This is a genomic window from Rhodococcus sp. YH3-3, from assembly GCF_001653035.1.
In the GTDB taxonomy this organism is placed as follows: Bacteria; Actinomycetota; Actinomycetes; order Mycobacteriales; family Mycobacteriaceae; genus Rhodococcus_F; species Rhodococcus_F qingshengii.
In genome coordinates, this window is sequence record NZ_BCWH01000002.1 from 1725549 (window position 1) to 1781945 (window position 56397).

59 protein-coding genes (2 of these 59 running past the window's edge) are annotated in these 56397 nt (G+C 63.0%); 42 read left to right on the forward strand and 17 right to left on the reverse strand.

The genetic code is table 11. The annotated features are described in order from the left end of the window. Both YH3_RS21140 and YH3_RS21145 read right to left on the reverse strand, forming a co-directional pair. Window positions 1-1282: the 5' portion of a fumarate hydratase gene (locus tag YH3_RS21140; protein WP_007726313.1), read on the reverse strand. The gene continues 416 nt to the left of window position 1, outside the view; the window shows 1282 of its 1698 coding nt (coding positions 1-1282); it begins with the start codon at window positions 1280-1282; its stop codon lies beyond the left edge, outside the window. Window positions 1283-1396: 114 nt separating this feature from the next. Next, a complete protein-coding gene (locus tag YH3_RS21145; RefSeq protein ID WP_064444020.1) occupies window positions 1397-2518 on the reverse strand; it encodes a winged helix DNA-binding domain-containing protein in 1122 nt (373 codons plus the stop codon). Between the two features lie 272 nt (window positions 2519-2790). Here YH3_RS21145 and YH3_RS37175 point away from each other — a divergent pair, with 272 nt between their 5' ends. The 8 genes from YH3_RS37175 to YH3_RS21180 all read left to right on the forward strand — a co-directional run bounded on the left by YH3_RS37175 (window position 2791) and on the right by YH3_RS21180 (window position 10145). Continuing rightward, a complete protein-coding gene (locus YH3_RS37175) occupies window positions 2791-2922 on the forward strand; it encodes a hypothetical protein (RefSeq protein ID WP_003945242.1) in 132 nt (43 codons plus the stop codon). 332 nt (window positions 2923-3254) lie between these two features. Continuing rightward, window positions 3255-4259, forward strand: coding sequence for an alpha/beta hydrolase family protein (locus YH3_RS21150; protein WP_064444021.1), 1005 nt, complete (start codon window positions 3255-3257; stop codon window positions 4257-4259). After that, entirely contained in the window at window positions 4256-5242 is a 987-nt protein-coding gene (locus YH3_RS21155; RefSeq protein ID WP_238592671.1) for an alpha/beta hydrolase family protein, read from the forward strand. Before YH3_RS21150 ends, YH3_RS21155 begins: the two co-directional genes overlap by 4 nt. Before the next feature lie 85 nt (window positions 5243-5327). Continuing rightward, window positions 5328-5807 carry a VOC family protein gene (locus tag YH3_RS21160; RefSeq protein WP_007726307.1) on the forward strand — a complete coding sequence of 160 codons (480 nt, stop codon included), beginning with the start codon at window positions 5328-5330 and terminating at the stop codon, window positions 5805-5807. A gap of 89 nt (window positions 5808-5896) precedes the next feature. After that, entirely contained in the window at window positions 5897-6880 is a 984-nt protein-coding gene (locus YH3_RS21165) for an iron-siderophore ABC transporter substrate-binding protein (RefSeq protein ID WP_064444023.1), read from the forward strand. Window positions 6881-7033: 153 nt separating this feature from the next. Continuing rightward, entirely contained in the window at window positions 7034-7732 is a 699-nt protein-coding gene (locus YH3_RS21170; protein WP_051720844.1) for a CPBP family intramembrane glutamic endopeptidase, read from the forward strand. 69 nt (window positions 7733-7801) lie between these two features. Continuing rightward, the gene (locus YH3_RS21175) at window positions 7802-9202 is read left to right on the forward strand and encodes an amidohydrolase family protein (RefSeq protein WP_003945240.1); all 1401 of its coding nucleotides are present in this window, start codon (window positions 7802-7804) and stop codon (window positions 9200-9202) included. A 1-nt stretch (window position 9203) separates the two neighbouring features. After that, complete coding sequence (locus YH3_RS21180) at window positions 9204-10145, forward strand: antibiotic biosynthesis monooxygenase (protein ID WP_050656023.1); 942 nt, start codon at window positions 9204-9206, stop codon at window positions 10143-10145. On the opposite strand, the gene YH3_RS21185 is transcribed toward YH3_RS21180, so the two are convergent. Next, the gene (locus tag YH3_RS21185; RefSeq protein WP_031331074.1) at window positions 10133-10363 is read right to left on the reverse strand and encodes a PLD nuclease N-terminal domain-containing protein; all 231 of its coding nucleotides are present in this window, start codon (window positions 10361-10363) and stop codon (window positions 10133-10135) included. The genes YH3_RS21180 and YH3_RS21185 overlap by 13 nt on opposite strands. Before the next feature lie 876 nt (window positions 10364-11239). On the opposite strand from YH3_RS21185, the gene YH3_RS21190 reads away from it, so the two are divergent. Further along, window positions 11240-12022 (forward strand): DUF1906 domain-containing protein, encoded by a 783-nt coding sequence (locus YH3_RS21190; RefSeq protein WP_030536231.1) that lies wholly within the window; start codon window positions 11240-11242, stop codon window positions 12020-12022. On the opposite strand, the gene YH3_RS21195 is transcribed toward YH3_RS21190, so the two are convergent. Further along, on the reverse strand, window positions 12009-12509 hold the full coding sequence (locus YH3_RS21195; protein WP_007726289.1) for a nuclear transport factor 2 family protein: 501 nt from the start codon (window positions 12507-12509) through the stop codon (window positions 12009-12011). The genes YH3_RS21190 and YH3_RS21195 overlap by 14 nt on opposite strands. 235 nt (window positions 12510-12744) lie before the next feature. Next, a complete protein-coding gene (locus YH3_RS21200; protein WP_047270338.1) occupies window positions 12745-14175 on the reverse strand; it encodes an MFS transporter in 1431 nt (476 codons plus the stop codon). A gap of 85 nt (window positions 14176-14260) precedes the next feature. Here YH3_RS21200 and YH3_RS21205 point away from each other — a divergent pair, with 85 nt between their 5' ends. Beyond that, a complete protein-coding gene (locus YH3_RS21205; protein ID WP_003945257.1) occupies window positions 14261-14719 on the forward strand; it encodes a MarR family winged helix-turn-helix transcriptional regulator in 459 nt (152 codons plus the stop codon). Here the strand turns inward: YH3_RS21205 and YH3_RS21210 are convergent. From YH3_RS21210 to YH3_RS21220, 3 genes are all read right to left on the reverse strand, one after another. Beyond that, on the reverse strand, window positions 14710-15108 hold the full coding sequence (locus YH3_RS21210; RefSeq protein WP_042448789.1) for a hypothetical protein: 399 nt from the start codon (window positions 15106-15108) through the stop codon (window positions 14710-14712). The genes YH3_RS21205 and YH3_RS21210 overlap by 10 nt on opposite strands. 78 nt (window positions 15109-15186) lie before the next feature. After that, a complete protein-coding gene (locus YH3_RS21215; RefSeq protein WP_003945233.1) occupies window positions 15187-15930 on the reverse strand; it encodes a hypothetical protein in 744 nt (247 codons plus the stop codon). Between the two features lie 271 nt (window positions 15931-16201). Continuing rightward, a complete protein-coding gene (locus YH3_RS21220) occupies window positions 16202-16504 on the reverse strand; it encodes a 4a-hydroxytetrahydrobiopterin dehydratase (RefSeq protein ID WP_003945236.1) in 303 nt (100 codons plus the stop codon). Window positions 16505-16520: 16 nt separating this feature from the next. Here YH3_RS21220 and YH3_RS21225 point away from each other — a divergent pair, with 16 nt between their 5' ends. Continuing rightward, window positions 16521-16946: a (deoxy)nucleoside triphosphate pyrophosphohydrolase gene (locus YH3_RS21225; protein ID WP_030536227.1), complete on the forward strand. Its 426-nt coding sequence runs from the start codon at window positions 16521-16523 to the stop codon at window positions 16944-16946. On the opposite strand, the gene YH3_RS36135 is transcribed toward YH3_RS21225, so the two are convergent. Continuing rightward, a complete protein-coding gene (locus YH3_RS36135; RefSeq protein ID WP_003945207.1) occupies window positions 16924-17100 on the reverse strand; it encodes a hypothetical protein in 177 nt (58 codons plus the stop codon). The two genes, YH3_RS21225 and YH3_RS36135, sit on opposite strands and share 23 nt — an antisense overlap. Window positions 17101-17424: 324 nt before the next feature. Between YH3_RS36135 and typA the strand changes: the two genes are divergently transcribed. The 6 genes from typA (at window position 17425) to YH3_RS21250 (ending at window position 23821) form a co-directional block, all read left to right on the forward strand. Beyond that, window positions 17425-19332, forward strand: coding sequence for a translational GTPase TypA (gene typA / locus YH3_RS21230; RefSeq protein WP_007726276.1), 1908 nt, complete (start codon window positions 17425-17427; stop codon window positions 19330-19332). Between the two features lie 151 nt (window positions 19333-19483). Beyond that, on the forward strand, window positions 19484-21268 hold the full coding sequence (locus tag YH3_RS21235; RefSeq protein WP_064444024.1) for an ABC transporter family substrate-binding protein: 1785 nt from the start codon (window positions 19484-19486) through the stop codon (window positions 21266-21268). Beyond that, the gene (mshB, locus tag YH3_RS21240; RefSeq protein ID WP_064444025.1) at window positions 21265-22149 is read left to right on the forward strand and encodes an N-acetyl-1-D-myo-inositol-2-amino-2-deoxy-alpha-D-glucopyranoside deacetylase; all 885 of its coding nucleotides are present in this window, start codon (window positions 21265-21267) and stop codon (window positions 22147-22149) included. Before YH3_RS21235 ends, mshB begins: the two co-directional genes overlap by 4 nt. Window positions 22150-22256: 107 nt before the next feature. Then, window positions 22257-22415, forward strand: coding sequence for a hypothetical protein (locus tag YH3_RS36140; RefSeq protein ID WP_003945210.1), 159 nt, complete (start codon window positions 22257-22259; stop codon window positions 22413-22415). Window positions 22416-22507: 92 nt separating this feature from the next. Then, window positions 22508-22924 carry a hypothetical protein gene (locus tag YH3_RS21245; RefSeq protein ID WP_030536224.1) on the forward strand — a complete coding sequence of 139 codons (417 nt, stop codon included), beginning with the start codon at window positions 22508-22510 and terminating at the stop codon, window positions 22922-22924. A gap of 51 nt (window positions 22925-22975) precedes the next feature. Next, entirely contained in the window at window positions 22976-23821 is an 846-nt protein-coding gene (locus YH3_RS21250) for a uroporphyrinogen-III synthase (protein WP_003945251.1), read from the forward strand. Here YH3_RS21250 and YH3_RS21255 read toward each other — a convergent pair. Next, complete coding sequence (locus YH3_RS21255) at window positions 23781-25352, reverse strand: PH domain-containing protein (RefSeq protein WP_082920626.1); 1572 nt, start codon at window positions 25350-25352, stop codon at window positions 23781-23783. The two genes, YH3_RS21250 and YH3_RS21255, sit on opposite strands and share 41 nt — an antisense overlap. Next, window positions 25349-25852 carry a PH domain-containing protein gene (locus YH3_RS21260; protein ID WP_007726268.1) on the reverse strand — a complete coding sequence of 168 codons (504 nt, stop codon included), beginning with the start codon at window positions 25850-25852 and terminating at the stop codon, window positions 25349-25351. The genes YH3_RS21255 and YH3_RS21260 overlap by 4 nt, the downstream gene beginning before the upstream one ends. Before the next feature lie 82 nt (window positions 25853-25934). On the opposite strand from YH3_RS21260, the gene YH3_RS21265 reads away from it, so the two are divergent. The 8 genes from YH3_RS21265 to YH3_RS21300 all read left to right on the forward strand — a co-directional run bounded on the left by YH3_RS21265 (window position 25935) and on the right by YH3_RS21300 (window position 35122). Beyond that, window positions 25935-26123: a hypothetical protein gene (locus tag YH3_RS21265; RefSeq protein WP_003945217.1), complete on the forward strand. Its 189-nt coding sequence runs from the start codon at window positions 25935-25937 to the stop codon at window positions 26121-26123. 118 nt (window positions 26124-26241) lie between these two features. Further along, window positions 26242-28800, forward strand: coding sequence for a bifunctional FO biosynthesis protein CofGH (locus YH3_RS21270; RefSeq protein WP_030536221.1), 2559 nt, complete (start codon window positions 26242-26244; stop codon window positions 28798-28800). After that, the gene (locus tag YH3_RS21275) at window positions 28800-29558 is read left to right on the forward strand and encodes a hypothetical protein (RefSeq protein ID WP_030536220.1); all 759 of its coding nucleotides are present in this window, start codon (window positions 28800-28802) and stop codon (window positions 29556-29558) included. The genes YH3_RS21270 and YH3_RS21275 overlap by 1 nt, the downstream gene beginning before the upstream one ends. Before the next feature lie 146 nt (window positions 29559-29704). Next, complete coding sequence (fdxA, locus tag YH3_RS21280; RefSeq protein WP_003945248.1) at window positions 29705-30028, forward strand: ferredoxin; 324 nt, start codon at window positions 29705-29707, stop codon at window positions 30026-30028. 5 nt (window positions 30029-30033) lie between these two features. Continuing rightward, window positions 30034-31137 carry a succinyldiaminopimelate transaminase gene (gene dapC, locus YH3_RS21285; RefSeq protein WP_030536219.1) on the forward strand — a complete coding sequence of 368 codons (1104 nt, stop codon included), beginning with the start codon at window positions 30034-30036 and terminating at the stop codon, window positions 31135-31137. A 64-nt stretch (window positions 31138-31201) separates the two neighbouring features. Next, window positions 31202-31882, forward strand: coding sequence for a hypothetical protein (locus tag YH3_RS21290; RefSeq protein ID WP_030536218.1), 681 nt, complete (start codon window positions 31202-31204; stop codon window positions 31880-31882). 12 nt (window positions 31883-31894) lie between these two features. After that, a complete protein-coding gene (locus YH3_RS21295) occupies window positions 31895-33307 on the forward strand; it encodes an acyl-CoA synthetase (protein ID WP_030536217.1) in 1413 nt (470 codons plus the stop codon). 213 nt (window positions 33308-33520) lie between these two features. After that, window positions 33521-35122, forward strand: coding sequence for a VWA domain-containing protein (locus tag YH3_RS21300; RefSeq protein WP_030536216.1), 1602 nt, complete (start codon window positions 33521-33523; stop codon window positions 35120-35122). Here YH3_RS21300 and YH3_RS21305 read toward each other — a convergent pair. Further along, complete coding sequence (locus tag YH3_RS21305; RefSeq protein ID WP_230691683.1) at window positions 35119-36339, reverse strand: HNH endonuclease signature motif containing protein; 1221 nt, start codon at window positions 36337-36339, stop codon at window positions 35119-35121. The genes YH3_RS21300 and YH3_RS21305 overlap by 4 nt on opposite strands. A gap of 211 nt (window positions 36340-36550) precedes the next feature. On the opposite strand from YH3_RS21305, the gene YH3_RS21310 reads away from it, so the two are divergent. Together YH3_RS21310 and YH3_RS21315 are read left to right on the forward strand one after the other, a co-directional pair. Continuing rightward, the gene (locus tag YH3_RS21310) at window positions 36551-37540 is read left to right on the forward strand and encodes an ABC transporter ATP-binding protein (protein WP_064444026.1); all 990 of its coding nucleotides are present in this window, start codon (window positions 36551-36553) and stop codon (window positions 37538-37540) included. Further along, complete coding sequence (locus tag YH3_RS21315; protein WP_030536948.1) at window positions 37540-38298, forward strand: ABC transporter permease; 759 nt, start codon at window positions 37540-37542, stop codon at window positions 38296-38298. Before YH3_RS21310 ends, YH3_RS21315 begins: the two co-directional genes overlap by 1 nt. Window positions 38299-38307: 9 nt before the next feature. Here the strand turns inward: YH3_RS21315 and YH3_RS21320 are convergent, their stop codons facing one another. Both YH3_RS21320 and dapD read right to left on the reverse strand, forming a co-directional pair. Beyond that, window positions 38308-39690 (reverse strand): amino acid permease, encoded by a 1383-nt coding sequence (locus tag YH3_RS21320; RefSeq protein WP_003945184.1) that lies wholly within the window; start codon window positions 39688-39690, stop codon window positions 38308-38310. Further along, window positions 39690-40643: a 2,3,4,5-tetrahydropyridine-2,6-dicarboxylate N-succinyltransferase gene (gene dapD / locus YH3_RS21325; RefSeq protein ID WP_019749368.1), complete on the reverse strand. Its 954-nt coding sequence runs from the start codon at window positions 40641-40643 to the stop codon at window positions 39690-39692. Before dapD ends, YH3_RS21320 begins: the two co-directional genes overlap by 1 nt. 49 nt (window positions 40644-40692) lie before the next feature. Here dapD and dapE point away from each other — a divergent pair, with 49 nt between their 5' ends. From dapE to YH3_RS21370, 10 genes are all read left to right on the forward strand, one after another. Beyond that, window positions 40693-41763 carry a succinyl-diaminopimelate desuccinylase gene (gene dapE / locus YH3_RS21330; RefSeq protein WP_172403543.1) on the forward strand — a complete coding sequence of 357 codons (1071 nt, stop codon included), beginning with the start codon at window positions 40693-40695 and terminating at the stop codon, window positions 41761-41763. Between the two features lie 16 nt (window positions 41764-41779). Then, the gene (locus tag YH3_RS21335) at window positions 41780-42583 is read left to right on the forward strand and encodes a TIGR00730 family Rossman fold protein (protein WP_003945176.1); all 804 of its coding nucleotides are present in this window, start codon (window positions 41780-41782) and stop codon (window positions 42581-42583) included. Beyond that, window positions 42577-43134: a TIGR00730 family Rossman fold protein gene (locus tag YH3_RS21340; RefSeq protein WP_003945191.1), complete on the forward strand. Its 558-nt coding sequence runs from the start codon at window positions 42577-42579 to the stop codon at window positions 43132-43134. Before YH3_RS21335 ends, YH3_RS21340 begins: the two co-directional genes overlap by 7 nt. Before the next feature lie 112 nt (window positions 43135-43246). Further along, entirely contained in the window at window positions 43247-45019 is a 1773-nt protein-coding gene (locus YH3_RS21345) for a long-chain-acyl-CoA synthetase (protein WP_064444028.1), read from the forward strand. 30 nt (window positions 45020-45049) lie between these two features. Continuing rightward, window positions 45050-45949, forward strand: a complete 900-nt coding sequence (gene folP, locus YH3_RS21350) for a dihydropteroate synthase (protein WP_050656816.1) — start codon at window positions 45050-45052, stop codon at window positions 45947-45949. Continuing rightward, complete coding sequence (locus tag YH3_RS21355) at window positions 45946-46887, forward strand: glucosyl-3-phosphoglycerate synthase (protein WP_003945188.1); 942 nt, start codon at window positions 45946-45948, stop codon at window positions 46885-46887. The genes folP and YH3_RS21355 overlap by 4 nt, the downstream gene beginning before the upstream one ends. A 32-nt stretch (window positions 46888-46919) precedes the next feature. Continuing rightward, entirely contained in the window at window positions 46920-47297 is a 378-nt protein-coding gene (locus YH3_RS21360) for a DivIVA domain-containing protein (protein ID WP_003945181.1), read from the forward strand. Continuing rightward, window positions 47297-47866, forward strand: coding sequence for a DNA-3-methyladenine glycosylase I (locus tag YH3_RS21365; protein WP_003945189.1), 570 nt, complete (start codon window positions 47297-47299; stop codon window positions 47864-47866). The genes YH3_RS21360 and YH3_RS21365 overlap by 1 nt, the downstream gene beginning before the upstream one ends. 151 nt (window positions 47867-48017) lie before the next feature. Continuing rightward, a complete protein-coding gene (locus YH3_RS34725; RefSeq protein ID WP_003945169.1) occupies window positions 48018-48185 on the forward strand; it encodes a DUF3117 domain-containing protein in 168 nt (55 codons plus the stop codon). 117 nt (window positions 48186-48302) lie between these two features. Next, on the forward strand, window positions 48303-49142 hold the full coding sequence (locus YH3_RS21370) for a putative RNA methyltransferase (protein WP_058228132.1): 840 nt from the start codon (window positions 48303-48305) through the stop codon (window positions 49140-49142). 6 nt (window positions 49143-49148) lie between these two features. Here the strand turns inward: YH3_RS21370 and glgA are convergent, their stop codons facing one another. Further along, window positions 49149-50321, reverse strand: coding sequence for a glycogen synthase (glgA, locus tag YH3_RS21375; RefSeq protein ID WP_064444029.1), 1173 nt, complete (start codon window positions 50319-50321; stop codon window positions 49149-49151). Window positions 50322-50453: 132 nt separating this feature from the next. On the opposite strand from glgA, the gene glgC reads away from it, so the two are divergent. After that, window positions 50454-51668: a glucose-1-phosphate adenylyltransferase gene (glgC, locus tag YH3_RS21380; protein ID WP_003945185.1), complete on the forward strand. Its 1215-nt coding sequence runs from the start codon at window positions 50454-50456 to the stop codon at window positions 51666-51668. On the opposite strand, the gene YH3_RS21385 is transcribed toward glgC, so the two are convergent. Continuing rightward, window positions 51665-52300, reverse strand: a complete 636-nt coding sequence (locus tag YH3_RS21385) for an O-methyltransferase (protein ID WP_007736091.1) — start codon at window positions 52298-52300, stop codon at window positions 51665-51667. The genes glgC and YH3_RS21385 overlap by 4 nt on opposite strands. A 330-nt stretch (window positions 52301-52630) precedes the next feature. On the opposite strand from YH3_RS21385, the gene sigE reads away from it, so the two are divergent. The 4 genes from sigE (at window position 52631) to tatB (ending at window position 55660) form a co-directional block, all read left to right on the forward strand. Further along, on the forward strand, window positions 52631-53227 hold the full coding sequence (gene sigE, locus YH3_RS21390; RefSeq protein ID WP_029255812.1) for an RNA polymerase sigma factor SigE: 597 nt from the start codon (window positions 52631-52633) through the stop codon (window positions 53225-53227). A 52-nt stretch (window positions 53228-53279) separates the two neighbouring features. Continuing rightward, window positions 53280-53639 (forward strand): hypothetical protein, encoded by a 360-nt coding sequence (locus YH3_RS21395; RefSeq protein ID WP_003945180.1) that lies wholly within the window; start codon window positions 53280-53282, stop codon window positions 53637-53639. A 30-nt stretch (window positions 53640-53669) separates the two neighbouring features. Then, window positions 53670-55193 carry a trypsin-like peptidase domain-containing protein gene (locus YH3_RS21400; RefSeq protein WP_371595232.1) on the forward strand — a complete coding sequence of 508 codons (1524 nt, stop codon included), beginning with the start codon at window positions 53670-53672 and terminating at the stop codon, window positions 55191-55193. A 74-nt stretch (window positions 55194-55267) separates the two neighbouring features. Next, window positions 55268-55660 (forward strand): Sec-independent protein translocase protein TatB, encoded by a 393-nt coding sequence (tatB, locus tag YH3_RS21405; RefSeq protein ID WP_003945177.1) that lies wholly within the window; start codon window positions 55268-55270, stop codon window positions 55658-55660. A 64-nt stretch (window positions 55661-55724) separates the two neighbouring features. Here tatB and YH3_RS21410 read toward each other — a convergent pair whose 3' ends face one another. Further along, window positions 55725-56397, reverse strand: the 3' portion of a protein-coding gene (locus tag YH3_RS21410) for an Mrp/NBP35 family ATP-binding protein (protein WP_003945178.1). The gene runs 464 nt beyond the window's last position; 673 of the gene's 1137 nt are visible here — the last part of the coding sequence; its start codon lies beyond the right edge, outside the window — the gene reads right to left on this strand; its stop codon occupies window positions 55725-55727.

The following is a 56397-nucleotide window of genomic DNA, read 5'->3' on the forward strand; positions in this document are numbered from 1 at the left end:
GGTACTGCGGCATCTCTTCGCCTGCGTCGAGGCGTTCCTTGATCTTGGCGTGCGCGATGTCGCGTGCCACGACGAGCGGACCGGTCAAGGAGAGACGAGTCTTCACCGGGTGCTTGGAGAGCTCGGCGAGGATCTCCGACATCGGCTTGGTCAGATCGATCTTGACCGCAGCGCCCTTGCCGGTACCCGAAATGCCATCCGTCTCTTCGTCGAGCTGAGCGTCCGTGACCTCGGGCAGGAAACGGCCCGGGTTGAATTCGAGCTGTTCCAGGAACACGCCCTCCGGGGTGATCTTGGCCTTCGCCTGTCGATCTGCCGAGCAGGACACCGCAATGGCGACGGGCAACGAAGCGCCGTGGCGGGGGAGTCGGACGACGCGGACGTCGTGGCAGAAGTACTTGCCGCCGAACTGTGCTCCGATACCGATCTTCTGCGTCAGCTCGAAAACCTTCTTCTCGAGCTCGTGATCGCGGAAGCCGCGACCCGTGATGGCGCCTTCGGTGGGCAATTCGTCGAGATAGTGCGCCGACGCGTACTTCGCCGTCTTCATCGCGAACTCGGCCGAAGTACCGCCGACGACGATTGCAAGGTGGTAGGGCGGGCAGGCTGCGGTGCCGAGTGAGCGGATCTTCGCCTCGAGGAACTGCATCATCGAGTCGGGATTGAGGATCGCTTTGGTTTCCTGGTACAGGTAGGACTTGTTGGCGCTTCCGCCGCCCTTGGCCATGAAGAGGAACTTGTACGAGTTCTCATGTCCGGCAGCAGTATCGGCGTACAGCTCGATCTGCGCGGGCAAGTTGTTGCCGGTGTTCTTCTCGTCCCACATCGTGATGGGGGCGTTCTGCGAGTAGCGCAGGTTCAGACGCGTGTAGGCGTCGTAGACACCGCGGGCAATGGACTTCTCGTCGTCGCCGGGGGTGAGCACATGCTGTCCACGCTTGCCCATGACGATGGCGGTTCCGGTGTCCTGGCACATCGGCAGAACGCCGGCAGCGGCGATATTGGCGTTCTTGAGCAGATCGAGCGCGACGAACTTGTCGTTGTTCGACGCTTCGGGATCGTCGAGGATGCTCGCGAGCTGCGTCAGGTGATCCGTGCGCAGGTAATGAGAGATGTCGTGCAGCGCCGTTTCGGTCAGCAAGCGCATCGCTTCTGGCTCGACCTGCAGGAAGGTGCGGCCGTCCGGTCCCTCGACTGTCGACACCCCTTCGGTGGTGAGCAATCGGTACTCGGTGGTGTCATCACCGATCGGCAACAGGTCCTCATAGAGGAAGTCGGCCATCATCTCTCCTGAACAAGGGTGCGTGCGAAGGTCGCATTCAGGTTATCGTTGGGGGTTTCCTTCTCCGAATCGGGGCGGGTGTGAGCTGGAATTATCCGGATGCCACTGGCTCGATCAAGATACTTCGACCAGTTCGGAGAGCTCGACGCCGCGAAATTCGGCAAGTATTTCGGCCTGCTCGGCCACTGCTGCGCGGGCCGATCGTGACCACGTTCCCCACGGGGTGATCGCGACCTTCAGCGTCTTTCCGGATGCTCGTGGTCGCCACAATCCGGTGATCGTGCCACCGACTACCACCGTGCCCGGTCGCCCGAGGGTCGGCCACACCGTCTTCTGGGCGGTCGGATCGGGAACCAGGGTCTCCCGATCCTTGAGCTGTACATACGGATCGAAAGGCCCGAGCAAGCGCGTATTTGAATCGGTGGGGGAGCCGAACAAGTCTTCGCGGTCCTGTTCGAGAATCCACCGCTTCTCGCCGTTCACCTCGATCTCCTCGGCATCGATTGGCCAGTGGGCTTTGACGTCCCTGACCGGAGCATCGAGAAACGACGCGACGTGAGCAGGTGTCGCGGGGCCGTAGAACCGCAGATAACCCCGGATCACGTCGAAGCGGGAATCTGCGTCTGCGCCCGTGGCGCTGAATGGGCGTCGGCGCCAACCCGGAATGCGTTCGAGCACTGGGGGAGATGTGTCCGGCTGTAGCTCGAGGCCTGCCTGGAGTGCCGCGAGCCGGAACGGCATCTCGTACAGATGAGTGGCGTTGCACGGGCGGCAGAATCTCAGATAGGGCTCGGTCACTCGGTTGGTCAACTGCGCGGACATCTCGCCCTTGACGGTTGGTTTCGAGACGATGTCCCGCATCGCAGCAGCAACTGTTTGCAGGGCAGTCAGCGTCGGGATGCCGGCGGCCTTCAGGGGCCGATTCGCGTCGTAAATGCGCTTGGCTGCATCGGCTTCGCTGAACGGCGACGTGGCGACGGCGATGGCAGGCAGGTCGCCCCGACGGTAATAGTGGGGAGCTCCGCGCAACGTCCAGGCAAGAGCGAGCTCAGTGGCGTCGCCGCGGACGCCGCGGATCCGCAGGGCCCAGGCGGCTCCGTCAGGTCCGGTGTTCTGAATCCCGAGATCGAGAATGCTGCAATCGCTGTGATTGGCGTCACCGGCAACCGCTCGGTCGAGTTGATGGCGGTGCCACCGGAAATTAGCTACCTGCGTGAGTGAGGTTGCGCTAGACATGATTTCAGTTTACTGGTGGGTAACCGCAGGATTTGGGGCGGTTGATCAATGCGGCGACAGAATTGGTCAAATTCGACCGATTGGCCGGAATTTTTTCAGTAGCAGGCCTTATTAGTCGAAATAATGACCCCATTGTCGGAATCCTTTGCCAACTGGTCGTTCGTATGATTACTGTTACCCACGTCACGGATACATTACAGATGTGACGCAGCTGTCACAGCACTGTCGGGTGCTTTTTGGCAGCTGACCTCTGACTTCTCTAGGAGATTCACATGGGTTCACTGATGTCGATCGTCGAACTTGCACTCAAGGGCATGGGCTCGCTTGGTGCCGGCGACCAGTTGTTCGAAACCTTCATCGGTTCGGTTCAGACGAACACGGGCAGCCTCAAGCCGCTCCTCTGATCCCGCTCGCCGGAATCGGACCGTTCGACCTCAAAATTCCGCTCGGGTGACCGAGACCTAAACAACTGTAGGAGTTTTCATGGGATCCTTCGAAATCGTGGGGAACGTCATCACGGCTGTCAACAACGTCGGCACCGCATTCTTCAATTCGCTGACCGAGCTCAGCGGCGGCACGGTTAAGCCTAAGTAAGCGTCGTCTGACGAGAAAGGCTCACGCACTCGGTGCGTGAGCCTTTCCGTGTCGACCGGATCGAGTTTTTCCGATCACGTCGGGTTTGCCTGTTTCAGGCGGTACCGTTCGAAAGGTTCCGCTGCGGAAGAGAGTGACCCGGATGATCGAGACTCGTGCGTTACGAACGGTTTTCCGTGTCTTCGTGGCGTTGGCCACGGCAGTGTGTGGGTTCCAGCTCCTCGCCGCACCAGGTCACGCTCAGTCGGCGGACAGCAGGCTGGTCGACATCTCGGTGCACTCACCGTCGATGGGGCGCGACATTCCGTTGCAGGTCTTGCGGCCGGCTGATACTTCGACGCCTGCTCCGACGCTCTACCTACTCAACGGAGTAGACGGAGGAAAAGACGACGCGACGTGGTCGGTGCGGACCGACGCACCGAAGTTCTTCGCGGACAAGCATGTCAACGTGGTCACCCCTCTCAGTGGAGCATTCAGCTATTACACCGATTGGGAGCGGCCGGACCCCGGCCTCGCGAAATCCGGCAACAACAACGGGGTCAACATGTGGACCACGTTCCTGACGGAAGAACTACCGCCAGTCATTGATTCGACGTTCGGGACGACCGGCGAGAACGCACTGGCAGGCCTGTCGATGGCAGGCACGTCGGTACTGGATCTGGCTATGGCGGCGCCCGCGCTGTACAACAGTGTCGGGTCCTTCAGCGGGTGCGCGATGACGAGTCCGGGCATCGGGCAGAACTTCGTGAAACTCGTGGTCGCCGTGGGTGGGGGTGACGCGGAAAACATGTGGGGTCCGTACGATGGTCCGGGTTGGCCGGCTCACGATCCGGTTGTCAACGCGGACAAGCTACCTCGAATCCCGATGTACATCACAACCGCAACCGGAATTCCGGGTCCGTACGACACACTTGCCGATCCGCGGATCGGCAACGACGTCACAGATTTGGCGTTGCAGCTTGTTCTCGGTGGCGGAATCGAGGCGGCAACTCACTACTGCACCACCCAGCTTGCGGACAAGACGAACGCATTGGGTATGAACAACATTCGCTACAACTTCAAGCCGGCAGGAACGCATTCATGGGGATACTGGGAAGACGACTTACACGACTCGTGGCCGATGATCGCCGCGTCGCTCGGCCTGTGAGTTCCCGTCGAGCGAGCCTTCGAAGCGTTGTTCTCGTCGGCGCGCTCGCCCTGACTTCACTTCTTGCGCTGCCGTCGACCGCACTCGCCGACGAGACTCCGCAGATAACGAGTGTCACCGAACTGTCTTCGCGCTTGGTGCTTCTCGACGTCGCGAGTCCCGCCATGGGGCGCACCATGGCGGTGAAAGTGCTGCTTCCTGCCGACCGCTCGGAACCGCGCGGGACGCTGTATCTCCTGGACGGCAATTCCGGGCAGATCGAAGAGAACAACTGGTTGGCCCCGGCTAACGGCGATATCGTCCCGTTCTTTGCCGACAAGAATGTGAACGTCGTACTCCCCATCGGTGGAACCGGCACCATGTACACCGATTGGCAGGAAGACCACCCGAAATTCGGTCGTCTGAAGTGGGAGACGTTCCTGACGAAAGAGCTTCCCCCACTGATCGACACGAGGTTCGCCACCAACGGGCACAACGCAATCGGCGGGATCTCGATGGGTGCAGAAGCCGCTCTGATCCTGGCCCAACGCTCGGCCGGGTTGTACGACGCGGTCGCGGGCTACAGCGGCTGCTACACAACCGTCGGAGGATTCGGCAAGGCGTTGACCGATCTCGTGGTCATCAACGGAAATGCCCGTTCGGAGCAGATGTGGGGTCCGGCCGGCAGCGAGGCTTGGCAAGAGCACGACATTTTCGCCAATGCCGACAAGCTGCGCGGCACCAAGGTGTATCTCGCCTCGGGATCGGGACTACCAGGTCCGCACGAAACTCTCGATACTCCTGCCCTGGGCCGGGTACTGGTCGTCGGCGGGGTCATGGAACTGGGATCGAACCTGTGCACCGACCAGATCACTCAGGTGTTGCGTGATCGCGGAGTCGATGTCACCCGCAGCGCTCAGCCGGTGGGGACGCACGGTTGGCCGTACTGGCGCGACGAACTCGTTCGTTCCTGGCCGATGCTCGAATCTGCGTTGTCCGCTTGAGCAGTTCCTGGCGATGAGTTTTCGTTTCGGGTCGGGTCTATAACCCTGTACACCTGTTTCGTAACCTCTCCGACAAGGACAGAACATGCCTTCCATCACTCCCTGTTTGTGGTTCGACAACCAGGCAGAAGAAGCAGCCAACTTCTACATCTCGGTGTTCGGTTCCGGGCAGATACTCGGAATCGAAAGGTACGTCGAGGGATCGCCCTCCGGAATGCCGGCAGGCTCGGTGATGACCGTCAGCTTCGAACTCGGCGGTCAGCGATTCACCGGATTGAACGGCGGGCCGATGTTCACGTTCTCGGAAGCAGTGTCTTTCGAGATTCCGTGCGTCGATCAGGCTGAGGTCGATCACTACTGGTCCAGGCTGACCGAGGGTGGGGAAGAGGGCCCGTGCGGATGGGCCAAGGACAAGTTCGGATTGTCCTGGCAGGTAGTCCCGAATCGCCTTCTCGAACTGATGAAGGATCCGGATCGGGCCAAGGCGCAACGCGCCACGGACGCGATGATGAAGATGAAGAAGATCGACATCGCGGAGCTCGAACGGGCCGCAGACGCGTCCTGAACACGATCTGGCCGATGGGCGACAGCCTTCGTTAGCTGACGCTAGCCTTCCCTAATTCTCGCTGGAGCGTTGGAGGAGTGCTGGTAACCATGCGAATCAAAGTCTCTCGAATGAAGATTGCAGTCACCGCCTTGGCCGCCTCGCTCGCCGTCGCCGGACTTGCCGGCTGCAGCAGCGACAGCGCTGACGCACCCGCGGAGGCGGGAGCAACCGTCTCGACCATGTTCGGCGACGTCGAGGTCCCGGCCAACCCGCAGCGCGTCGTCGCGCTCGGTTGGTCGGACGCCGAGACGGCACTTGCCCTCGGAACACAGCCGGTCGGTGTCGCGGACTGGATGGCGTTCGGTGGCAAGGGCGTCGGACCCTGGATTGCGGACGAGTTCACCACGGACCCGAAGATCCTCGGAACGATGGACTTGAGCGTCGAAGACGTCATCGCGCTCGAACCGGACCTCATTCTGTGGACGCGAAGCGACAACACGCAGGCCACCTACGACAAGCTCAGTGCCATCGCGCCGACGGTCGGGCCGCCTCCAGGTCTCGCCACGGCCTACGGGACGACGGTCGAGCAGCAGACCGAACTCGTCGCGAAGGCTCTCGGCAAGGAAGCAGAAGGAAAGGCGCTACTGTCCGGCCTCAACGCCAAGTTCGACGCTGCAATTGCCGCCAATCCGAGCTTTGCGGGTAAGACAACGGCCGTCGGCGCCTACAGTTCCGATGGTTACGGCGCGTACGTACCCGGCGACGCACGCGCAGACTTCATGACCCGCCTCGGCTTCACGATCCCGACGGCGATCACCGAAAAAGCCACCGGAAACTTCTACATCCCGGTCGCCAACGAGAACCTGAACCTGTTCGACGCGGATCTCACGGTGCTGTTTCCGATCTTCCTCGACAGCAGTGCGTTTGCGAACGATCCGCTACTGCGCGCAATCCCGTCGGCTCAGGAGGGACATCTGTTGATCCTCGATGACCCGGCACTCGTCAATGCGTTCTCGAGTGGCTCGGTACCGGGGTTGACCTACGCAATCGACAACGCCGTTCCGAAGTTTGCGAGCACGCTCGGCGCCTGATCAGAGCTGTTTCGGGACCTGCCCGTCACTGTGAGCGTGTTCGCAAACAGTGGCGGGCAGTTCTCGTGCGCCGGTACACTGGACAAAGTGAACTTTCAGCTAACGAGCGGCGGCCCAGTGGAGATCGAAGCGACCGCTCCTCGTTTTCCGCGGATGCATGCATACGTGGATATCGCTGTTGTGATCGTGGTGCTGGTGGGAACCAATCTGATCGCGCATTTCACCACCGCCTGGGCAAGCATCGCGACGGTACCCATCTCTGCTCTCGTCCTGTTGGCGCTCACCAAGCGCCGGGGAATGGGTTGGGCGGAATTGGGGCTGTCCCCTCGCGATCTCCGACGGGGTTCGAAGTACGCCCTTGCCGCCGTCGGCCTGGTCCTGACCGTTGTCGCCGTCGGCGCGTTGCTTCCGCTCACACGCCCCTTCTTCATGGCGGATCGCTACGCCACAATTTCCGGCGCGATCGTCGCGTCGATGATCGTGATCCCGCTGCAGACCGTCATTCCCGAAGAGTTGGCTTTCCGTGGCGTCCTGCACGGCACGTTGAACCGGGTCAGTGGATTCCGCGGCGTCGCCGCTGCCGGTTCTCTGATGTTCGGACTGTGGCACATCGCGTCGTCGATGGGTTTGACCAGTGGTAACGAAGGGCTGTCCGGCTTTCTCGGTACCGGAGTCGTCGGCCAGGTCGCCGGCATCCTCGGAGCTGTTCTCGCCACCGCTGCGGCCGGTCTCGTATTCACCTGGCTTCGTCATCGCAGCGGCAGCCTCATTGCGCCGATTGCTCTGCATTGGTCGTTGAACGGTGCAGGTGCGCTGGCTGCGGCTCTTGTTTGGCATGCAACTCTTGCTTGATCCCAATATCTGACAAAAAGGACAGCATTCGCCGCGCGGCGCCGGGTAGTTTTGTGCTTTGCTCAGTAAGTGACGCACCTTCATCGAGGCCATGTCTTCCACATCTCCGGTCGTCCGACGGTAGAGGATGCGGCGCAGTCGCTCGTCTCGATCCCCGACGGCGTCTTGGCGATCGACGATGCCGGAACGATCGTCTACTGCGGAGAATTCGAATCGCTCCCCGGAGACCTCGCGGGCGGCGAAATTCACGACCACCGACCGGGTTTCCTGCTGCCCGGATTCGTCGATGCACACATTCATTTCCCGCAGACCTACGCCGGCGACGCCTACGGTGGCGGCCAACTCCTCGAGTGGCTCGACCTGTGCGTCTTTCCCTCCGAATCGAGATTCGCTGATCCGGAATTCGCCCAGCACGCTGCCGAGGCCTTCTGCGCTCGCCGAATCGCCACGGGAACCACGGCCGCGATGGTGTTCGGATCGGCCTTCCCGCACGCGCAGGACGCCCTGTTCTCGGAAACTCTGGAACGCGGCCTTCGAGTGGTCAGCGGACGCGGGATTCAGACCACCGGCCCGGCCTCCGCCGCTGCACTGATCACCTCGGAAGAGGACGCGATCAGACTCACCCGCGAGGAGATCGACAAGTGGCACGCGGCCGACACCGGCGACGTGAACACTGCGCTCATTCACGTCGCAGTGGTTCCCCGCTTCTCTCTCGCGGTGACAACACGGACGCTGAAGGACTTGGGGGAGTTGTACGACTCCGTCCGTGACCGGGGCGTCTACTTCCACAGTCATCTCAACGAGAACAATCGGCCCGGAACCGGCGAGGTGGCGACCACACTCGCCGAGTACGAGGTCGAGACCTATCTCGACACGTACGACGGCAAGTTCCTCCCCGGCTCACAGGTCGGCGGAAAGAGCTTCCTGGGTCCACGCGCGATACTCGCGCACTCGGTGCACTGCCAGGACTCCGAACTCGCACGAATGGCCGAGACCGGAACCTCGATCGCACATTGCCCTACTTCCCAGCAGTTTCTCGGCTCCGGCACCATGCCGTGGAAACGAACCGTTGCGTCAGGGGTCAACATCGCGATCGGATCGGACTTCGGTGGCGGCGACGAGTGCCTGCTCACCCGAGTCCTCGGCGACGCCTTCAAGGTTCACATCTCCGAAGCCGGCGACGACGGAGTGTCGATGCACCCTGCCGAACTGCTGTTCACCGGAACACTCGCCGGTGCTCGCGCGCTGGACATGGAGAACCGGATCGGCAACTTCGACGAGGGCAAAGAGGCCGACTTCCTGGTGATCGATCCGTCCGGGTGGCCGCCGCTCGCCGGGCTCGTCAACTACGGAACGCGTTCGGATGATCCGATACTCGCCCGCGACCAGACGCTCTTCGGGCTCCTGATGGCGATGCGCGAGCCCGCGATTGCGCACGTGTACGTGCAAGGGCGCCGGATATCGGGCTGACGTGTCCGCAACTGCCATCACCGGGTACCACCGAACGAGTTCGGGATTCCGGGCGTGGGTCGAGCGTGCGGCCGAGACCGCCGGTCGATTCGACGGCTACCTGAGCTGTGGCATCAGTGATCAACCGGAACCGGTGTCGCACGGCGTGTCCGTCACGTTCGACAGTGCCGACGATCTTCATCGTTGGCTGGAGTCGACTGATCGCCGCGATCTCGAAAGATCAGCTGCTGCAACGGGAATTCTGGCGCAGACGAGTGATCTCGTTCTGATCGACGGCGTGCTGCCGCCGCCCGGTATCGGTGTGTACGACCACGCCGTCGTCGTGGGTAAGGAGAACGAGTTTCTGCGAACGCAACGACACCTCATCGATCTCAGTTCGCGATTCTCCGGCTACGAGTCGGTGATGTTGTTGCGGTCGGTCACCGACTCCACCCAGTGGAAGTCCGTCCTTCGGTTTCGGACAGAGCAGCAGTTGGCGGTGTGGATGGCGTCGCCCGAGAGGGCCGCAGCACTACCGAAACTGCGGGCCGAGTTGGCCGAGGACTTCACCGAGACCACGCGGTCGACACCGTTCGGCACCATTCTGCGTACGGAGAACGGGCAGACTCGCGCGACGCCGAATTGGAAGACGGCGATGATCATCCTGCTCGTCCTCTATCCGACGGTGATGACGCTGTCGAGGTTTCTCGGGCCGCTGCTCGACGGGATCGGAGCGCCGCCGTGGCTGTCGATGTGGTTGAGCCAGATAGTCAGCGTCGGCGCCATGACGTGGTTCCTGATGCCGACGGTCACGAGATGGTTCCGTCATTGGCTGGACCCGGTCGACGGCGCCGTTCCCCGCACCAACTGGCGCGGTGGCGCAGCGGTAATTGCGGTGTACGTCGTGACTCTGACGCTCTTCGCCTCCGTGAAGTGGCTGCAGTTCTGGGACTACTTCGACTGAATCCGGCCTCGGCGGAAGTAGGTGAGCGGTCCGAAGAAGTTGACGAAGATGATCGCCGCCCACTTCTTCTTGCTGCCGTTGACCGTATCGGCAGGGCGTCGCGCCAGGTCGGTCCACGCTGCGATCGCCAACAGGGACTGAATCGTTGCGAGCAGGGAGACGACGCGGCGCTGCGCGGGTGACAGCTCACTCCAGGATTTCTTTTTTGTGAGGTTCATGAACTCCACTGTGCCCTCGAACGTCCAATCGGTGTCGAGATCCGGTTGTTATCGGTGCCGGGAGTTCCTCAAATCAGTGTGAATAGCGTCACCATGACGACCGATAGGTACTGTCTCGCGGGCCGTCGGGACGGTCGTTTTCGGCGTAAAGATCTCGCTAACTCGAACTGTGGCTGAATGTTTGCGCCCGCACTAAGCTCGCGTGGCTCATTGCCGCGGGGGATTTGGCCAATCTGCTGGTACGCCCTCTATCGGGAGCAACACCCATCCTGTTAAGTAAGGCTTGCCAATCTTGTGGTCGCCCTACAGGTTTGATGCTGTGCGGTAGCTGCTATCGGGAACGATGTTCGGAATACGTCAATAAATCGTCCTTAGGTGACAGTTTGATCACTGCCGGTGGGTGTTACCTGTGTGTATGTCCGCGCCCCGAAGGGGTCGAAATGTAACGTCCCGGACACATTTGGTGTCGCGGAAGTAACGGAAGGCCTCTACTCTTATCGCCAGCAGCCACTCACGTGGCGGCAATCCTCTGGACCGTATCTTCGACAGGAGCACATCGCATGAGCAGCGCAGAATTCTCGGATGCCTTCACCTTCCTCAACGACTTCTTCAGCAACGCGTCTGATCTCTTCAGCGCTCTGAGCTTCTTCACCTCGCTCAGCTGATAGCTTCCGGCCGCTAGGCCGACTCAGTGGCCCCCGAAGGCGATGCCTTCGGGGGCCACTGTTGTCTGTCAGGCGTCCAAATTTGGTGACAATGTGAGCATTGTTGACCAAGTGCATGGCGGGGTTGATGTGACTGTGGTGGAATGCGAGCGAAAGAAGATAGCTTGCCTGCCCGCCACTTCGAGCGGGACACGCCGATGATCGGAGCTTTGTGCACGTCTCGCGAAGAAACCTCTTCAAGTACGCAGCGGCTGGATCGGCGGCTGCCGGACTCGCTGCATTGAGCGGTACGACGTCGGTGGCCAATGCCGGTTCGCTCGGGACCCTGCTCGATTACGCCGCCGGTGTGCCGTCCGCTCAGGCAATCAAGGCCGCCGGGTATGCGGGCGCCATTCGATACGTCTCGGACAGGCGCCCGGGCGCCGATTGGATGGTCGGCAAGCCCGTACTGGCGCGGGAAACCGACGCGTTGACCGCGGCCGGACTTCAAGTCGTTTCTTGCTATCAATTCGGCAAGGGCGGAACGGCGGACTGGCGCGGGGCCCGCGAAGCGGGCAAGCGTCATGCTGCCCGTGGCCTCGAACTACATGCGGCGGCTGGTGGGCCGTCCGGTCGGCCGATCTACGCGTCGATCGACGACAACCCGACCACTACTGAAATCACTACGCTGATCACGCCGTACCTCGAGGGGTGGGCCTCGGTTGTCGGCAACGGAGCGCTCGGCGTCTACGGAAACACTCGCGTGATCGACGCAATGATCAGTGCCGGCGTCGGAACCTGGTTCTGGCAGCACAATTGGGGCTCGCCCGCAGGGTATGTGCACCCGCGGGCAAACCTGCATCAGTTCGAGATCGACAAGCGCAAGGTCGACGGCGTCGGCGTGGATCTGAACTCGATCCTCACTCGGGACTACGGGCAGTGGTCGTTGGCCGGTGCGGTCGGTCCGGCTCAGCCGGTCGGATCCTCGTTGCCGACAGGATCTATCGCACCATAGCGCCGAATTTGGCGAGCCAGGCCTTGGCGTCGTCGGGGAGGGTGCCCGCCGCTTCCGCGGCGAGGCACCATGCTTTTGCCATCGACAGGAAGTTCATCGGGTTGTAGGCGTCTTCCTCGCGAGACCACAGTCCGTTGCCGGCGTAATGCAGGATCGTGATGTTGGCGGCTCCGTGCTTGGATCCGTCACCCGGATCCTCCATCGGGTTGTCGATCTCGCACACGATCCATCCGCGCTGCTCGTCGACCACGAACCAGTTGGCCGGGAATTCGGTCATGCGGTGCCCCGGGAACTCCGTCATCGTGCGAGTGACCCACTTGCGTACGGCCTCTCGGCCATTGAGGGTGCCGAAAGCGTGTTCCACGTAGACGACGTCCTCGGTGAACATGTCCGCGAAGGCGTTCCAATCGCCGGAACGAGTGCACTCGACAACGGTGTTCTGGTAACCCGCGAAGGCGTCTTCGAGTTCGGTGCGTGTCCAGGTCATGAAAGGCTCCTCGGGTAGTCGTCGCCTCAAATTAGAACACGTTGCAGAATTGATTGTCGGCGATTCGATGGAGAAGAGTTCTGCGGTACCGTCGTTGTCGGGTCGGGGACCCGTTATGTGAGAGGGCACCACGTGGATATCATCATCAATTTCATCTACACACTTCTGTCGAAGTTGCAGACGGGCAGCATCGAAGGCTCTTCGGAGAAGTGAGTCCTCCGCCGGGTTGATTCCCTTACGAGACTTTCTGTTTGGGAATCAACCCGGCGAACACCATCGTCACGACGGCGGCGGCGATGGAGATCAGGAACGTGGCACGAAACGCCTCGAACGAGGGGATCACTGCGGTGCCGACGGTAATGGTCATTCCGGCCAGGACGACGCTCACGATCGCGGCAGACGTCGACGTGCCGATCGATCGCATCAGTGAGTTCAGTCCGTTCGCGGCTGCAGATTCCGTGATGGGGACTGCGCCCATGATCAAGGCCGGCATGGCCGAGTACGAGAGCCCGACGCCCGCTCCGATGAACATTCCGGCCACCGCGACCTGCCAGACGCTCGACACCGTGAAATATGCGAAGGCGTAACCCAATCCGATGACGAGGGCGCCGAGCATCAGCGTGATTCGTGGGCCACGCCACGCCGAAATTCGAGCGGAGACGGGCGAGAGCGCCATCATGACGAGTCCGCCGGGGGCCAGTGCGAGTCCCGCTGCAACCATGGACAGTCCGAGTCCGTAACCGGTGGACGTCGGTGCCATGAGCAGTTGGGGGAGCGTCAGAGAATTGCCGTACATGGCAAAACCGACGGCGATCGACGCGAAGTTGGTGAAGAGAACTTGCGGCCGGGCCGATACGCGGAGGTCCACCAGCGGTGCGTTGCGTCGAAGTTCCCACCATCCCCACATCAGGAAGCTGAGCGCGGAAACCGCAAGGAGCCCCAGGGTTTTCGCGTCGCTCCATCCCCAGGTTCCGCCCTTGGTGATGGGGAGTAACAGGGTGATCAGACCAACGGTGAGGCCGAGCGCACCGACGAAGTCGAAACGTCCCGGGCGTCGTACGGTCGATTCGGGAATGACGAACGCAACCAGTGCGATGCAGATCAGCCCGAACACTGCCGATGTGACGAAGAGGAAGTGCCAGTTGGCATTCTGGGCGATCACCGCGGCGATCGGCAGTCCGATCGCACCGCCGACGCCGAGGGTGGCGCTCATGACCGCCATCGCGCCGGCCACTTTCTTCGGTGGAAGAACGTCACGAATGATGGCTATGCCCAATGGAATTGCCCCGACCGATGCTCCTTGAAGTGCACGGCCGACAACGAGCACGATCAGTGATGGTGCGATCGCGCAGATGGCCGAGCCCAGAACGACCATCGCGAGACTGACCAGCAGCATTCGTTTCTTGCCGAACATGTCGCCGAGGCGCCCGCTGATCGGCGTGATCACCGCGGCGGCGAGGAGTGTTGCGGTGACCGCCCACGAGGTGTCGGCGGGAGTGGAGTTCAACAGGTGCGGCAATTGCGGAATGATGGGGACTACCAGCGTCTGCATCAAGGCGACGACGATTCCGCACAGTCCTAGAACGGTGAGCACTGGACCCGAGGATGCGTAGTTCGTGTCGGGGATTTTCTCGTCGACATTGGACGACCCTGCGTGAACGGACATGCGGCTCCCGCCATGGCGTGTTCTGATTGGTGCGTTCGCCCCAGTGTGCACGCTACACATCGTGTGTAGTCTGCACAATATGAGGATGGACCGGGACCCTGATCTGGTGAATATCGAGTACGAGTTGACTCTGCTCTCGCGTTACCACGCGCTCGCACAACGGGCCGAACTTCATCTGGACCGGTCGGCGTATCTACTGCTCGGTCGACTGGAATTGCAACATCCCATGAGCCTCAAGGAGCTCTCCTGCGCTTTCTCGCTCGACATCTCCACCATCAACCGGCAGATCGGCGCGCTGAGGCGTCAGGGCTTGGTGGAGCGAGTGGAGGATCCGGACGGAGGGCTCGCGCGAAAGGTCCGGCCGACGGCGCAGGGGCTGTCGAAACTTCGTGCTGATCGCGAACATTCGACAGCCGGTGTCGAAAAGGTCCTCCGCGAGTGGACGCCGGAGCAGCGTCTCGCGCTCGGTGACCTACTGCGGCAATTCAATACCTCGGTCGAAGCGCTGGAAGGCCGCGAATGGCCGCGACCGAATCAGGTCTGAGAGTGCGAGACGGATCGTAGTGAGCGGTCCGGATCGCTCGAATCCGATTCCGGCGCAATGACAACAAGTTTCGGGTGTTCTTCGGGGGCTGCATGATTTCCACGCCAGGAGAGCAGTGACCAACGTGAGAGACCGGACAGCGCGGACCCGAGACTGGCGAACGAGCCCGAACTCAGGACCGACGCCGTAGACCCGATGCTTCCGATCGAAAGAAAAGAGCCGACGCTACCGATCGACAGGATCGAGTACGCCGATCCGATCGAGAGAATGGACCCCTCGGATCGGATGGACAGTATCGATCGCGTCGACTTGTGTGACCGTATCGACTGGTCTGGGCCGGATTTCTTCTCTGGACGACCGTGCGTGATGTCCACTCGTAGATGTCCCATCTATCGGGTCTATCACGGTGATCGGAGATGCAAAAGGGACCCACCGAAATTCGGTGGGTCCCTTTCACAAGACTTCGATCAAGCTACCGCGAACATGCCCACAGTCGGAAGGAAGCTGCAGGTGATGCGATCTGCGCCTTCCGGCTGGGTGGTCAGCGAACCGCTGATTACCGAGAGAACGCGTCCGGGGCCGGTATCGGCGATAGCCGACAGAGTGGCTGGGCCGTCCGGGTTGATGCGTGCGGCGTTGGTCAAGTTCTGGGTGGCGCTGCGCTGGTTGTCGATGTTGACCCAGGTGACGGTCATCGGCACCGGCTGGTCGTCGACGGCGGGAGCCGTACCGAGAGCGGTGAAGACGAATCCGGCCTGACCGGCAGCGGGGCCGGGAGGAGGCAGGTGAGCCGGGCCGGGAACGGCAAGTGCGGTTCCGACCGAATCGGCGGTGGCCGAGATGCAGCCCTTGCCAAGCGTCGGGTAGAGGAACTGCGCGATGACGGGGGCGTTCTCGTCCGGGATCGCCGGTCCGCCGCCGCCGCTGCCGTCGAGGAAGGTGATGACCTTCTCGAGGGTGGCCTTGATCTCGGGCGGAATGCCGGGGGAGTTCAGGATCGCGCGAGCCTGGTCGAGCAACGCTTGCTGCGGTCCGCCTGCAACATCGGCCGGACCTGCGGCGGCGCCGATGATGGCGGGCGCAAACGATGCGAGGAACTCGATCGGCACACTTTCGGGTGCGGGCGGTGCTGCCGGATCGGCCATTGCCTGTGCCGGCAATGCCAGTCCTGCTACTGCGGCAATAGCGACGGCGGTGAACGCCTTTCGCATACCTCGGGTTCGAAGCACTGTTTCCCCATCCTTAGTCATACCGCGCGGGCGCCTAGGCGAGCTCCGCGTTTGACGGCTCGAGGGGTCACTCTATGTACAGAGCCCCCGGGTTGTACAGCTGTTCAGTTGCTGAGCAGCTACGCACCGGGGGGAGTCTATGGCATGACCGGCCTCGATCGTGATTTACGGCGACCATACCTGTGACTGAAGTGATCTATGTGAAAGTTGATGCAACTGTTACGTCAGATTGCGAGGTTTGTTCACTCGAAGATCAGTCGAAACGGACCGAATCGTCGACGAGTACGTCAATTCGACGGGCAAGGTCGAAGTCCAGTTCCGTGAGACCGCCCGCCGAGTGTGTCGAAAGCGTGTACGTGACCTTTCGCCAGCGAACGTCGATGTCGGGATGATGATCCGCGGCCTCGGCGACTGCCGCGATGCGTTGAAGAAGCGCGATGGCGTCCGGGAATGTCGCGGAGTCGACCGTGCGAGTGATCGACCCTGGCGACAGTTGCCAGGCGGGCAGTTCGTCGAGAGCGTTTTGGATCGCGGAGTCGGACAACAAAGTGGCCATACTCCATCATGGTGCGATGAGTGATGCACCTGCAAGGGATCGGGAAGTTGTCGCCGGTGCGATCTTCCGTGAGGGAAGGCTGCTCCTCGCGCAGCGGACGAGTCCGCCGGCTTTGGCCGGTCGTTGGGAGCTGCCGGGCGGGAAGGTCGAAGAATTCGAATCGCCACAGAACGCGTTGGTGCGGGAGCTGCTCGAGGAACTGGCGGTCGAGGTGAGATGCGGCGCCAGAATCGGTGTCGACGTGCCACTGTCGCCTGGGTTGGTCCTGCGGGCCTACCGGGCGGAGTTGGTGTCGGGAGAACCGGTCGCGCTCGACCATGCTCAATTGACATGGGTCGACGCCGAAGAACTGTTGTCGATGGATCTGGTGGACAACGATCGAGCCTGGATCCCCGAGTTACTCGCGGAATTGAGCGCGCTTACGCCGCACGAGCCTTCTTGAGACCCGCTTTCAGTTCCTTCTTGGATGCGCCCTCGTTCTCGAGCTTCTTCATCCGCATGATGACGACGGGACACTTGATGCACCGCGTCTTCTTGCGGCAGCACTTCTTCTTCGGCTTGAGCTGCGAGACCTTGCTTGCCTTGACTTTTCCCATGTGACGCTGCGGCTTTCCTGTTTCACTACGGCGGAGAGCCCGCTCTTGGAACGAGGTTAGCGTACCCTTAAATGACCTGTTTCTCCAGGTCGTAATCCTACGCGCATCGGCGTGGTGCAGATCACTATTCGCTGGTGGGGGCGGTGATAGAGGCCGCACAATGCAGGAGTATCAGCCCGGAGCGAGTAGTATTTACTAGGCCGCGGTGCCTTCTCAGGCGATTCGTGCCCTGATTCGGATCACACACTCGTGCAGCGGCCACCAGAAGAGCCGTGCGACTTGACTTTCGCGTGGCCGAATCAACTCAGCCAGGAGAGCCATCGCGTGACCATCACCAGCTTCCGTAACGTTGCCATCGTCGCACACGTCGACCACGGCAAGACCACCCTCGTCGACGCCATGCTTCGTCAGTCCGGCGCGTTCGAGGAGCGCGCCGAGCTGGTCGATCGCGTTATGGACTCCGGCGACCTCGAACGCGAGAAGGGCATCACCATTCTCGCGAAGAACACCGCAGTACATAAGGTCAACGAAGACGGTTCCATCACCGTCATCAACGTCATCGACACCCCCGGCCACGCCGACTTCGGTGGCGAGGTCGAGCGCGGCCTGTCCATGGTCGACGGCGTCGTCCTGCTCGTCGATGCTTCCGAGGGACCCCTGCCGCAGACGCGTTTCGTGCTGCGCAAGGCACTCGCCGCTTCGCTGCCCGTCATCCTGGTCGTCAACAAGACGGACCGCCCCGACGCCCGCATCGAAGAGGTTGTCACCGAGGCTCAGGACCTGCTCCTCGACCTCGCATCGGACCTGTCCGACGAGGCCGCCGAAGCCGCTGAGCTCGCACTCGAACTTCCCGTCCTCTACGCGTCCGGTCGCGAAGGCAAGGCATCGACCGTGCAGCCCGAGAACGGCAAGGCTCCCGACGCCGAGGACCTCACCGCACTCTTCCAGGTGCTGATGGAGTACGTCCCCGCGCCGAAGGGCTCGGTCGACGCACCGCTGCAGGCTCACGTCACCAACCTCGACGCATCCGCATTCCTCGGTCGCCTCGCACTCGTTCGCATCCACAACGGCGAGCTGCGCAAGGGCCAGACCGTGTCCTGGTGCCGCGAGGTCGACGGCGAGCCCGTCGTCACGAAGACCAAGATCACCGAACTCCTCACGACCATCGGTGTCGAGCGCGTTCCCGGTGAGGTCGCCGTCGCCGGTGACATCTGCGCCGTCGCAGGATTCCCGGACATCATGATCGGCGACACCCTCGCCGATCTGGAGAACCCGGTCGCACTGCCCCGCATCACCGTCGACCAGCCGGCAATCTCGGTCACTATCGGCACCAACACGTCACCGCTCGTTGGTCGCGTCAAGGGTCACAAGCTGACTGCACGCATGGTCAAGTCCCGCCTGGACCAGGAGCTCGTCGGTAACGTCTCGCTCAAGGTCCTCGACATCGGTCGCCCCGATGCGTGGGAGGTCCAGGGTCGTGGAGAGCTCGCGCTCGCCATCCTCGTCGAGCAGATGCGTCGTGAGGGCTTCGAACTCACCGTCGGTAAGCCGCAGGTTGTCACGCAGCTCGTCGACGGCAAGGTTCACGAGCCTTTCGAAGAGCTGACCATCGACAGCCCCGAGGAGTACCTCGGCGCCATCACGCAGCTCCTGGCCAACCGCAAGGGCAAGATGGTCCAGATGTCGAACCACGGCGCAGGCTGGGTTCGCATGGAGTTCATCGTTCCTTCGCGTGGCCTCATCGGCTTCCGCACGGACTTCCTCACGGAAACCCGCGGAACCGGTATCGCCAACGCCGTGTTCGACGGATACGGTCCGTGGGCCGGCGAGATCCGTGCGCGCCACACCGGCTCGCTCGTCTCGGACCGCTCCGGCACGGTGACGCCGTTCGCCATGATCCAGTTGGCCGACCGTGGAACCTTCTTCGTCGAGCCCGGCGCAGACACCTACGAGGGACACGTCGTCGGTATCAACCCGCGTCAGGAAGACCTCGACATCAACGTCACCCGCGAGAAGAAGCTGACCAACATGCGTCAGTCGTCCGCAGACGTGATGGAGACCCTCGCAAAGCCGATCAAGCTCGAACTCGAAGCAGCGATGGAGTTCTGCTCCAGCGACGAGTGCGTCGAGGTCACCCCGGAGGACGTCCGCGTCCGCAAGGTGCACCTCAACGCAACCGAGCGCGCTCGCGAGCGTTCACGTAGCAAGGCACGCGACAAGGCTGCTCTGTAGTCTTTCGTCGGTTACAACCTGACAGGCGGATGTGCCTTTCAGCCGAGTTTTCGGCGGAAAGGTACATTCGCCTTCATGGTTTCCAGGCGAAAGATCTGCCAGGGAATCGAGTGCAAAGGGGCGACGCGGCCCCGTACGGAAGGAATTGTCTGTGGCCTCAGGACGTCGCTACCTGGCGTTGGCAGTGGCAGTGACGGCGTTGTCACTGACTGCATGTACAGCCGATCCGCCGCCTCCGGTCGAGAGCACCGAAACCGTCAAGCCCACACCGACTCCGGTCGTTCCGGCGATGAAGCAGGTCACTGTGGCAATCGACGAGGTGGGAGGCGGATTCAACCCGCACCTGCTCGCGGATCAGTCGCCGGTCAACTCCGCAGTCGGCAACCTCGTACTGCCCAGTGCGTTTCGCCCGATCAATTCGCCCACACAACCTGGCGCGACGGAGTGGGCGATCGACGATTCTTTCCTCGTTTCCGCTGATGTGACGTCGGAGGCCCCGTTCACGATTCGCTACCAACTGCGCAACGAAGCCCAATGGTCGGACGGCGCTCCCATTGCGGCAGAAGACTTTCGCTACCTGTGGCAGCAGATGATCTCGGTTCCCGGTGTGGTCAATCCCGCGGGCTATCAGATGATCGACGACGTGAACTCGTCCGGCGGCGGCAAAACGGTCAACGTCGTGATGCGTGCGCCGTATCCGGCATGGCGAGAGTTGTTCACCGATATTCTTCCGTCCCACCTGATCAAGGACACTCCCGGCGGTTTCAGCACCGGCCTGAGTGAGGGGATTCCGGTGTCGGGAGCCCACTTTCACGTGCGCTCGGTCGACCGCGGCCGGGACGAAATCGTGCTCGAACGCAACGACCGATTCTGGGGCAAGCCTTCAGACCCGGATCAGATAGTTCTGCGACGCGGAGGAACGGCTGCGCAGTTGGCGGATGCGCTGCGTACCGACGATGCCCAAGTGGCGCAGGTTCATTCGGGTAGTGCCACGGATATTCAGCTGTCTGCAATCCCGGGTGTCAGGACGGCATTCTCCTACGTTCCGCGCACTCTCGACATCAACGTGAACGGGCGAAGCAAGAACTTCGCGGATGTTCGGGTGCGTAAAGGTGTTCTGGGACTGCTCGATCCGGACCTGCTCGCCGTGGTGGCGGCAGGGAGTGAATCGGCGTCGGCCCCGGTGAAAGCTCAGATCCTCGCTCCGTCGGATCCGGGATATGCGCCCACCGCGCCGCCGAAACCGACCAGGGAGCAAGCACTGGGCGAGCTGACTGCAGCCGGCTACCTGACGGCACCGCCCACCGGAATCGTCACGGGCACTGGAACGGTCGGATCGATCGTCCGTGACGGCGCCCAGTTGACACTGCTGATCGGCGCTCCCGAAAACGACGACATCGCGATCGCCGTGGCAAACACCGCTGCCGACGAATTGCGTGACGTGGGAATCCTGGCGACCGTCGAATCGGTGGCGCCGGAGGAACTCTACGGCGAGGACCTGACGACAGGACGCGTCGACATGATCGTCGGTTGGAGCCGGGCAGGCGCCGACACGGCCACTTCGCTGGCCTCGCGGTTCAGTTGCCCGAGCGCACCTTCCACTCCGGCAACAAGTTCGGCAGTGCCCGCACCGACGCCGTCGCAGACACCGGAGCCCATCCGAACGACAAGCGTCGAGGCTCCGAGCAACCTGTCCGGGCTGTGTGATCCGGCGTTGCAAGGTCGGATCGACGAAGCGCTCAGTGGCATCGGGGATCTGGGGTCGTTGATCGCCGATGCGGAACCCAAGCTGTGGGATCTTGCGGCGGTTTTGCCGATCGTGCAGAGCCGAGCGCTGGTCGCGGTCGGGACCGGAGTCGAGGGCGTGGTCCTCGACGGGCCGGTGCAGGTGGGGATATTCGGAAACGCTACGGACTGGGTGAGGGTGGAAAAGTGACCGCGTCGGCGAAGCGACTTCTGTTGGTGCACGCACATCCGGACGACGAAACGATCACCACCGGTGGCACCATCGCGCGATACGCGTCCGAAGGCGTCGAGGTCACAGTCCTCACCTGCACGTTGGGGGAGGAAGGCGAAGTGATCGGTGATGCGTGGGCCGGGCTCGTGGCTTCCGAGGCCGATCAACTCGGTGGCTACCGGATCGCGGAACTGAGCGCTGCTTTGTCGGCTTTGGGCAGTGCCGCTCCTCGCTTCCTCGCCGATGCCGGTCGGTATCGCGACTCCGGAATGATCGGCACACCTTCGGCCGCCAATCCCCGTGCTTTTGTCAATGCTCGACTCGACGAAGCAGTTGGCGCGGTGGTCGCCGTCATTCGTGAGATTCGGCCGCACGTCGTGATCACGTACGACCCCAACGGCGGCTACGGGCACCCGGATCACATCCAGGCGCACGCGATCACGACAGCGGCGGTCGAAGCTGCAGGAACGACCGCGTATCCCGAGACCGGCGAGCCGTGGTCGACTCCGAAGTTCTACTGGACCGTGACCGAGCGCAGCGGACTCGAACGCGGCATCGCGGCGATTTCCGAGTTCCCGGAGAACTGGCGTCTGCCCGAGCCCGGGGAATTGCCGAGTGTCGAGGACGCAGACGTGACGACGGCAATCGACGTTCGAGGCGTCATCGATGCGAAGGCGAGGGCATTCAGCGCCCACGCCACTCAGGTGACGGTAGCCCCGAGCCGAGCCGAGTTCGCATTGTCGAACAACGTGGTCCAACCGATCCTGACGGTCGAGCATTTCGTATTGGCCGCCGGCGCGCTCGGTCCGGTGGGTGAGGACGGCCGCGAGCGCGATCTGTTCGGCGGGCTGCACAGCTGACCTGGGCGTCGGCTCTCAGGCATTGCGATCGACGCCGTAGTGGTGTGTGATGCGTGTCACCGGATGGGTGGTCCTTTCGGTAACAGCAAAGCCTGGGGGCTGAAGAAATGTACAACTGGGACCTGCAGAACCAGATCGTCGCCTTCGTCGATTCGTTGCGTCCGATGGCTGGTTATTACCACGACTTGTATTACGGGTCGCTCTACGCATTCGCAGATCAGCAGAGTCATTTGCTGACTCTGCTCGGGTTCCCGCCGGTTCCCTGATCAGCTTCGTGCTTTGCGGGCGCGAGCCGGGGTGCTTGTCGGGAGGGACCCCGCGCTCGCGCGATGACGACCGATAGACCACTATCAAAACCATGACGACGGTCGAGAACAACACGGACGCCTCGACAGGAACGTCGCTGTCGTGGCTCGACCCTGTCATCCTCGGCGTCCTGATTTTCGACGGGTTCTTGTGCGCGGTGTTGTCCGTCCTGTTCTTGCCGACTCATCTCGGTACGACGGCATTTCCCATCAGCATTCTCGTAGCCGCGACCGCGAACCTCGTATTGGTGATCGCCGCCCGCACGGTTACGACGCCGGGTAGGGCCGCATTGCCGCTCGCCGGTTGGATCGTCGGGTTCTTGGTGTGCATGGTGGGCGGCCCCGGCGGCGACGTACTCGTGCTTTCGTCCCCTCTGACCTTCCTGCTGCTGGTCGGTGCGATCGCTCCGGCCGCCGTTTTCCTCTTCAAAGTGGCGATCAACAGACTCGCCACCCTCAGCTCGCAATAGTTCTCGGCGCGCGCGTAGGAAACTGACCCGTGCATAAGGGACACTCAGCCTGTGGCTGAACATGATTTGGCGGGTGCGACTATCGCCTTGACCGCAGAACGGCGTGTCGAAGAATTTGCGACGCTCCTCGAACGTCGAGGCGCGGAGATCGTGCGGACACCGGTGATCCATGTGCTGCCGTTGGTGGACGATCGAGACCTGAGGACTCAGACGTCCGCTTTGATTGCCGATCCTCCGGAATTGGTCGTGATCAGTACCGGGATCGGCTTCAGGGGTTGGCTCGACGCCGTCGCCTCGTGGGGTTTGACCGAGGAGTTCCTCGGGGCTCTCGCCCACACGCGCATCATCGCCCGCGGCCCCAAGGCGACGGGCGCCATCCGAGGCGCCGGACTGCGCGAGGAATGGTCGCCTTCGGGTGAGTCGTCCGAGGAAGTTCTGGCACATCTCGGAAGCGAGGGAGTGGCAGGCTTGCGCATCGCAGTCCAGTTGCACGGCACCATCACCGAATGGGAGCCGTTGACGGACCTGAGCGCCTCCCTCGCCGACATCGGCGCGGTTGTCACTCCGGTATCGGTCTATCGGTGGATCCGGCCGCCGGATCAGTCGCCGGTCCGCGCATTGGTCGCTGCAGTTCGTTCCGGTGCGATCGACGCGCTGACCTTCACCAGTGCCCCCGCGGTCTCCTCGATGCTCAGCACGGCAAAAGAAATGGGCGAGCTGGAGCGGTTCGTCGCAGCGATGCGCGGACCGGTACCGACCTACTGCGTCGGACCGGTCACGGCCGCTCCGCTGGAACTCCTCGGTGTTCCGACCATCCAGCCCGAGCGATCGCGTCTCGGTTCGCTGGCGAGGCTCATCATCGACGACCTGCCCACACGTCGCCACCGCCCGGAGTGACGGCTTCGATCAATTCCCACGCGTTCTCGGCGGGGAGATCGATCACCTCGTAGCTTCCGGTGCCGGCGGGCGTCGCGGCGACGACGGTTGCCACTCCCGCGCGCCTCTGGAAGAACGTCTCGCGCACCGTCCATCCGATGACACCTTCGGATTCGAGACTGTGACGCTGGCGATCGAGCGAGCCGTTTCGGGTGATCAACCATCCGGGTAGTACTGCGTGGCCGAGGCCCTTGTATCGGTCGTAGGCGAGGGCGGTGCCACCGATGGCGAGTACGGCGACCCCGAACCACGCGTAGATCGGTACATCGAGTCCAGAAGCCGTGCACGCCACACAGACCAGGAACGCCACCGCGGCGAGGAACAGTGCTCGGGTGTACCGGCGACGCCGCGCGGCCGGGCCGTGCGGGATCAGCGGGGCGGACGCCTGGCGTGAGTCACCGATCACGGTGGCCATCACTCGCTCGGCTTCCCTGCGCGGTCCCTGCGGGAGCAGTAGCGAAGATTCCTTCTTCTCGGCGCTGACCCCGGTCATGATGGCGTCGAGCCGCGCGCCGCGGGCCAATCGCAGCAGGAGCGGTTCCTTGAGCGTCGTGCCGCGGAGGCGGGCGCGGTCGAGTGTGGTTTGCCGAGTCTTCAACAGGCCGTGACTGACATGCAGGATGCGGCCGTTGTCGGTGAGTTTCATGTTGCCGAACGCGATCAGGTACTGGACGCAGGCGAGTGCACTCGACAGCACCAGCAGCACGACGAGTGCGATGACGACCATCAGTGCGATGCCGAGGCTCTCGAGTGAGTCGAAGCTGTCGCTTACTGCCGAGGATTTCGCGACGGCAGTGCCGATGCCGTATTGGAACGAGATGCCGATGATGGCTGCGATGATGGCGATTCCGGTGAACGAAAAGGGGGCGTAGCGAACCCAACTCGGTTCCCAGTGACCGATTTCGGTGTCGACCGGTTCGGTGATGCTTTCGACCGGCGTGCCCGGGGTTTCCAGTCGCCGTGCTTGCTGGGCGCCGGCCAACAGTGCGGCGCGTAGGTCCGGAACCAGGGCGGTCGACAGGGCGTTGAGCTCGAACTTGTTCGAATCGTGGCCGCTCCCGGCGCGTTGGCCGGTACCGATGCGCACGATCGACAGTCCGAGCAACCGGTGCATGACCCCGGCCTCGACGTCGACGGATCGGATGCGGCTACGCGGGACGGAGAGCAGCTTTTTCTGGAAGACCCCGGTGCGCAGTTGAACGTGGACGGGTCCGATTCGGTACGTGGTGGTGAAATACCGCAACAGACCGAAGATGACGAGCAGAGTGACGACGCCGAGTCCCCACCAGTGGTTTCCGGATTGGCTGCCGAGAACTACGGAGACGAGTAGGACCGGGAGCAGTTTGACGACTTCGTTGACGGGGTGGACCAGAAGCATGCGTCGGTCGAGGCGGAGCCAGGGCTGTTCCTCTTCCGCGGCCTCGGCAGCTGCCGTTTCCGCCTCTGCCGGGATCTCGATCGCGGTCGGGTCGCCCAACTGTTTCTCGTTCACGTCGCGTCTCCCACGTTGGTACCCGCGATCTCCGTCAGTTGAGCCACCGTGCGGTCGGCGACTTCCTGGTCGAGTGCGGAGATCTTCACGGCCCCGGCCGACGACGCTGTCGTGACCGTGACGGTTGCCAGACCCAACATGCGGTCGATCGGTCCGCGCTCGGTGTCCACGGTCTGCACGCGCGAGATCGGTGCGATGCGTCGCTCCTGGGTGAACCAGCCGGTGCGGGTGTATACCGCGGTGTCACTGATCTCCCATCGGTGGACGCGATACCGCCACGCCGGGACCATCAGAATGTAGGTGGCAGCGAAGAGCACGGTGACTGCGAATACGGTGCCGACCACCCAGGACGGGATTCCGGGTATCAAGACGGCACAGACGATTTCGGCGACGATGACGGGTACCCAGAACAGTGAGGCAGTGATTGCCCACAGCCTCGGGGCTTTGGTGCTGGGTCGCCATAAGGGGTCGGCCATGGTCAGCGGTTGCGGCGCAGTCATGGGCACTACTTTGGTCGAGTGAGGGGCGATCTGTCGACATCGGCCCTATCGTGGAGTGTGGCGACCGCGAAGGGAGCACGTGATGACCGAACAAGATGCGACATTCGACCCGGAGGCTCCGGAATCAGATGCGCTCGAACAATCGACACCCGTAGATCCGAACGCCCCTGAAGAACCCGATCTGACCGACATTCCGCTCGACGCGCCAGTGGCTGACGTGGTGGATCAACGAGTCGAGGTTGCGGTCGACGACGACTACCGGCCGTCGTGATCGAGGCGGTGTCGGGGCGGTGAGGCCTCCTACTTCTGGCACCGGGTGGCACTAGTCGTCCCACATGGCGCATGATCGCTAGGTGAACCGAACTGGTGATGACTCCGGCAAACCCACCATGCTTCCGATGCCAGGTATTTCCGCGTCCGCCTCGTCCAGTCCGTCGCCCGGCCCGTCAGCGTCGGCGATGCGGCGAGTTCTCCGTCGTGCACGCGACGGAGCGACCCTGAACGTCGACGAGGCGGCAACGCTGCTGCAGGCACGGGGAACCGATCTGACCGATCTGTGTTCTTCGGCGGCCAAGGTTCGCGATGCCGGTCTGCTGGCAGCGGGTCGGCCGAACACCGTGACGTATTCGCGGAAAGTTTTCATTCCGCTGACCCGTCTGTGCCAGGACAAGTGCCACTACTGCACATTCGTCACGGTGCCGGGGAAGCTGCGTGCCGCTGGGCACGGCATGTTCCTGGAACCGGACGAGGTTTTGGACATTGCCCGGGCAGGCGCCGAATTGGGCTGCAAGGAAGCGTTGTTCACGCTGGGGGATCGCCCCGAGGCTCGCTGGCCGGAAGCCAAGCAATGGCTGGACGAACGCGGCTACGACTCCACCCTCGACTATGTGCGTGCGATGTCGATCCGGGTACTCGAGGAGACCGGACTGCTCCCGCACCTCAATCCCGGTGTGATGAGCTGGCAGGAACTCTCGCGGCTCAAGCCCGTTGCGCCGTCGATGGGCATGATGCTCGAGACGACCGCAACCCGCCTGTTCACCGACAAGGGCGAATGCCACTACGGCAGCCCGGACAAGGACCCGGCGGTTCGGCTACGCACCCTGACCGACGCAGGCCGACTGAACATCCCCTTCACCACCGGAATTCTTGTGGGCATCGGGGAGAACTTCCTCGAGCGTGCCGAGTCGATCATGGCGATACGCAAGTCGCAGAAGGCGTTCGGCCACATCCAGGAAGTGATCATTCAGAACTTCCTGGCCAAGCCTGATACCGCGATGCGCAATACCCCTGATGCGGGACTCGCCGAGTTTCTCGCGGCCATCGCGGTCGCACGCCTGTTGCTCGGGCCGACGATGCGGATTCAGAGTCCGCCGAATCTCGTCTCGAACAGCGAGTGCCTCGCGCTGCTCGGCGCAGGCGTGGACGACTGGGGCGGGGTATCACCGTTGACCCCCGATCACGTCAACCCCGAGCGTCCCTGGCCGAATCTCGAGACCTTGGCCGAGATCAGCGCCGAGGGCGGCTTCACGCTGACCGAACGCACTGCGGCCCAACCGGCATATGTCCTCGCCGGGGCTCCGTGGATCGATCCGCGCATTGCGGGTCACGTGCAGGCACTGGCGGACCCCAAGACCGGCCTCGCCCTGCCCGACACCAAACCGGTGGGTCGACCGTGGCAGGAACCGGACGAGTCGTGGGAATCGAGCGGACGCGTCGATCTCAATACCGAGATCGACACGGACGGGCGCAACACCGAGACCCGCAGTGACCTGGGCAGTGCGTTCGGCGACTGGGAGACCGTGCGCGAACAGGTCCTCGAACTCAGTGCTCCGATTCGCGTCGACACCGATCTGCTGGCTGCGCTCCGCAGTGCCGAACGCGACCCGGCCGGATGTTCCGACGACGAGTACCTGGCCCTTGCCACGGCGGAGGGCCCGGGCCTGGAAGCCGTTGTGGCACTGGCGGATGCGCTGCGCAAGGATGCCGTCGGCGAGGACGTCACCTACGTGGTGAACCGGAACATCAACTTCACCAACATCTGCTACACGGGCTGCCGATTCTGTGCGTTCGCGCAGCGCAAGGGTGACGCCGACGCGTTCACGCTGTCGGCAGAGCAGGTCGCCGACCGTGCGTGGGAAGCGCACGTCGCCGGCGCAACCGAGGTGTGCATGCAGGGCGGTATCGATCCGGAACTTCCCGTCACCGGTTACGCCGACCTGGTCCGGGCCGTCAAGAAGCGCGTGCCGTCGATGCACGTCCACGCGTTCTCTCCGATGGAGATCGTGAACGGTGCATCGCGCAGTGGTGAGAGCATCAGGGATTGGCTGACGGCCCTTCGTGAGGCGGGCCTGGACACCATTCCCGGTACGGCAGCGGAGATCCTCGACGACGAGGTGCGCTGGATCCTCACCAAGGGCAAACTGCCGACGGCGGAATGGATCGAAGTGGTCACCACGGCGCACGAGGTGGGGCTGCGGTCGAGTTCGACGATGATGTACGGGCATGTCGATCAGCCGCACCATTGGGTCGGGCACCTGAACGTTCTTCGCGGAATCCAGGACCGTACAGGCGGATTCACGGAGTTCGTGCTGCTGCCGTTCGTTCACCAGAGCGCGCCCCTGTACCTGGCGGGCGCTTCCCGGCCAGGGCCGACCAATCGGGACAACCGCGCTGCGCACGCGTTGGCACGCATCATGCTGCACGGCCGCATACCCAATATCCAGACCAGCTGGGTCAAACTTGGCATCACCGGAACGCAGATGATGCTCAACGGCGGCGCCAACGACCTCGGCGGAACGCTGATGGAAGAGACGATCTCGCGGATGGCCGGCTCGGAACACGGTTCCGAGAAGACCGTCGCAGAGCTGCGCGCCATCGCCGAGGGAATCGGACGCCCGGCACGCGAACGAACCACCACACATGCACGACGCGAAGGAGCGATTGCCTGATGGCTGACGTACTGGGGGACCGCAAGGTCGTCGAGGTTCTCGATCGAGCGGTGTGGGGGATCAACCCGGTTCTCGACCTCGCCTACAGCGATCCGCTCGGTATCAAACGTCGGACGTTCGAGCCGACCGATCCCGAGCGAAACGCTGCTGCGATGGTGTTGGACGCGGCCGCTTGGGTCCTCGACGTCGTCAAGTTCCCCGGGACGGCGGCGTGGTCGGTGATGACCGACGAGCAGCGCTCGAAGTGGTGGACGACCCGGTTGGGTGCACTCAACACCGTCGCCGTCGCGTTTCCCGGCATCTTCGGCGTCCTCCTCAATCGGTTGCCGATCCAGGACCTGCTGGCCTTCGCGAATCAGGCCGTTGTGCTCGTTGCGGTTGCCCGTGAACACGGAGTGACCGAACGGGATCAGCAGGTGGACCTCCTGGCGTCGGTGCTGTGCCGGCGTGAGACGAAGTCTCGAGAGCTTCTCACCGGAGAAGACTTCGCCGAGAAATCAGCCGGCGGCGCCGACGAGACCTGGCGCCCGTTCGCGCTCATCGGAACGTTGTGGCGCACGTCCAAGACTTTTCGTGCCATCACGGACGAGTTGCACAAGCGGCCGTCGCGGACAAAACCGTACGAGATCATCGGCAAGATTCCGGTGGTCGGCGTCGTGGCGGATTACCTCGGTGAGCGGGGCGCACTGGTACGCGCGGCCGCTCTGGGGGAGAAGTGGATCGCGATTCGGTCGAGGAACTTCACCGCAGTAGGCTGAAATGTGTTACCCCCGCCTGCTCAGAGTCGGTCGGCAGGGGGATAATAGGCTGTTCCCGCGGTACGTGAGAGTCGTATCGGATTTTCGGCCCCTTGCAACTGCGTGTTGCGGCGGCGATGCACGACAGGAAGGCAGGGAGATCGGCAGTGACCTACACGATTGCTGAACCGTGTGTAGATGTGATGGACAAGGCGTGCATCGAAGAATGCCCTGTCGACTGCATCTACGAGGGTGGACGCATGCTTTACATCCACCCCGACGAGTGTGTCGACTGCGGCGCGTGTGAGCCTGTCTGTCCCGTCGAAGCCATCTTCTACGAAGACGACGTCCCGGACCAGTGGAACGCGTACATCAGCACCAACGTCGATTTCTTCGACGATCTCGGCTCACCGGGTGGAGCGGCCAAGCTCGGCAAGGTCGACTACGACACGCCGTTCATCAAGGCGCTGCCTCCCATGGGTGAGGAATAGAGATCTTGTCTCGTACTCCGGTGGCCGCTGGGCTTCCTGATTTTCCGTGGGATTCGCTCGCCGATGTCACGGCGAAGGCGCACTCTCATCCCGACGGCATCGTGAACCTGTCCGTGGGGACGCCGGTGGATCCGGTGGACCCGGTGATTCAGGAGGCTCTGGCCTCTGTTGCCGAGGTGCCCGGATACCCGACGACTCATGGCACGCTCGCGCTTCGCGAGGCCGTGGCGGAGTCACTGGATCGCCGCTACAACATTCCCGACGTCGATCCGGCAGCGGTGCTGCCGGCCATCGGTACCAAGGAAATGATCGCGTGGCTGCCGAAATTGCTCGGTCTCGGAGCCGGCGATCTGGTGGTCATTCCGGAGTTGGCGTACCCGACGTACGAGGTCGCAGCGAAACTGGCAGGTGCTCGTGTCCTGCGCGCCGACGGCTTGAACAAGCTCGGTCCCGAGTCGGCGGCGATGATCTTCGTGAACTCGCCCTCGAATCCCACCGGCAAGGTGCTCGGCCTCGAGCACTTGCAGAAGGTCGTGGCCTGGGCGCGCGAGCGCGGCGCCATCGTCGTCTCCGACGAGTGCTACCTCGGATTGACGTGGGAAGCCGATGCGCTCTCCATTCTCGATCCTCGTGTCAACGACGGTGATCTGACCGGTTTGCTTGCGGTCCACTCACTTTCGAAGACGTCCAATCTCGCGAGCTATCGCGCCGGGTTCGTCACCGGTGATCCGGCTCTGGTGTCGGAACTGCTCGAGGTGCGCAAGCATGCGGGCATGATCCTGCCGCTACCGATCCAGGCGGCGATGACCGCAGCCTTGGGCGACGACCAACACGAGAACATCCAGCGCGAGCGGTACCGCGAGCGTCGTAGTGTGTTGATCGAAGCTGTTCGAGGCGCCGGATTCACCGTCGACAATTCCGAGGCAGGTCTGTACCTCTGGGCGACGCGCGGCGAGGAATGTCGAGCGACGGTCAGTTGGTTCGCCGATCGTGGGATCCTCGTTGCCCCCGGTGAGTTCTACGGACCGAGCGGGAGAAAGCACGTTCGGATCGCTCTCACCGCAACAGACGAACGAATCGCCGCGGCAGCAAAGCGCCTCTCCGCCTGAACCGTGTGCTTTCGCGGGTGTCAGGTTCCCTGATGTCGGTATCGGTCCGATGTAAGGTCGCGCTGTGACCACCTCAGGGACCGGCGGCTTGGACGCGGTACTGATTTTTGCTGTCGTTGCTGCCTCGGTTGCACTGATGCTCGTGTGGTTGAAAAGTCGTCGAGTTTTCGGAGAATTCCCACTCTCGGCAGCTCTCCTCTGGCTGATGGTTGCAGTGCCTTCCATCTTGCAGGCGGCGATGCCGGGACTGCTCGAGATGTTTCGTCGTGATCCCGCGTTGATTCGTGACGGGCAATGGTGGCGCATTCTGACCTCCGTGCTCGTTCAGGACGGAGGGGCCGCAGGAACTGTCACCAATCTCGCGACGCTGGCCGTGGTTGCACCGCTTGCGTTTCGGCTCTGGGGCGCCGCACGTGGCTGGGCTCTCTTCCTGCTCGGTCAACTGTTGTTCGGTTTGCTCACCACCGCAGTCTTCCCGTCGACCGGCGCAGGCAACTCCGGTGCCACGCTTGCTCTGGCAGCGGCGGCCGCGGGCATCGGCGTTCTGGTGCGCCCGCGAATGCCTGAGATTGTTCTGACGGTCCTGATTGTCGTCGGCGGCGCAACATTGGTGACGGTCGACGACGCACACGGATTCGCGGTGCTTTCCGGGGCGCTCTTGGGGGCTGCGCTGGTGACGCTGTTCCCTCCGCACTCGATGGACGCGCGTCGGGCAGGAGAAAGTTTGCGACCATCCGCGCTGTGAGATGCTGTCGTGGTGCTGCTGAGATCCTTGAACCCCCTTGCTGTTGCCCGCGGTGACGACCTCGATGACGCCGTGACGATCGGTGACACGGTTCTCTCGCGGAGTGCCATTCTCGGTGCCGCGACCTCGGTCGCGGAGCGAGTGGCGCAGGCCGATCGGGTTGCCGTATTGGCAACTCCCACAGCAAAAACGATTCTCGCCGTCGTCGGGGCGTTGATTGCCGGCGTCACCGTTGTGCCGGTCCCGCCGGACTCGGGGAAGGCTGAGCGAGAGCACATTCTGCGTGACTCCGGTGCCCAGGCGTGGCTCGGCGAAACGGACGACCACTGCGAAGGCCTGCCCGTGGTTCCCGTCCGATTGCACGCTCGCTCGTGGCACAGCTATCCCGAACCGGCACCGCAGTCCACAGCATTCGTCCTGTACACGTCCGGAACTACCGGCCCACCGAAGGGCGTTCTGCTCAGTCGCTCGGCTATCGCAGCCGGGCTCGACGCGCTCGCCGAGGCCTGGGACTGGACGTGGCGAGACACCCTCGTACACGGGCTTCCGCTCTTCCACGTGCACGGACTGATTCTCGGAATCCTCGGCCCCCTCCGGATCGGCAGCCGGGTGATCCACACCGTCAAGCCGACGCCGGAAAACTACGCAAGGGCCAAAGGCTCCCTCTACTTCGGTGTCCCCACCGTCTGGTCGCGTATCGCCGAAGACGAAGAAGCTGCCCGCGCGTTGTCCGGTGCCCGACTTCTGGTCTCCGGTAGTGCGCCGCTTCCCGTGCCGGTCTTCGAAAAGCTGCGGGAGCGAACAGGATTGACGCCCATCGAGCGTTACGGCATGAGTGAGACGATGCTGACCCTGAGCACGCGTTTCGACGGCGAGCGACGCCCGGGGTGGGTCGGCGTGCCGCTGCGCGGAGTCGAGACTCGTCTTCGTGACGAGAAGGGCAACGATGTGCCGCACGACGGCCAGAGTATCGGCGGCCTACAGGTACGTGGGCCGATGCTTTTCGACGGCTACTTGAACCGTCCGGACGCAACCGCCGAGTCCTGGACGGAGGACGGCTACTTCAAGACCGGTGACGTCGCCGTCATCGACGAGGGTGGGTTCCACCGAATCGTCGGCCGCGAATCCATCGACTTGATCAAATCCGGTGGATTCAGAGTCGGCGCCGGCGAGATCGAGACCGCCATCCTCGGGCACCCTTCGGTGTCCGAAGTTGCGGTGATCGGTGTCCCCGACGCCGATCTGGGGCAACGGATCATCGCCGTCGTAGTCCGTAAGCCCGGGACTCCCGAGGTCACCGAAGCCGAATTGGTCGAGTTGGTCGGGGCGGAGTTGTCGGCGCATAAGCGTCCCCGTGAGGTTCGCTTTGCCGAGACTCTGCCACGTAACGCGATGGGCAAGGTTCAGAAGCGTGAGCTGCTCTAGGCAGGTCAGTTTGCTGAAAAGTCGCTGCGACGCTTGAAGGTTCGTGAATTCGGCCGGCCTGTCCCGAAATGTGGGCTCGCCGGTTCTCCGACGATTCAGCGCTAGTTGGAATTTCTGTGTTCTTGGCTACACTACCGCCCGGTAGGGACAGTTCCAGTCGCGCGCATACCGTCGGTATGCCTGAGTGCGAGTGGCCTCGGAAGGGCAGATTTCATGGCGGGCGGACGGCATTCGAGTCCTGACAGCGGGCGGTCGATCGGGTTCTACGCAGTGGGTGGGTTGGTTGCCGTCGCGGTAATCGCCACTGGGGTGGTGGTCTTCAAGGCAACACAGTCCGATTCCTGCGAGAGCGTCGACGAGTACTCGCTGGCAGCGGATCCTGCGATCGCGCCGGCAGTCACGGAGATCCTCGCAGAATCGTCGCCGGAGCAGACAGGCTGTTCGCGGATCACGGTTACCTCTGCGCTGCCCGGGGACGTTGCGGGAACCCTGGGTAAGGGCGTGGACGCGCCGGACATGTGGATACCGGATTCGACAGCGTGGGTCGGCAAAGCTGCATTGACGGCCAAGGGGCCGGTCGCTGCCGCGGGAGGTTCGATCGCCACCTCGCCTGTCGTTCTCGCCTCCGGCGGTGGCGAACAGTTTGCCAGTTGGCTCACGGCGCTTCAGGTTCCCGACCTGGCGTTGGGCAATCCGTTGTTCACAGGGGTTGCGTCGGCGCCCATTCTCGGAGCTCTCGCGGAGACCGGGGCCACCTCCGAATCCGTTCGAGCGGCACTCGTACCCCATGCGCAAGCGGAGAGTGTTCGTACCGAAGATCAGCCGGTAGGACAGAAGATGCTCACCGAATTGGTCAGCTCCGGAAAGGTCGGTGTTTCGACCGAGCAACAGGTCGTCGAGTTCACGAAGGCTGAGTCGAAGATTTCCGCGACAGTACCGGCGACGGGAACCATGATCATGGATTACCCCCTGGTGGTCAGTGCTTCGGCACCGGACCGGCACTACGCCGCAGCCAAGAAGAGTGACGCCATCGCCGAGCTGTTGCACAGTGAATCTGCTGAGGAAGTGCTGACGCGCAGCGGGTTCCGTACTTCCGGCGGTGGAGCCGTCGAAGGTGGAGTCGGTGACGTCACGGCACTGACCGTGTCCGAACAGTCGGTGGCCGATCAAACGCTGGGCGCTTGGGCTCTGATGGCCAAGCCGATCCGGACACTCGTTGCGATCGACGTGTCTGCGTCGATGGACTACCCGGCGGCAGGCGGCAAGACGCGCATGCAGTTGACCACTGCTGCTGCTCTGGCCGGCAATCAGGTCTTCCCAGACAGCGTCGCTGCCGGTCTCTGGGCGTTTTCCCAAGGTATGAACGGAACCCAGGACTTCCAGGAATTGGTGCCGATCAGGCGCTACGACACGATCGTCGACGGTGTGACTCAACGAAAGTTGATGGCAGATCAGGCGAACCGGCTCACCGAACTCAAACGTGGCGCCACAGGTTTGTACGACACGACGCTGGCCGCATTCCGTAAGGTTCAGGAATCGTACGATCCGCGAGCAGTCAACAGCGTCATCATCTTGACCGACGGCGCAAACGAAGATCCTGACAGCATCAGCCGTGAACAGTTGCTCGATGTACTTGCACGCGAGCAGGATCCGGCGCGTCCGGTCATCATCGTCACCATCGGCATCACCGATGACGCAGATGCGGCGGCGCTCGCCGATATCTCCCGCGTGACGGGCGGTTCGACGTACATCGCTCGTGACCCCTCGGAGATTTCCGAGGTGTTCGTGAACGCATTGGCTCACCGAGGAACTTAGGCCGCATCCGGACTGGTCCAGGGTGCCGGAAGTGGCGGAGCCTCAGACGAATACCGGTGCCCGGTAGGTGTCGTTGTGGTGAAGGTGTGCCGGTTACCTGGTACAGGTTCGGCAGTCCAGTCCGAGCCCTGTTTCGCGTAATTGCATGCCGCACACAACCCGGCACCGTTGGCTGCGCTGGTGAGGCCACCCCTCGAGTGATCGCGAATGTGGTCGCGGTGGCGAACCGGCGCGTCGCACCACGGAGTACGGCAGCTTCGATCACGGAGTTCGATCAATCGCGCCAACCCCTTCGGGAAGGTTCTCGCCGTGGATTCCATTGCGGTCAGTGCGCCCGTATCGGGGCGTGCGTAGAGCTTTCGGAGCGTTGCCACCGTTTCGGAGTCTTCGCTGGCCTTGGTGATCCATTCGCGTGCAATAGCGGCTGGTACAGGTCCGTACCCGTGGACGTACGCCGGGTCGGAATTTTCGCCCAACAATGACTGGTCGGAGACAACCAGATTCACGGTGACGGGTGTCGGTGTGGCGCGGCCGATTCCGGTAACTCGCTCGACCAGGAGATCAGCCATGATTTGCGCTCGGGTGCGCTTGTCCCCGCCGGCAAGTACGGAATCTGCGTCGCGCCTGAGCGTGGCGTGCACGGCGATACCTTCGGCCACGGGAAGAAATACATTGAGCCAGCACATCGTGTCGGGCGCAGGCCGTGACGTCACTCGTCTGTCTCCCACGGCTTTGCGTGCTCGTCTGGCAACACTGTCGGAGTCTATTTCGGCAGTGCGTGCGCGGATTCTTTGTGTCAGTTGGTGGTTGCCGCATCCGTCCAAGATTGCAGCGTCGCAGCAGAACTCGCGATCCAATGTAGCGCGATCCTGGGCGGTGAGACATGAAGTCTCGCGCATGAGGATCGTCGCTTGATGCTCACTGATGGAGCCGTCGACGAGTAGTCGAAGTGTGTGAGGCATCTCGTCGTTCAGTGCGCGGGCCAGGTTCAGATGCTGAGTTCCGAACCAAGCCGACTCTCGCCGTGCGAGGGCAATCTGCGCGTTGATTCCACGGCCTTGGTATGCGCGCGGCACTCCCCGTTCGCCGCGGTCGTTGCGGGTGAACGCGTCGAGATCGGCAGCCAGCAATGCCTGGGCACCAGCGCAACTGGCCTTCAACTCTTCCAATGCGCGCAGAAGATCCACGCGTGCTGCGTTGTCGATGGATCGATCCATGCTGGCGAGTGATGCCCGGAATTGTCCGATGGTCTCTTCGGATATCGCCTGTTTGGATATGGCCTGTTCAGATACTTGCGTCGTCACTTTTACCCCCCGGTAGTGTCGAACATACATTCGATACTAGCCTCGACAGCGAACGGACGCAACGCCTTTCTCTGTTGGCGTCTGAAAGTTCCGACAGTTCGGTTTTCGTGGTTGACTGGTCCTCATGATCGAGCTGAGGGGATTGACCAAGGTTTACGGACCGACGAAAGCGGTGGACGATTTGTCGTTCACGGTCAAGCCGGGCATCGTGACGGGCTTCCTGGGCCCGAACGGTGCTGGTAAGTCGACGACGATGCGGATGATCCTGGGTTTGGATCAGCCGACGTCGGGTGCGGCGTTGATCGAGGGCAAGCCGTACCGGGAGCTCAAGACGCCGTTGCGGACGGTGGGTGCGTTGTTGGATGCGAAGTGGGTGCACCCCAATCGCAGTGCGCGGGCGCATCTGCAGTGGATGGCTGCTTCGAACGGGATCCCGAAGTCCCGCGTCGACGAGGTGCTCGGGTTGGTCGGGTTGTCCGAGGTGGCGGGTAAGAAGGCCGGCGGGTTCTCGCTCGGTATGTCGCAGCGTCTGGGGTTGGCGGGTGCGTTGTTGGGGGATCCGAAGGTGTTGTTGTTCGACGAGCCGGTCAACGGTCTCGATCCGGAGGGCATCGTCTGGATTCGTAAGTTCATGCAGCGGTTGGCGGCCGAGGGCCGCACGGTGCTGGTGTCGAGTCACCTCCTGTCGGAGATGGCGCTCACGGCGGAGCAGTTGGTGGTGATCGGTCGGGGTCGGTTGATTTCGGATTCGACGGTGGCGGAGTTCGTGGATCGTTCGTCGGAGTCGACGGTGCGGGTGCGTAGTCCTCAGCTCGATGCGTTGCGCAGTGTGTTGCTCTCGCAGGGGTTGACGGTGCGTGAGGACGGTTCCGGTGTTGCCCCGGCATTGGTGGTGGTGGATTCGACCACTGATGTGATCGGTGGGTTGGCTGGTTCGCAGGGGATCGTGCTGTACGAGTTGGCTTCTGTGCAGGGGTCGCTCGAGGATGCGTTCATGAAGTTGACCGGGGACGATGTCCAGTACCACGCATCCGGTATCGATCCGGGTGCCGGTGCCCACCACGCAAATACACAGCAGGCAAACACGCAGCAGGCTATGCGAGGTGCACTGTAATGGCTGTTCTCAGTGCTGAACGTATCAAGATCACCACGACCAAGTCGCCGCTGTGGTGCACGATCATCATCATCGTGCTCGGGTTGGGACTCGCTACCGTTTTCGGACTGAGCGCCAAGTCGTCGCTCAGCAACCCCAACGGTGCAATGATGCCGACAGTTTCGGGGGCACTCAGTGGAGTGACCGGCTTCGGTGTGTTGGTTCTGATGATCATGGCGGCTCTCGCGATCACCAGCGAATATCGTTTCGGGACCATCCGCACCACCTTCCAGGCGGTTCCGAACCGCGCCTCGGTGCTCGTCGCCAAAGCGGGCCTCATCGGTGGGTTCGGAGCGGTGCTGACTCTCGTGTTGTCGTTCGGCGCCTTCGCCCTCACGAAGGCCACATCAGGTGACGCCGGAAGATTCCTGACTCTGTCCGGCGACGAGAACTGGCGGGTCGTCTACGGAACACCGATCTACGCGTTCTTCTGCGTAGTTCTAGCAGTCGGAGTGGGCACGTTGCTCCGGCAGTCTGCAGGTGCGATCGCGCTTCTGCTGTTGTGGCCCTTGCTGATCGAGAATCTTTTCAACCTGTTCGGAAGTATCGGCGAGAAGATCATGCCGTTCCTGCCGTTCATGAACGCCAACAACTTTCTCGGTTCCAGCGGTGGCGTCGATTTCCACTGGGGACCCTGGGGCAGCCTGATCTACTTCGCCCTCTTCGTGCTCGTCGTATTCGGTCTCAGCATCGTCGTCGTGAACAGGCGGGATGCATAGGCACACGGATCAGACGGGCTGATTCTGCTTACGCCAACGGGCGTTCAGGAAACCCAATGCCGCGATCACGAGGAACAACACGGTGGTCGAGATCAACTGTGCACGGGCATCGGCGTCGAAGAGCATGAGGACGACGAACACACCGAGCATCGCGAGTGTCGCGTAGCTCAGATACGGGAACAGCCACATCCGAACCGTCAGCTTGCCCGACGCTTCGAGTTGTTTTCGCAGTCGCAGATGCGAGACGACGATGAAGATCCAGATGACGAGCAGCGCAGCGCCGACTGCGTTGAGCAGGATGCCGAGCAGGTCGTCGGGGAGCAGCCAGTTGAGCAGGACGCTGACGAAGCCGAAGAACACCGACAGCAGAACGGCATTGGTCGGAACTCCGGTGCTCGACAATTTCGCCATGAAGGCGGGTCCGTCGCCGCGGCGCGAAAGTGAGAACGCCATGCGAGAGGTGCCGTAGATGTTGGCGTTGAAGGCGGAAAGCAACGCCACCACTACGACGAGTTCCATGAACCCGGCAACGCCTGGAATGTTCGCCTTGTTCAGGACGGCCACAAACGGGCCGCTCTCGAGTTCGGGGTCGTTCCAGGGCAGCACCAGAACCATGATCGAGATGGCGCCGATGTAGAAGACGCTGATGCGCCACACGACGCTCCGGACAGCGACGGCGATGGAGCGTTCCGGATTCTCGGATTCGGCTGCGGCGATGGTGACGATCTCGATCCCACCGAAGGCGAATGCCACGACGAGAAGTCCTGCGGCAATGCCGGACAGCCCGTTGGGCATGAAGCCGCCCTGGCCGAACAGATTGCTCGTACCGACCGGGTCGGTATCGGGGAGGATGCCGAACACCAGCAGGACACCGATGATCAGGAAGCCGATGATGACGGTGACTTTGATTGCGGCGAACCAGAACTCGAACTCACCGAAGTTGCTGACTTTCGCCAGGTTCACCACGGCGAAGAACACCACGAAAACCAGGGCGACAACCCATTGCGGGATCGACGGCACCCAGTCGTTCACGATCGCCGAAGCCCCGGTGATCTCGGCGCCCAGCACCATGATCAGCATGAACCAGTAGAGCCAGCCCATCACGAAGCCGGCCCACTCGCCGATCCCCAGGCGCGCGTAGTGAGAGAAGGAACCGCTGGCCGGGATCGCGGCGCCCATCTCGCCGAGCATGCGCATCACGAACACCACGACGGCGCCCGCAAGGATGTAGGAGATCAGGACGGCCGGCCCGGCCTTGGCGATACCGACGCCGGTTCCGAGGAACAGGCCGGCGCCGATGGCCGAGCCCAGGCCCATCATCGTCAGATGGCGGACCTTGAGACCGTGGCCGAGAGCAGTGGTTGTTCCGTCGGAGACGTCGGTGCTACTCATCAGTCGTTGGCGTGCAAAGCAGCGTTCAGTTCGACGCCGGTGCCCTTCCACGGCACGACCTCGACGGCACCCGAGACCGAGTTACGACGGAAGAGAAGGTTCGACTTGCCGCTCAGTTCCTTGGCCTTGACGACGGTTCCGTCCGGGCCGGTGACCTTGGTGCCGGCGGTGACGTAGAGGCCCGCTTCGAGGACGCAGTCGTCGCCGAGCGAAATGCCGAGGCCGGCGTTTGCGCCGAGGAGGCAGCGCTTGCCGAGGGAGATCGTTTCCTTGCCTCCACCGGAGAGGGTGCCCATGATCGAGGCGCCGCCGCCCACATCGGATCCGTCGTCGACGACGACGCCCGCGGAGATGCGGCCTTCGACCATCGAGTTGCCGAGGGTGCCGGCGTTGAAGTTGACGAAGCCCTCGTGCATGACGGTCGTTCCGCTGGCGAGGTGTGCACCGAGTCGGACACGGTCCGCGTCACCGATGCGAACTCCGGACGGCACGACGTAGTCGACCATGCGGGGGAACTTGTCGACGCTGAACACGGTCACGACGCCGCGGATGCGCAGACGCGAGCGAACCTGCTCGAAACCTTCGACGGCGCACGGGCCGAAGTTGGTCCACACGACGTTGCTGAGCAGGCCGAACTGGCCGTCGAGGTTGACACCGTGGGGTGCGACTAGACGGTGCGAGAGGAGATGGAGGCGCAGGTAGACGTCATGTGCGTCGACCGGCGCCTTGGAGAGATCGGCGATGGTGGTGCGCACGACGACCTGCGATACCTCGCGAGCGTCGTCAGTGCCTGCCAGCAGTGCAAGATCGGAAGGAATATCTGTTCCCTCGACGTTCTCGGTACCGGTCTTGTCGAATGTTCCCAGCTCCGGTGCCGGGAACCAGGTGTCGAGGACGGTTCCGTCCGCGGTCACGTTGGCGATACCTACTGCTGTTGCTCCCTGTGCGCTCACGGGACTAGAGATTACTGGGTGGTGGGTGCACCGGCCTAGGCTGGTGCGTGTGAGCATCCTCGATCTTGCTTCGGACCCCATCGACTTGACGGCCGCCCTGGTCGACATCCCCAGCGTCTCGCACGACGAATCCGTCATTGCGCAGGCTGTCGAGGATGCGCTGCGTGAGCAGACTTCGGGCTTCGAGATCATCCGCAACGGCAATGCCGTGTTGGCGCGTACGTCGCGTGGTTTGCCCAGTCGGGTCATGCTCGCCGGACATCTGGATACGGTGCCGATCGCGGACAACGTTCCTTCGCGGCGTGACGGCGACATCCTGCACGGCTGCGGGACCGTGGACATGAAGTCGGGCGACGCGGTCTTCCTACACCTTGCGGCCACCATCGAGAACCTGGCCCACGATCTGACCCTCGTCTTCTACGACTGCGAAGAGATCGCCGCAACGTACAACGGCCTGGGACGGATCGAACGCGAGATCCCGCAATGGCTCGCGGCGGACGTCGCAATTCTCGGTGAGCCGACGGCCGGTTTCATCGAGGCCGGGTGTCAGGGCACGATGCGGGTGCGGTTGACGGCTTCGGGAACTCGCGCCCATTCGGCCAGGTCCTGGCTGGGGGACAATGCCATTCACAAGTTCAGCGGAGCGTTGGAGCGGTTGTCGAGTTACCAGCCGCGCTCGGTCGACATCGACGGTTGCGGCTACCGCGAGGGCTTGTCGGCGGTGCGGATCTCCGGTGGCGTCGCCGGAAACGTCGTCCCGGACGAAGCCGAGATGGACGTCAACTTCCGATTCGCACCCGATCGCAGCGAGGCACAAGCCGAGGCGCACGTGCGCGAAGTGTTCGACGGTCTGGGCCTCGGATTCGAGGTCACCGACTCCTCGCCTGGCGCGCTGCCCGGCTTGGCGAACCCGTCCGCTGCCGCCCTGATCGAGGCGGCCGGTGGTCAGTTCCGTGCGAAGTACGGGTGGACCGACGTGTCCAGGTTCTCGGCGCTCGGCATTCCTGCCGTGAACTACGGACCGGGTGATCCGAACCTCGCGCACAAGCGCGACGAGCACGTTCCGGTGCAGCAGATCACCGACGTCGCGGCCGTGCTGAGGAAGTATCTGTCGGCCTGACCGTTAGCCTTGCCGCATGGCACCAGAGAAGAATTCGGCTTCGAAGAAGCAGAGCTCGTCGATCAAGCACCGCGGGCCGGTTCAGCTTCGACGCAAGCGCAAGGACGAGAAGACCACGACGGATCAGCGCTTGCTCGACAAGCGCGGACCCACGGATTGGGTACACACCGATCCGTGGCGTGTGCTGCGTATCCAGAGCGAATTCATCGAAGGTTTCGGCGCACTCGCCGAGGTCCCGCGTGCGGTGACGGTGTTCGGTTCGGCCCGCACCACGGTCGATCATCCCGAGTACCAATCCGGGCGCGAGCTGGGAACGGCGTTGGCCGAGGCCGGGTACGCCGTCATCACCGGTGGTGGGCCAGGAGTGATGGAAGCTGCCAACCGCGGTTGCAGCGAGGCCGGCGGGTACTCGATCGGCCTCGGCATCGAGTTGCCGTTCGAGCAGGGACTCAACGAGTGGGTGGATCTCGGAATCAACTTCCGGTACTTCTTCGCACGCAAGACGATGTTCGTGAAGTACTCCCAGGCATTCATCTGCCTGCCGGGTGGCTTCGGAACACTCGACGAGCTGTTCGAGGCACTCACCCTGGTGCAGACCCACAAGGTCACGCGCTTCCCGATCGTCCTGTTCGGTACCGAGTACTGGTCCGGACTCGTCGATTGGATCCGCGGCACCCTCGAGCGTGACGGCAAGATTTCCGAAGGTGACGTGAACTTGCTGCACGTCACCGACAGTGTGGAAGAAGCAGTACGAATCGTCCTCAACGCCGACAAGGGCGTCGACGAGGCCGCAGATCTGGGGAAAGAAGAAGAATGGTGACCGATTCCGACAAGAAGTACTCGATCTGCGTCTACTGCGCGTCGGGTCCGGTGGACGAATCGTTCCTGGCGTTGGCTGCCGAGGTGGGAACCGCGATCGGTCGACGCGGATGGCAGTTGGTCTCGGGTGGCGGCAACGTGTCGATGATGGGCGCTGTCGCCGAGTCCGCTCGCGCGGCGGGTGCCTGGACCGTCGGCGTCATCCCGAAAGCCTTGGTGCACAAGGAAGTTGCCGACGTCGATGCCGACGAACTGATCGTCACGGACACCATGCGCGAACGCAAGAAGCTGATGGAAGACCACGCCGACGCGTTCATCACGCTGCCCGGCGGAATCGGGACGCTGGAAGAGTTGTTCGAGACGTGGACCGCCGGCTACCTGGGAATGCACGAGAAACCTGTCGTGATGCTCGATCCCGTCGGCCACTTCACCGGCCTGCTCGAGTGGTTGAACAAGCTCGACGGGACGGGCTTCGTCGGGCGTCAGGCGCTGGACACTCTGCTGGTGAGGACGGACGTCGAGGCCGCGCTCGACGCGTGCGTCAAATCCTGATCAGACGCTTGCGTGAAACCCTGACCTGGGGCATGGCGGGCTTTATTACCGTGCAGTAAGGTGGCCGCAGACTGGGCGGCCGAATGGGCGCCGGATACGTGTTAGGGGAGCCATGAGTTCGGAAGCCCGTTCGACCGTCGGCCTGCTCGATCTGGCGGCAAAACTGCCGTCGATGATCACCGAGGTGCCGATCCTGGCGCGGGGGGCCGCCGGGCTCACCCGTAAGCCTTCGGCCAAGGAATCGATCGGGTTGATCTTCCAGAAGGCCGCGCACGCGCACCCGTCGCGCCCGTTCATCCGGTACGAGGGCCACGCGACCAGTTACGCGGAAGCCAACGAACTGGTGAACCGCTACGCGGACGTTCTCCGTGGTCGAGGAGTCGACCGCGGAGACGTCGTCGGAGTGCTGGCAAAGAACACTCCCGAAGCGCTGTTGATCGCCTTGGCCGCGGTAAAACTCGGCGCGGCAGCGGGCATGCTGAACTACAACCAGCGCGACGACGTTCTGGCACACAGCCTTACGCTCCTCGACGCGCGGGTCCTGGTGGTCGCCGACGAGTGCGAAGAAGCCCTCGAATCGTTGCCCGCCGGATTTAGCGGACCGAACCAACTTCTCGTCAGCGAACTCGCGGATCTGGCGAAGACGGCTGATCCGTCCAACCCCGCGGTCACCGCCGAGGTGCTGGCAAAGGAGAAGGCGTTCTACATCTTCACCTCGGGCACCACCGGAATGCCCAAGGCCAGCTTGATGACTCACTTCCGTTGGTTGAAGTCGATGTCGGGGCTCGGGTTGATGGGCGTGCGCTTGCGCGGCTCGGACACCCTGTACTGCTGCCTGCCGCTCTACCACAACAACGCGTTGACGGTCTCGCTGTCCTCGGTGCTCGCGTCCGGTGCGACAATCGCGATCGGACGTCAGTTCTCGGCCTCGCGGTTCTGGGACGACATCGCACTCAACAAGGCGACCGCGTTCACCTACATCGGCGAACTGTGCCGCTATCTGCTCAACCAGCCGGTCAAGCCGACCGACAGCGACAATGCTGTTCGGCTGATGGTGGGTAACGGTCTGCGCCCTGAGATCTGGGCCGAATTCACCCAGCGGTTCGGCATACCCCGCGTCGCCGAGTTCTACGGTGCGAGCGAATGCAACATCGCGTTCGTCAACGCACTCAACGTCGACAAGACAGCAGGCATCTGCCCGTTGCCGCACGCCGTCGTGGAGTTCGACGAGGACACCGGAAAAGCGTTGCGTGGAGCCGACGGTCGACTCCGCAAGGTTTCCACGGGTCAGGTCGGACTCCTGCTGTCGAAGGTCACCGACCGGGCGCCTTTCGACGGTTACACCGACGAAGCGGCGAGCAACAGCAAACTGGTACGCGGCGGATTCAAGGACGACGACACCTGGTTCGACACCGGAGACCTGGTGCGCAAGCAGGGATGGGGCCACGTCGCCTTCGTCGACCGCCTCGGCGACACCTTCCGTTGGAAGGGCGAGAACGTTGCCACCACGGAGGTCGAGGGCGCACTGAGTTCGCACCCGGCCGTCGAGGAAGCAGTTGTCTACGGCGTCGAGATTCCGGGCACCGACGGTCGCGCGGGCATGGCGGCGGTCAAGCTGCGGGACGGTCAAAGCTTGGAGGGAAGTGAAGTCGCGGCACACCTATACGGCAAGCTCCCCAACTACGCGGTCCCGCTGTTCATCCGCATCGTCGACTCACTCGAACACACCAGCACTTTCAAGTCGCGCAAGGTGGAATTGCGCAACGAGGGCTACGACGTCGGCGCCGACACTCTGCACGTTCTCGAAGGCCGCGAGGGTGGTTACGTGGACTCGTACGACGAATACGTCGGAAAGGTCGCGGCGGGCTCGGTACCCAAGGGCTAGACCGAGTTCCGTCATGCCAGTATGAGTGGCATGTCTTCACTCCCCGGTTCTACCGCGCAGCCAGGTCCGGCGCCCACCCTGTGTGGGCGTCCGGTCGCGGTCGACCGTGCACTGGTGATGGCCATCGTCAACCGCACTCCCGATTCCTTCTACGACCAAGGCGCGACGTTCTCGGATTCGGCAGCGATGGCTGCCGTCGACAGGGCCGTCGACGAGGGCGCCGATCTGGTGGACATCGGGGGAGTGAAAGCTGGGCCCGGTGACCTCGTCGACGCCGACGAAGAGGTCAGGCGAGTCGTTCCGTTCGTCGCCGCGATCAGAGCCAAGTACCCCGAGCTGATCATCAGCGTCGACACCTGGCGGAGCGGCGTCGCGCGGTTGGCACGCGTCGAAGGCGCCGACCTGATCAACGACACGTGGGCGGGTGCGGATCCCGACCTCGTCCTGGTTGCTGCCGAGACTGGTGCCGGGATCGTCTGCTCGCACACGGGTGGCGCGGTTCCGCGCACCCGCCCGCATCGTGTCCGCTACGACGACGTCGTCGCAGATGTGGTCACCGAGGTCGTGTCGGCGGCAGAGCGCGCCCTGGCACTCGGGGTTCCGCGTGACGCGATCCTGATCGATCCCACCCACGATTTCGGTAAGAACACCTTTCACGGGCTCGAGTTGTTGCGGAAAGTGGACGTTCTTGTAAACACCGGGTGGCCAGTGCTGATGGCGCTGAGTAATAAGGACTTCATCGGGGAGACTCTTGGTGTGGAGCTTTCCGAGAGGTTGGAGGGAACATTGGCAGCGACAGCAATGGCCGCGGCGGGCGGCGCCCGGGTGTTCCGTGTTCACGAGGTGGCGTCCACCCGTCGAGTCGTCGACATGGTGGCCGCGATCCAGGGACGCCGTGCCCCGGTACGTACGGTTCGAGGTCTGGCATGAGCATCACCGGTGCGGGCCCGACCCGCGTATGGGCAGACGCCAACAGTTGGGACCATCCGAGTTGGACGGTCGCCGAGCTCGAACGGGCGAAGGGTGGCCGAACCGTCTCGGTGGTGTTGCCCGCACTCAACGAAGAGGACACCGTTGCCGCGGTGGTCGACACCATTCATCCGTTGCTCGGTGGCCTGGTCGACGAGTTGATCGTTCTCGATTCCGGTTCGACCGACAGAACCGCCGAGCGTGCTCGCGCTGCTGGAGCAACGGTGATCAGTCGTGAGAGCGCGGTCCCGTCCATCCCGCCGACTGCGGGCAAAGGTGAGGTGCTCTGGCGTTCGGTCGCCGCAACGACCGGTGATCTGATCGCATTCGTCGACTCCGATCTCATCAATCCCGATCCGGCGTTCGTGCCCAAACTGCTGGGGCCACTGCTCACGGTTGACGGCATCCATCTGGTGAAGGGCTACTACCGCCGTCCGCTGCGCGTGAGCGGCACGGAGGATGCCAACGGCGGCGGGCGAGTCACGGAATTGGTTGCGCGGCCCATGTTGGCCGCGCTGCGGCCGGAACTCACGTCGGTACTGCAACCGCTTGGCGGTGAATACGCGGGCACCCGTGAGCTGCTGTCCGCTGTCCCGTTCGCGCCCGGCTACGGCGTCGAGATCGGTTTGCTGCTCGACACGTACGACACGTTGGGGCTGGCGGCGATCGGTCAGGTCAATCTCGGCGTGCGCAAGCATCGCAACCGGCCGCTCGCCGACCTCGGCGTGATGAGCCGGCAGATCATCGGAACGATGCTCAGGCGGTGCGGGATCGAGGATTCGGGTGCCGGGTTGACCCAATTCCTGGTCGACGGCGATTCTTTCGTGCCCGAGACCACCGAGGTTTCGCTACTCGATCGACCCCCGATGAATTCGATAGTGCGCACCGCGGGGGTCTGACCGCTCACACTCGGGTATGGGAGTATCGGTCCATGATGACGATCCTCCTGTACCTGATTGTCATGGCTCTGGTCGGCGCGATGATCTTCCTCGCCGCCAGCGCTGTGTTCGGGCGCTCGGAAGAGCTGCCGCCGCTGCCTCCTGGCACGACGGCGACCGTACTCCCGGCAGAGGACGTCACCGGGGCGGATGTCGACGCGCTGCGTTTTCAGCAGGTGCTGCGTGGCTACAAAGCGAGTGAAGTGGATTGGGCCCTGCATCGCCTCGGGTTGGAAATCGATTCTCTGCGTGCACAACTGGGCCGTGACGAGCGGTCTGAGGTCCTGGTGAAAGCGGATGCTCCGGCCAAGGCCGAAGCATCGCAGGAGGAGCCTGAGACCGTATCCGAATCGAAGGATTCCCAGGGCTGATGGCCGACGGACTCGTTCGGTGCGGCTGGGTGGTCGAGACGCCCGGCGACACGCTCTACCGCGACTATCACGACGAGGAGTGGGGGCGTCCGCTGCACGGGCGCGACGAACTGTTCGAACGACTCGCCCTCGAAGCATTCCAATCGGGACTTTCGTGGATCACGATTCTGCGCAAACGCGAGGCGTTCCGCGAAGCCTTCGACGGGTTCGATCCGGACAAGGTCGCAGCGTACGGAGTTGCGGATGTCGAGAGATTGCTCTCCGATGCCGCGATCGTCCGCAATCGCGCGAAGATCGAGGCGACGATTTCCAACGCCCGAGTGCTCGTGAATTCGCCCGATCTGGACCTCGATTCGTTACTCTGGTCGTTCTCGCCGCCTCGACGCACCAGAAGACTGACATCAATTGCAGAGGTTCCCGCGGTCACTCCCGAGTCGACTGCCATGGCTAAGGAACTCAAGCGGCGCGGGTTCAAGTTTGTGGGTCCTACCACGGCTTATGCGCTCATGCAGGCCACCGGAATGGTCGATGATCACGTGGCTGATTGCTGGGTTCCGGCGCAGGTGTGACGGTCGACTGAACACCCCTAAATGTGACTCAGATTCCCGGTTCCCGCATCCATAGGGAACAATGGAGGGTACGAGCCTCGCTGATTGTTGGCGGGGCGCACCGTTAGTCGAGGCGCAGAGCAATGCAGCGCAGATCTGGAGGGAGCAGAGGATGGCGGCCATGAAGCCCCGGACCGGGGACGGTCCCCTCGAAGCAACCAAAGAGGGACGAGGAATCGTCATGCGGGTTCCACTCGAGGGTGGCGGACGCCTCGTCGTCGAGCTGACCCCGGATGAAGCTGCAGCGCTCGGTGTGGAACTCACGAACGTCACCAGCTAGTCGGGTCCAGGTTGTAGCAGTACGAACAACAGCACGTGATTGCACGCAGGCTCCGTATCCGTTTCGGTACGGGGCCTGAAGTGTGTGCGCACCGCCGGTAGCCGAAAGGACGGATCAATGCTTGCCGCCGTGATCGATCTTCTGTCCTGCCCGCAGTGTGCTGCTGATCTGGAATTGGTGGACGGCGCCGCCGAGTGCGACCGCGGACATCGATTCGATATCGCTCGTCAGGGTTACGTGAGCCTGATCAGTGGCGGTGCCACGAAGTTCACCGGCGACAGTGCCGAGATGATTGCCGCGCGTGCACGATTGCTCGGCGCCGGCCACTTCGGCCCGCTGATGGATGCCGTCACCCGGGCCTGCGCGACGACGGCGGGGTCGGATCCCGCGCGGATCGTCGAAATCGGCGCAGGCACAGGACAATACCTCGCACACGTCGTGGATTCGCTGCCTGATTCTCGGGCGATAGCCTTGGACGTGTCCAAGTTCGCGGCCCGGCGTGCCGCGAAGGTCCACGAAAGAATCGGTTCGATCGTCGCAGACGTCTGGCAACCACTGCCCATTCGCGGCGGAGCGCTCTCTCATGTGCTCTGTGTGTTCGCTCCTCGTAACGGTCCGCAGTCCCATCGAGTTCTCGCCGAAGACGGCGCTCTGGTGGTCCTGACGCCCACCGACAGGCATCTGCGCGAGCTGATCGACATTCTCGCGATGGTCCGGGTCGACGACCGCAAAGTGGAACGTCTCGAATCGTCGATGGCCGGATACTTCGAGCGTGTGAGTAGCGACGAGGTCGAGTTCACGATGTCACTCTCACACCAGGACGTCCTCGACTTGGTGGGGATGGGACCGTCGGCGAGACACCTGACGCCCGCCGATCTGGCTGCCGCCGTGGAGAAGCTGCCGCAGCCGAGTACCGTCACCGCGTCGGCGACGGTCTCGACCTATCGCAAGATCTGACGCGGATCAGCGTCTCGTGACGGCGTCCGCGTAGACCTCGAGCGTCTGCTTGGCGATTTCGGCCCAGGAGAACTCGTCGATCGCACGGATCCTGCCCGCACGACCCATCGCGTCGGCGCCTTCTCGGTCGGCGACAACGGCATTGACGGTGGCCGCGAGCGATTCCTCGAACGCGTTCGGCTCGTAGGCGTTGTAGTGCACGAGTCGACCGGTGACGCCGTCGGCGACCACCTCGGGGATGCCGCCGACGTCGGAAGCGACCACGGCGGTCTCACACGCCATGGCTTCGAGATTGACGATCCCGAGGGGTTCGTACACCGAAGGGCAGACGAATACCGTTGCTGCCGAGAGTATTTCCCTGATCTGCTCGGTCGGGAGCATCTCGCGCACCCAGTAGACATTGCCCCGGTGCCGGGCGAGTTCGGCCACCGCCTTCTCCGTCTCGGCGGCGATCTCCGGCGTATCGGGAGCGCCGGCGCACAGCACGAGCTGAATCTCCGGGTCGAAGTGGTGGGCTGCCGCGACGAGGTGCCCGACGCCCTTCTGCCTCGTGATGCGTCCGACAAAGGCCACGATGGGTTTTGCCGGGTCGACGCCGATCGACGCGAGTGCGGACTGTGCTCCCGGCGCAGATCCCCCGGGATGCCATACCTCGGTGTCGATTCCGTTGCGCACTACGTGAACGCGACTCGGATCGACAGCGGGATACGCGTCGAGGACGTCGAGTCGCATACCGGAACTGACGGCGATGATCGCGTCTGCGTGCTCGACGGCGTTGCGTTCGGACCACGACGAGATCCGATAGCCGCCGCCTAGCTGTTCGGCCTTCCACGGGCGTCTGGGCTCGAGTGAGTGCGCGGTGAGGATGTGCGGCACGTTGTAGAGAGCCGACGCGAGATGCCCGGCCAGTCCGGTGTACCAGGTGTGGGAGTGGACGATGTCGACACCGGCCGCGGCGTCCGCCATGCGCAGTTCGGTGGAGAGCGTCGTCAGGGCCGGGTTGGATCCGGCGAGAGCGGGGTCGGGAGAGTGGACGATCGCGCCTTCGCGCGGGGCGCCCATGCAGTGCACGTCGACCTCGCACAGCCGTTTCATCTGAGCGACGAGCTCGGTTACGTGTACTCCTGCGCCGCCGTAGATCTCCGGCGGGTATTCCTTGGTCATCATCGCGACTCGCACGCGCTAAACCTAACCGCCCGTGGTCGATCCGGCTACCGATCACGTTATCCCCGGCCGTTCGGAGGGGGACACGATCGGACCTCTCGGACTGCTTCGCTAGCGGGAGTTCACCAGTGCGGATAGGTTAGCGGTGTGAGAAGCCAGCCGCATGTGCTTGGAATCGTGCTCGCCGGGGGCGAGGGCAAACGCTTGTATCCGCTGACCGCGGACAGAGCGAAGCCCGCAGTGCCCTTCGGAGGTGCATATCGACTTATCGACTTCGTGTTGAGCAACCTTGTCAACGCGGGATATCTGCGTATTTGTGTGTTGACGCAATACAAGTCACATTCACTCGACCGCCACATTTCGCAGACGTGGCGATTGTCCGGGTTCGCGGGTGAGTACATCACCCCGGTCCCGGCCCAGCAGCGGCTCGGGCCGCGCTGGTACACCGGCAGTGCCGACGCAATCCTGCAGTCGCTCAATCTCGTTTACGACGAGGACCCCGAGTACATCGTGGTTTTCGGTGCCGACCACGTGTACCGGATGGATCCGGAACAGATGGTTCAGCACCACATCGAATCCGGGGCAGGCGTGACGGTCGCGGGTATTCGTGTACCGCGAAGTGAGGCTTTTGCTTTCGGCTGCATCGACAGTGACGAGTCCGGACGCATCACCCAGTTCCTGGAAAAGCCCGCCCATCCTCCCGGGACACCGGACGACCCCAATTCGACATTCGCGTCCATGGGTAACTATGTGTTCACCACCAAGGTACTCGTAGACGCCATCCGCGCTGATTCAGAGAATTCCGATTCCGATCACGACATGGGCGGAGACATCATTCCCGCCTTGGTCGCCGCGGGTGAGGCGTCGGTCTACGACTTCAAGGACAACGTCGTCCCCGGTGCCACTGATCGAGACCGCGGCTACTGGCGTGACGTCGGTACCCTCGACGCCTTCTACGACGCTCACATGGACCTGGTGTCGGTGCACCCGATCTTCAATCTCTACAACCGTCGCTGGCCCATCCGCGGCGCCACCGAGAATCTCGCGCCCGCAAAGTTCGTGAAGGGCGGACTCGCGCAGGAATCGGTGGTCGGTGCTGGGTCGATCCTGTCCGCGGCGACCGTGCGCAATTCGGTACTCAGTTCCAACGTGATGATCGAGGACGGTGCGACCGTCGAGGGCAGCGTGCTGATGCCGGGTGTGCGCATCGGCAAGGGTGCCGTCGTACGGCGAGCGATCCTCGACAAGAACGTCGTCGTCGGTGACGGCGAAATCATCGGCGTCGATCTCGAACGTGACCGCGAACGATTTGCCGTCAGTCAGGGTGGCGTCGTCGCCATCGGTAAGGGCGTCTGGATCTAGAGCTTGCTCGCGCAGAGGAGGCCGTCACCGAGGGGGAGGAGGACTCGAATGAGTCGCTCGTCCTCGGTCACGGCCTTTGCCGCTTCTCGGACCGCAACCGTTGTCGCGTCGCGTGCGGAGCTGTCTGCAACGCGGCCGTCGGCCAGGGCGTTGTGCAGAACGATGACACCGCCGGAGCGCAGCAGGCGGACACCTTCGCGGACGTAGTGCGGGTGGTCGATCGCGGCGCAGTCGACGAATACCAGGTCGTAGCCGCCGTCGGCGAGCCGGGGAAGCACGTCGAGAGCCCGTCCGTTGATCAGGCGAGTGCGTGCCGGAGCGATTCCGCTTTCGCGGAAGGTCAGCTTGGCGGCCCGCTGATGTTCGGGTTCGCTGTCGATCGTGGTCAGGACGCCGTCGTCGCGCATTCCGTGCAGAAGCCACAGGCTGCTCACGCCGGCTCCGGTACCCACCTCGACGGCCGTCTTCGCGTCGAGCATCCTCGCGAACATCGCGAGCGTCGCACCGACGGCGGGCGTCACCGGATGGGCTCCGAGATCCAGCGCTCGATCTCGCGCCGCGGTCAAAATCTCGTCCTCGGAAACTACGTCCTCGACGTGGCGGAGTATCTGTTCGGCGTGGGTCACGCTCATGAGGTTATCGGGCGGTTCGGATTGTCGCTGCAAGGCGCGCAGTCACCAGGATTCTCAGGAATCCCTCAGGCTCCTCATATGGCGTGCACACCGCGATGAGAAAAGGTGTATACATCGCCGGATCGAAGATCGCACGGCGGTATCGATTTCTACCAAGTTGATCTTTCGCAGCTCGGTGATCGGGAACAAATCACAGCATCGGCTGGTTCTCCCGAATATCGCGCATCACGTGATTCGGACAACGCGGTGATCGAACTACGCGATCCCGAGCAGGAGGATCAACTTATTTACCAGGTCAACGACGAGCCTCGCCCTCGAGAGTCGGAAGTTTTGACGACGGAATCGGCTGTGGATTCCGAATTGATCGGCACTGCTGTGTTCGATGCAACTGGTGAGAAGTCCTCCATGCCGTCTTGGGACGAACTCGTGCGTCAGCACGGTGACCGGGTGTACCGCCTGGCCTACCGGTTGTCAGGCGATGCCCAGGATGCCGAGGACTTGACGCAGGACACCTTCATCCGGGTGTTCCGCTCGCTCTCCGATTATCAGCCCGGAACTTTCGAGGGCTGGTTGCACCGCATCACCACAAACCTGTTCCTCGACATGGTTCGCCGACGCAATCGCATCCGTATGGAAGCGCTGCCCGAGGACTACGACCGCGTTCCCTCGCCCGGTCCCGACCCCGAGCAGATCTACCACGACGCGCGCCTCGACGCAGGTCTGCAAGCCGCACTGGACTCGCTCGCACCTGAATTTCGTGCCGCTGTCGTGCTCTGTGACATCGAAGGTCTGTCGTACGAGGAAATCGGTGCCACACTGGGAGTGAAGCTCGGAACGGTTCGTAGCCGTATCCATCGTGGGCGACAGGCGATTCGTGATCATCTGGCAGCGCAGCGCGCAGCCGAATCCGAACTCGTCGGTTTCTGACGGTCGGGTTCGAGCTACAGAGCGGGACGTGGTCAATCACCTGGAGGGACGAATGACGGAGGCGCGGGCACATCGCCAGTTCGGTTCGACCGAACATCTGGCCAGCGAGGCAATCGCTGCCTACGTCGACGGAGAACTCCGAATGCAGGCCTACTTGCGGGCCTCGCATCACATCTCGATCTGTGCCGAGTGCGCTGCGGCCGTCGATGCTCAGCAGCAGGCACGTGGTGCGCTGCGTCGAAGCGGCGAGATGACGATGCCGTTGTCCCTGGTGGGACTTCTCAGCCAGATTCCTTCGTGCAACAGTCCGACTACCGGGCCGAATTCGGAAAACGCCGACAGTTCCGTCGGTAATCAACCCGCCGGCTTCTCCACCATCAGCAAGAGGTTGTCCCGTCGCTGGCGCAAATGACGCCGCGCGCCAGCTTCCCGGCGCGGATCAGTGATACTGGACCATGTGACTGACGGAAAAAGGGGGCACTCCGGAGTGAGTTCGGATTCTTCGGCAAACGGTTCGGTGGACAGACCGGCAGATGCGCCGGTTCTCGACCCCCGTCCGGTCTATCGACCCCAGATCGATCCGGCCTCGCGCCAGGTGTTCGGTCGGCCGAGTGGAGTCGAGGGCTCGTTCACTCCGGTGGCCGCGCGATCGACTCCGTCCTCCGATGTCGTGATCGGGACTCCGGACCCGGTTCTGGCCGAAGCGTTCGGTCGACCCGCAGACGCCACCGAGTCGATCGGTCGCGATCCCGATGCGACGGCGAACAACACGCCCGACGAAGAACCGCCGCGTGATCCGTGGCGTGATCCTGAATCCGCCGTCTCGCTGGGCAAGCCCGCAGAGTCCGAGGCGCCGGTGCAGTTGCCTCCCGCCCAGAAACTCGACGTGCGTGAGCTGTTGTTCGGTCGCAAGGTCGCCCCCTCGGCACTGGCCGCGCTTGCGGGCATGGCGCTTGTCATCGCTCTTGTCGGTGGGTTGCTTGCCACTGTCATCACTGCCGATCGCAGTTCACTCACCAGCTCACGTGTCACGCTCGTTCAATCCGGCGGTGGGGAACAGCCGGAGTCTCAGGTGGCGAAGGTCGCCGACGCGGTACTGCCATCAGTGGTGTCGATTCAGGTCGCCGTCGGCGACCAGGGCAGCACGGGTTCCGGTGTGGTCATCGACGGCGCCGGATACATCGTCACCAACAACCACGTGATCTCCTCGGCCGTTCCGCCCGCTCAGGACGCGAAGATCCAGGTGATCTTCTCCGACGGAACCAAGACCGACGCCCAGATCGTCGGACGTGACGTCAAGACAGACCTCGCAGTGCTCAAGGTGTCGGCGAACAATCTGACGGTCGCTCAGCTCGGAAAATCCGAGGATGTTCAGGTGGGCGACGACGTCGTCGCCGTCGGCTCACCGCTCGGATTGAGCAAGACCGTCACCCGCGGAATCGTCAGTGCACTGAACCGGCCTCTGCGGTTGTCGGGTGAAGGCACCGACACCAACGCCGTCATCGACGCCGTCCAGACCGACGCGGCGATCAACCACGGCAACTCCGGTGGTGCGCTCGTCGACGACGAAGCCCGCGTCATCGGCATCAACACCGCAATGCTCAGTGAGTCCGGCGGTTCGGTCGGGCTCGGCTTCGCGATTCCGATCGACACGGTGACCGAGGTGGCGCAGACCATCATTCGCGACGGCAAGGTTCATCACCCCGACATCGGCGTGAATGCACGCACCGCGGTCAACGACGCGACCAGTGGTGCTGCGGTGGCCAACGTGCGCGACGGCAGCCCAGCGCAACGTGCGGGGATCGTCGAGGGTGACGTCATCGTCAAGGTCGGTGACCGACCGGTGACAAGCGCCGACGAATTGGTGGTTGCGGTCAACGCGACGACCGTCGACCAACCCGTCAACATTCAGTTGATCCGCGACGGACGGCAGGTCGACATTTCGGTCACGCCGGTGTCGGACTGATCGGACCCTGCGATCTTCCTGTGAGGTTGATCCGGACATGCGCGCACCGAGCGAGCACACAGTAGGCTGACCCTGTGTTTGGCAACATCGGTTGGGGCGAGTTCATGATCCTCCTCGTAGCGGCTCTGGTCATCTTGGGACCTGAGCGGCTTCCTGGTGCGGTCTCCTGGGTCACGAAATCCCTGAGGCAGGTGCGCGAATATGCTTCGGGCGCTTCCAATCAGCTCAAGGAAGAACTGGGCACCGATTTCGAGGATCTGCGTAAACCGCTCGCAGATCTGAACAAGCTGCGCGGAATGACGCCGCGCGCTGTGATCACCCAGCACCTCCTCGACGGCGACGACTCCATCTTCACGGGCAACTTCGACAAGAAGCCGCAGAGCGGAGTGCAGGAGCCGAAGACGCTGTCGAAGGACAAGCCACTCACCGCCGGCGAACGTCCTCCTGTGGACTTCGACGCAACCTAGATTCGACATACGCAAGGGCGCCTGTCACCGATCGGTGACAGGCGCCCTTCCGTATGAGTGGGTTCTACAGGTTGCGAACCGTGTTGATACCGAGCGACATTCCGGCCAGCCCGCGCTGACGGACGGCCAACTTGTCGGCGATGTCCTTGAGTGCGATGGCTGCGGGTGAATCGGGAGCGCTGAGGACGATCGGCGTCCCGGCGTCGCCTGCCTCGCGGACGGACGGATCCAGCGGGATCTGTCCGAGAAGCGGAACCTTGGCTCCGACGGCCTTCGTGAGGCGATCGGAGACGGTCTGCCCGCCGCCTTCGCCGAAGACGTCCATACGGGTGCCGTCGGGAAGTTCGAGCCACGACATGTTCTCGACGACGCCGGCGACGCGCTGGCGGGTCTGCAGGGCGATCGCGCCCGCGCGCTCGGCGACCTCTGCAGCAGCCTGCTGCGGTGTGGTGACGACCAGGATCTCGGCGCTCGGGATGAGCTGAGCCACAGAGATGGCGATGTCACCGGTGCCGGGCGGCAGATCGAGCAGCAGCACGTCCAGATCGCCCCAGAACACGTCGGCGAGGAACTGCTGGAGCGCGCGGTGCAGCATCGGTCCGCGCCAGACGACAGGTGTGTTGCCCTGGGTGAACTGCGCGATGGAGATCATCTTCACGTCGTGGGCGACGGGCGGCATGATCATGCGCTCGACCTGAGTCGGCTTGGCGTCGGTGCCGAGCATGCGGGGGATCGAG

Bases quoted from the DNA above. Each gene is read 5' to 3' on its own strand.
- YH3_RS21185 (WP_031331074.1), bottom strand. From the start codon at position 10,363: ATGAACCTCACAAAAAAGAAATCCTGGAGTGAGCTGTCACCCGCGCAG.
- YH3_RS21225 (WP_030536227.1), top strand. From the start codon at position 16,521: ATGAGTGATGCACCTGCAAGGGATCGGGAAGTTGTCGCCGGTGCGATC.
- YH3_RS21170 (WP_051720844.1), top strand. From the start codon at position 7,034: ATGCATGCATACGTGGATATCGCTGTTGTGATCGTGGTGCTGGTGGGA.
- YH3_RS21275 (WP_030536220.1), top strand. From the start codon at position 28,800: ATGGCTGACGTACTGGGGGACCGCAAGGTCGTCGAGGTTCTCGATCGA.
- folP (WP_050656816.1), top strand. From the start codon at position 45,050: ATGTCTTCACTCCCCGGTTCTACCGCGCAGCCAGGTCCGGCGCCCACC.
- YH3_RS21205 (WP_003945257.1), top strand. From the start codon at position 14,261: ATGGACCGGGACCCTGATCTGGTGAATATCGAGTACGAGTTGACTCTG.
- YH3_RS36140 (WP_003945210.1), top strand. From the start codon at position 22,257: ATGTACAACTGGGACCTGCAGAACCAGATCGTCGCCTTCGTCGATTCG.
- YH3_RS21310 (WP_064444026.1), top strand. From the start codon at position 36,551: ATGATCGAGCTGAGGGGATTGACCAAGGTTTACGGACCGACGAAAGCG.
- YH3_RS21345 (WP_064444028.1), top strand. From the start codon at position 43,247: ATGAGTTCGGAAGCCCGTTCGACCGTCGGCCTGCTCGATCTGGCGGCA.
- YH3_RS21365 (WP_003945189.1), top strand. From the start codon at position 47,297: ATGGCCGACGGACTCGTTCGGTGCGGCTGGGTGGTCGAGACGCCCGGC.
- YH3_RS21355 (WP_003945188.1), top strand. From the start codon at position 45,946: ATGAGCATCACCGGTGCGGGCCCGACCCGCGTATGGGCAGACGCCAAC.
- YH3_RS21385 (WP_007736091.1), bottom strand. From the start codon at position 52,300: ATGAGCGTGACCCACGCCGAACAGATACTCCGCCACGTCGAGGACGTA.
- YH3_RS34725 (WP_003945169.1), top strand. From the start codon at position 48,018: ATGGCGGCCATGAAGCCCCGGACCGGGGACGGTCCCCTCGAAGCAACC.
- YH3_RS21195 (WP_007726289.1), bottom strand. From the start codon at position 12,509: ATGACCTGGACACGCACCGAACTCGAAGACGCCTTCGCGGGTTACCAG.
- YH3_RS21270 (WP_030536221.1), top strand. From the start codon at position 26,242: ATGCTTCCGATGCCAGGTATTTCCGCGTCCGCCTCGTCCAGTCCGTCG.
- YH3_RS21370 (WP_058228132.1), top strand. From the start codon at position 48,303: ATGCTTGCCGCCGTGATCGATCTTCTGTCCTGCCCGCAGTGTGCTGCT.
- YH3_RS21305 (WP_230691683.1), bottom strand. From the start codon at position 36,339: ATGGATCGATCCATCGACAACGCAGCACGCGTGGATCTTCTGCGCGCA.
- YH3_RS21315 (WP_030536948.1), top strand. From the start codon at position 37,540: ATGGCTGTTCTCAGTGCTGAACGTATCAAGATCACCACGACCAAGTCG.
- YH3_RS21200 (WP_047270338.1), bottom strand. From the start codon at position 14,175: ATGTCCGTTCACGCAGGGTCGTCCAATGTCGACGAGAAAATCCCCGAC.
- YH3_RS21265 (WP_003945217.1), top strand. From the start codon at position 25,935: ATGACCGAACAAGATGCGACATTCGACCCGGAGGCTCCGGAATCAGAT.
- YH3_RS21150 (WP_064444021.1), top strand. From the start codon at position 3,255: ATGATCGAGACTCGTGCGTTACGAACGGTTTTCCGTGTCTTCGTGGCG.
- YH3_RS21160 (WP_007726307.1), top strand. From the start codon at position 5,328: ATGCCTTCCATCACTCCCTGTTTGTGGTTCGACAACCAGGCAGAAGAA.
- YH3_RS21300 (WP_030536216.1), top strand. From the start codon at position 33,521: ATGGCGGGCGGACGGCATTCGAGTCCTGACAGCGGGCGGTCGATCGGG.
- YH3_RS36135 (WP_003945207.1), bottom strand. From the start codon at position 17,100: ATGGGAAAAGTCAAGGCAAGCAAGGTCTCGCAGCTCAAGCCGAAGAAG.
- YH3_RS37175 (WP_003945242.1), top strand. From the start codon at position 2,791: ATGGGTTCACTGATGTCGATCGTCGAACTTGCACTCAAGGGCATGGGC.
- YH3_RS21165 (WP_064444023.1), top strand. From the start codon at position 5,897: ATGCGAATCAAAGTCTCTCGAATGAAGATTGCAGTCACCGCCTTGGCC.
- YH3_RS21220 (WP_003945236.1), bottom strand. From the start codon at position 16,504: ATGGCCACTTTGTTGTCCGACTCCGCGATCCAAAACGCTCTCGACGAA.
- YH3_RS21395 (WP_003945180.1), top strand. From the start codon at position 53,280: ATGACGGAGGCGCGGGCACATCGCCAGTTCGGTTCGACCGAACATCTG.
- YH3_RS21210 (WP_042448789.1), bottom strand. From the start codon at position 15,108: ATGGGACATCTACGAGTGGACATCACGCACGGTCGTCCAGAGAAGAAA.
- YH3_RS21360 (WP_003945181.1), top strand. From the start codon at position 46,920: ATGATGACGATCCTCCTGTACCTGATTGTCATGGCTCTGGTCGGCGCG.
- YH3_RS21320 (WP_003945184.1), bottom strand. From the start codon at position 39,690: ATGAGTAGCACCGACGTCTCCGACGGAACAACCACTGCTCTCGGCCAC.
- YH3_RS21215 (WP_003945233.1), bottom strand. From the start codon at position 15,930: ATGCGAAAGGCGTTCACCGCCGTCGCTATTGCCGCAGTAGCAGGACTG.
- YH3_RS21335 (WP_003945176.1), top strand. From the start codon at position 41,780: ATGGCACCAGAGAAGAATTCGGCTTCGAAGAAGCAGAGCTCGTCGATC.
- YH3_RS21340 (WP_003945191.1), top strand. From the start codon at position 42,577: ATGGTGACCGATTCCGACAAGAAGTACTCGATCTGCGTCTACTGCGCG.
- YH3_RS21145 (WP_064444020.1), bottom strand. From the start codon at position 2,518: ATGTCTAGCGCAACCTCACTCACGCAGGTAGCTAATTTCCGGTGGCAC.
- YH3_RS21260 (WP_007726268.1), bottom strand. From the start codon at position 25,852: ATGACTGCGCCGCAACCGCTGACCATGGCCGACCCCTTATGGCGACCC.
- YH3_RS21245 (WP_030536224.1), top strand. From the start codon at position 22,508: ATGACGACGGTCGAGAACAACACGGACGCCTCGACAGGAACGTCGCTG.